Origin of the sequence: Sphingobium sp. OAS761 (genome assembly GCF_024168485.1) — a bacterium.
Taxonomy (GTDB): domain Bacteria; phylum Pseudomonadota; class Alphaproteobacteria; order Sphingomonadales; family Sphingomonadaceae; genus Sphingobium.
The window spans coordinates 1-50,025 of record NZ_JALJVY010000020.1; the positions used below are offsets into that span (position 1 = coordinate 1).

A 50,025-nucleotide genomic window follows, 5' to 3' on the forward strand; every position below is an offset into this window, starting at 1 on the left:
ACCCCATCATCAATGCCCTGACGAACCCCATGGTCGCCAGGGCTCCCTCGCGTCCCCAACGCCCCCACAACCAAACCCAAACAGACAAAAATGACTCCTGCAAGATCAGCGTATCCAGTGTCGGGTCCAAGATCGCACGGCGAAGCCGCAGATTCTGCTTCTCCACATCCTCCATTCGCCCCGCCTGGTCAGTCGTCAGACGACCATACTCCTTGCGCCAACGGTAATAGGTCTGCTCGCTGACAACGATCCGGCGACAGGCTTCGGCAGTCGATGCCCGCCGCGCAAGAACGTTCGCAACTTCACGCAGCTTGCCGATAATCTCTTCCGGCTTGGGCTTCTTGCTCGACATTCATCGTCCCTTTCGTGGTCCAGACCATCATAGTCTCCGGGCCACTCAGCGGCGGGCAGATCAGCTCGGCCGGTTACAAAGACCATATCGTGGGTTTGGTTGGGAAATTGGGATACTTCATTTTGATTGACAGGCTAACCTAATGGCAGAACCGGATCGACGCCGGTAAGCGCGATGAGGACGCCGATGTGTAGCGCGAACCTGCTGCAGAAGGCTTGATGAAGTGCTTGAGCCGGAACAGGATTGCCGCTTCGGCTTCGAAAGTGGTGGACTGCTATGTCGACGGTCGGCTCCAAGCGCGGCGCTCCGCGGACCCTTGCCACACCGACGACCGACATGTACATTAAGAGTATATTCTATTATAATGGGAGAGTGAAATGGGGACGACGATGCGCGACATTCGGGCGCACGTTCCCGACGCGCTTGTGCATAACTTCACCTTCGACAACATGCCGGGAATCAAGTTCACATAATTGTCTCGCGTCTCACCTCGTTCGTCGCGCGCTCTGGATCGTTCTTAACGCTTTCCTGAATTTCGCATCGCCGCTGGCGCTGGCGCCGTAGCTTATGGCCGCTACGCGTTCGGTGTCGATACGCAGCCTTTGCAAGGGTGAATGGCCGAAGCGGCTGGAATACCCGTAGAGTGTCGCGGCGCGACACATTCTGCGTGCCAGCAACAAATGAAAGACTGAACGGTGAAGCGCGACGCAAACGTCGCAATCCGACAAAGCTCCAACGTCCAAAAAAGGGGCCGGAGTGACAGGGCCGATGGCGGTGGCCGACCGAGCAAGAAAGTGGATGAATGAATTCCCTTAAATCTCATCTTGATATGCAGGGCAGCCCACCGAAGCTGGGTGGCTCCTCAGTTCTCGATTGGCTCCTCGTTCTCGCGTCAACAGTCGCGCTGACCGCTTCGGTGACCCATATATATTCCATGGGCGTCTTTATTGCGCCTCTGGAAACGGAGTTTGGATGGCCGCGCGCCGAGATCAGCGCTGGTTTGGGCGTCATCAGCGTCATTTCAGTCGTTCTCGCGCCATTTGTAGGTCTCGCCATCGACCGGTACGGGTCGCGCCGTATCGGCATTCCTGGTCTGATCATCTACCTCGCCGGCGTTGCCTTGCTGAGCACATCCGGTCCTTCCATCTGGAATTGGTGGGCTCTTTCGGCTGTGATTGCCCTCGGCACAGTTCTTGTAAAACCGACAGTATGGCTAAAGGCAGTCACGAGTCGGTTTCGAAGGCATCAGGGCCTTGCCGTCGCCATCGCTCTATGCGGTACCAGCATTGGCGCGGCCATCTTTCCGTTTCTGGCGGAACGCCTGTTGGTCTACGGCTGGCGGACCGCATATCTGAGCCTCAGCGGGGGCGCGGCGCTAGTTGCTTTGCCCATGGTCTATATGTGCTTTCGGTCCGAGGATCGTCCGCAGGATCAGGCCGAGCCTTCCAAGGCCTCCGCAAAGCCGGGCGTGTCGGCCCGCGAGGGCCTGACGTCGCCGGTTTTCTTCAAAATGGGGGCAGCGGCCTTCCTGATGACCCTTTCGGTCCTGAGCCTCGCCGTTCATTTCGTTCCCATCCTCACGGAGAACGGAATTTCTTCAGCAACGGCGGCGTCGATCGCAGGAATAGTGGGTGTCGGATCGGTCGTCGGACGACTGGCAACCGGACTGCTCATGGACCGCTATACTGGCCGGTTCGTTGGAGGCGCCGTGCTCTTGTTCCCGATTATCGGCTGTGTGCTCTTGCTGACGCTCCAGCTGGATCCTTTAACGGCTCTCTTGGTCGGTGGCATCATTGGCCTGTCCCTCGGAGCTGAAGTGGACGTCTTCGCGGTATTGTCTGCACGATATTTCGGCGTCGCCAATTACGGCCTGCTTTTCGGTACGATCGCGGGACTGATCAGCTTCGGTGCTGGCGTGGGACCGACGTTGGCGGGATTGGTCTTTGATACCTACGGAGGATATGACTATCTGTTTGTCGCCATCATGCCGATGCTGGTGGCTAGCAGCCTCTTGGTGCTGAGCCTCGGGAAAGAGCCAGCATTCAAGGCACCCTAGCGACAGCTTCATACCAATCGGCACGAAAGCCCGGCAGCGCGGACAGGTAAGCGATGAAGTCATCCCAACCTTTGGCTTCCTCATGGAATGACAAAATACGGCCAGTGACATGCTCCCCTGATTGTTACCATTCAGAGGTAGAGTCCGGCTCCTTCATGATGTTCGATTGAGGGAATGGCAAGATGTCGGCGGGGGTCTTCCCGTCCAGTTTCGAGTGCGGCCTGACCTGGTTGTAGTCGTGCCGCCAGGCGTCGAGCACGAAGCGGGCATGAGCCAGCGACGTGAACAGCGTCTCGTTGAGGCATTCGTCCCGCAGGCGCCCGTTGAAGCTCTCGACGAAGCCGTTCTGCATCGGCTTGCCGGGCGCGATGTAATGCCACTCGACGCGCCGTTCCTGCGACCAGCGCAGGATGGCCGACGAGGTCAGCTCGGTGCCGTTGTCGCTCACCACCCTATGCGGCTTGCCGCGCACCCCGATGAGCCGCGTCAGTTCGCGCGCGACCCGCACGCCCGACAGCGACGTGTCGGCCAGCAGCTTCTTCGGCTTCGCGTTCTCATCCTCGAGCGCGCGCAGCCGCCGTGCTTCCGATACCTCCAGGCTGCCGAACTTGGCTTTGTACTTGTAGAACGTCGCGCCGCTGATCCCGTGCCGGCGGCATACCTCCGCCGTCGGCATACCAGCCTCATGCTCCTTCAAGATCGCGATGATCTGCTCTTCGCTGAACCTGCTCCGCTTCATTCCGTCCGACTCCTTCGCGTCGGATTCTACTCAAAATCCGTCACATTTCAGGGGAGCATGTCACACCTCGAGCGGGCGGCGAGCGAGGAGGACGCCTCGCTGCTGCAGGATCCGCCTCCATGATCGCGGAGATCGAGGCTGAACTGATGGCACTGCCGTAGAATTTTGGGAGATCGCGCGATAGCCACACCGACTTGACGACTGATCGTTCGCAAGGAGACCATCGCCCTGATCAGCCTATCCCGACTTCCTTGAGTGGCACGCCTGCATCCCCCGCCTGATCCAGGTCCAGCACCGCGCCCGAGAGCACATGGGCCCGGCCTTGCACATAATCCTTGACTGCATTGACGCAGTCGAGCGCGATGACCTTGCCGCCCTTCAAATAGATCACTGAAAAACTTCGCTCTTTCGGATCACCACGCAACACTGCTTGATCGAAACCGACGGACAAGCCGACGGTCTGTAGCTTGAGGTCATATTGGTTGGACCAGAACCACGGGACCGCAGTATAGGGCTCTTCCTTGCCCATGATGTGCGCTACGGCGGTTTTCGCCTGATCGTTGGCATTTTGCACTGATTCGACGCGCATATGCGCTCCTCCGGCAAATCGGTTGGCGTGCGCGGCGCAATCACCCACGGCATAGATGTCTGGCAGAGAGGTACGACAATATTCGTCCACGTCTACGCCATTCCCGCCCGCTGCACCCGCCGCGATGAGCGGTCCCGTTTCAGGATTGATGCCGATGCCGACGATGACGATGTCCGTTTCGATCCGTTCCCCATCGGCCATCAACACGGCGCAAGCCCTACCGTCCACAACTTCGATACAGTCCATCCTGGCGCCGGTACGAAGATCGACCCCGTGGGCGCGGTGCTCTTCCTCATAAAAGCGCGAGAGTTCCTCGCCTGCCACTCGCGCAAGGACGCGGTCCAGCGCTTCAAGCAAAACCACCTTCTTCCCAAATTTCGTCAGCACGGCCGCGGCTTCAAGTCCGATATAGCCGCCACCCACGATCGTAACATGCTGGATGGTGTCGAGCTGACCCATCATCGCGTCCACATCGTCGCGACGGCGCACCGCATGGACGTTGGGAGCGTCCGCCCCGTTGCAGGTAAGCATCCGGGGAGAGCCGCCGGTGCACCAGATGAGCTTGTCGTAGGAGATTAACTGCCCATCGGCGGTGACAGTCTTCGCCGCAGCATCGACGTTGGTCACCCGTTTGCCGAGCAACAAATCGATCTTGCGCTCTTGCCAGAAATCAGCAGGCCGGATCAGAATGCGCTCGAACGTCTTTTCCCCGGCGAAATATTCCTTGGACAGCGGCGGACGCTCATAGGGCGGGTCCTTCTCGTCGCCGATCATGGCGACGCTCCCCTCAAACCCCGCCTGTCGCAACGAGATGGCGGCCTGAGCTCCTGCATGCCCCGCACCCACAATCAGAACGTCGTAAAAACTCATCCTTCTGAAGTCCTCGTTCACTGTGGATGTCGTAATCAATCAAGGCGCGCCATCTGCTCGTACGTCAGCCAATACACGCCGCTCATCTGCCGTCTCCTCGCGGAGCTTGGCCACGCGGTGCGACAAGGTGCTCGTAATAAGTCCGCTCAAACGTCTGGATCGTCACTTCCTGCGCGGGATTGGGGCGGATGGCCTTCATCCGGCTCGACTTCACGCCCTGCTGGATCGCTTTGATGTTGTCGAAATCCTGCTCGAGGAAATAGCAGACCCCCTTGAAGCTCTCCATTGTGGGATAAAATTCGGGCTCGACGGTCGAGGGCGCGTCGGGCGCGCTGCGTTCCAGCCACCATATGTCAAAGATCGCCGAATCCGGGTCGTCGCCGTTGGGACGCGCGCGATAGCCCTGCCAGCCGTCGATCGTCGGCAGCACGATCATGTTGGGAAACAAGTTCCACGCGGTCCCGGCGCGCTGGAGGTCTTCAGGGGTAACCTCCACCGGGTAGCGGGCTCCGTCCTCGGCCATCGCCTCGCTGTGGAACCGCACGAAGGCCTCGTTGACCTCGTCGAAGGTCGCGGTTTCGGGCAGGTCGGTGAGTAGCCGCTCGGCCGCCTTGAGCCCATGCCGTCCCCACAGCGCGCCCAGCGTGCGGTTCATCTCCTCGACATAGGCATAGCGCGCCAGGCGATAGTCGACCGGTGGCGCAGACGGGTCGGGCTCAGGAGGCCGGACGAAGTGGAAAGCGAAAAGCGAATGCTTGCCGTGGGCTTGCGAGAAAGGCTTGCGACTCCCGAACTTCAAGGCTTGGGGATGGGTGGTGGCGGTGTGATAGCTTTCGAGGAATGCCTCCAGCACCACTTTCCAGTTGCACTCGAGGACCACGGTCTTGTGCCAGGCTAGGCGGGTGTTCTTATAGTCGAACTTGGCGAAAACCTCGGGCAGCGGATGGAGATATTCTTCGAGCGGCTCGACCTCCGGATCGAGCGTGACGAAGACCCAGCCTTCCCACAGCCCGACCCTGACCTCGCCGAGGTTCACGTCGACCCCGCAGATTCCGCCTGTCGCGTCCCAGTCTTCCTTGTGGAAGACGAGGCGGTTCTCCCCGGTGCTGTCCCAGGTCCAGCCGTGAAACCGGCAAACAATGCTGTCGCCGGTCTCACCGGCCCCCTCTTTCAGGCGGCGGCCGCGGTGCGGGCAGACATTGTGGAAAGCGCGGATTACGCCATCCTTACTGCGGACCACGAGGATCGATTCGTCGGCAATGTCGAACACATAATATTGACCGGGCTGGGCCACGAGCTCCTCGCGACAGGCCATCAGCCAGGTGTGCGGCCAGAGCATTTGCTTTTCGCGGGCGACGAATTCAGGCTTGTAGTAGCCATCCACGGGCACATAGTCCGGCCGTATCGTAGAGAGCAGCTCAGCAAAATCGACCATCATTGTCCTCCCCAGCGGCGGCGCTTCGGCACCGGCTCGCTTGTATCCTGCAATTCCTATATAGGTTTTCTTGTCGGGGCACAATTGGCGGAATGGGGTCGTCGATTGGTTTTTTTGGCTATTCAGGTGCCGGAATTGCCGTTAGCGTGGTGCCCGCGCCGGCAACACCGGAGGTTAGGCGGAGGAGAATGGATGGCGCCCAAGCGACGTCCTCCGGGGAGAGTCGAGACATGCTGGAGACCAACAAGTCCAACGCAAGGCGCTTCGTCCACGGGATATCGCGCGAGATCCCCGATGATGTCCTCGCACCGGAATTCGCGGGCTGGTCCGGGCTTTCTGGTGACATTCCCGGGCCGATCTTCCTTGAACGCGCCAAATTGCTTGGCGAAGTGTTTCCCGACGGTCTGGACTTCGAAATCCTCGAGACGATTGCCGAAGGCGACATCGTTGCGTTGCGCTGCACGTCTGCCGGGACCGTCTTCGACGGGCGTCCCTATCGCAACGACTATCACTACCAGTTTGTGTTCGATGGCTCTGGCCGCATTCGCATCGTACGCGAATACATGAACGTGCAGGTCGCAGCGGAAGTCATTCGTCCCGCCTTCGCCGAGATCATGCGCCGCAAGGGCTGAAGCAGAGGGAGCGCGGTGGACCCGCAACCGGTGGGGAGGGATAGAGTGTGTTCTAATGAGTCAGCGCCGGTGTAAAGCGGCAGTGAAGGAAAGCGGACATCCCAAGGCGCGGGGGCGCTGCTGGACGGGCGCCGGTGTCCTTTTCGCCAGTCGTCCACCATCTGCCGCGCAAGTGGGTGGGGGCATGGATTGTCGTTGCCGCCGGGCTGTTCGCAGACTCTCCAAGAGTGACTTTGGACGAAAGTGTTGCGGCGCTTAGCCGGCGTTTCAGGCCCGGCGACGCTGGTAGCGCGTGTGCAGAAGGAGTTGACGACGATGGAAATGCTCGACCGGCTTTTCGCGATCGAAGAGATCAAGCAGCTGCGCGCGCGCTACTGCCGGGGTATCGACACCAAGGACTGGGATTTGCTGGCCAGCACGCTCGCTCCTGACGTCGAGCTGGATCTTCCGTCGCTGCGCGCAGGCGGAAGGGAAGTACGCGGGACCGCGGCATTCCTCACCCTGGTCAAGGAGTGGTTCGGCTCAGCTCCGTCGCTCCACGCCAATCATCTGCCGGAAATCGCGCTGCTGTCGCCCGACCGGGCTACGGGGATCTGGGCGCAGGAGCACTATCTTGGCCCGCTCTACGAAGCCGGCGTCCATCATGGCCACGGCTACGGCTACAGCCACGATGAATATGCGCGGATCGAGGGCGAATGGAAAGTTGCGAAAGTGCGGCTGGAGCCGCTCTTCACCATCGAGTGATTCGACACATCAGCGCCGGAAATCGACCCAGTCCGCTACTTCGGGAACCTTGAGTCCGGGGTTCAACATCATGCGCCCGCCGTCGACGAACAGCTGCTGCCCCGTAACGTAACTGGAATCCCGGCTGGCCAGAAAAGTGGCTACGTCTGCCAGCTCTTCGACTTGACCGTTGCGGCCGAGCGGGGTCGTGCTGACCAGCTGATCGCGCAGCCCGGGGGTGGTCGAGGTGCTCGACAGCATCAGCCCGGTTTCGAACGCGCCGGGCGCGATCGCATTGACCCGTATTCCATACTGCCCAAGGTCCAGCGCCGAGCTTCGCGTCAGCATGGCGAGCCCTGCCTTGGTAACATGGTAGGTCGTCCCGCCGGGACGGCACACTGCGGCGCCGGTCGAGGTGATGTTGATGATCGAGCCGCCCCGCCGCTCGCGCACCATGATCCGCCCGACCAGCTGGGTAAGCAGGAACGGAGCAGTCAGATTGAGCTTGTGAATGCGCTCATATTCTTCGACCGGCAGGTCCAGGACGCTGGCGCGGTGCAGGTCTCCCGCGTTGTTGACCAGCATGTCGATGCGGCCGAACAATCTGTCGGCCTCGGCGGTCAGCGCTTCTATCTCTTTCTTCCGGGTAAGATCGCAGCTGATGAAGTGCGCATTGGGCCCGAGCGCATCGGCGCATTTGCGGCCTTCCTCGATGGAACGCCCGGCGAGCACGACTGAGGCTCTCTCGGAAACGAAGCTTTGCGCAATGGCAAGACCGATGCCCCTCGTCGCGCCGGTTACGATTGCGCCCATGCCTTCCAGTCGTATGTCGGTCCTTCCCCATTGGGGTTGCGCCGGGGGTCAGGTGCGCGGCGGCAGCGGAACCCGCTCGATCGGGCTACCCTCGTGGATTTCCTGCATTTCAACGATGTTGCCGTCTGGATCGTAGGCGTAGACAGAGGTCGCCTTGGCCTTGGGCAGGTGCTGCGGCTCGGATACGAACTCGATACCGGCCGCTTTCAGGCGCTCGTACTCCGAACGGATGTCGGTCACGTCGAAGCAGATGTGGCGGATGCCGGCGTCGCAGGCCGGGGCCTTGCCGATGTCCTTGGGTACCGGGTAGGTGTACTGGAAGAATTCGATCTGGCAGTTGCCAGCGCGCAACGAAGCGGCGCGGCCCTTGGCGCCTTTCATGCCCACAATGGTTTCGAACGGCTCGTTGTTTTCCTCGAGCACCGAGACGTGCCGCGCCGAGAGGCCGAGCAGGTCGCGGTAGAAACCGAGCAGCCGATCGAGATCGGTGGTCGCGAGCGAGATGTGGTGAATTCCATTGATCATGGCCGTGTCTCCCGGCGCCTCAGCGCGTGATTTCGTCGATCGCTGCAAGCTGATCGGCGGTGAATTGCCAGTCGGCGGCCGCGACGTTCTGCTCGAGCTGTTCGGGCCTGGTTGCGCCGGCGATCACACTGGCGACGTTGGGGCGGCTTGCAGTCCAGCTCATCGCCAGCTCTAAAAGCGAGTGTCCGCTTTCCTTGGCGAGCTCGTTGAGCTTGCGAACCTTGGCGATGTTTCCTTCGGTCAGCAGGCGATTGCCGAGATTGAGGAAGTTCTGCTGCAGGCGCCCTTCGGGCATGGCGTCGATGTATTTTCCCGTGAGCAAGCCGGAGGCGAGCGGGAAATAGGGAATCAGCGCCATGTTGTAGGCCTGTAGCGCTGGAAGCAGTTCCTTTTCGGCGCCACGATTAAGCAGGTTATACTCGTCCTGTGCGGCGATGAAGCCGGGAACCCCGATCTTGTCGGCAACCCATTTGGATTCCACGATCCGCCACGGCGCGAGGTTCGAGCAGGCAATGTAGCGCGCTTTGCCGGCGCGCACGATGTCCTCGAGCACGCGCAGCGTCTCGTCCATCGGTGTGCGCGCGTCTGGCCAGTGGATCATGTAGATGTCGATCCAGTCGGTCTTGAGCCGACGCAGGCTGCCCTCGATCGCGTTGAGCACGAACGAGCGCGAGTTGTCGGGAGTGCGGTCGGTGCCGACCAGCGGAACACCGAACTTGGTGGTGAGAACGATGCGCTCACGCTGTCCGGCGATCAGGTCGCCGAGGACCTCTTCGGAATTACCCGGGGTGGATCCGTAGAAGTCTGCGGTGTCGAACAGCGTGATGCCAAGATCGAGCGCCTTGTGAACGACAGGGCGCGAGGTTTCCTTGTCGATGGTCCAACCGAAGTTGTTGCACCCCAGTCCGATCTTGGAAACCTTCAGACCGGATCGGCCGACGTTACGAAATTCCACGTGTTCATCTCCTGGAGGGGTACGCCATCGGGTTAAGGAGGACGCCTCTTTGGTCATAGAAAGGCTCAACGGTGCGCGTCAGGCCGCTGATTTGCGTGGCTGGCATTTCGCTCATGCCACTCCGATAGATTGCCTATTGAGGCACCTGCATCCTGTCCCATTCAAGAACCACGCCATCGAGGCACAGCACCGAGCCGCCCGCGGCGGTGATCCGGCTGTCAGGGGCGAGCCGGAACGGCGGGATGCGCTGAAACCATCTTTCGAGCGCGATCGCGATGTCGCGCCGGGCCAGCTGCGCGCCGGCGCAGCGATGGATCCCAAAGCCGAAGGCGAGATGCGGGTTGGGATTGCGCGACGCGTCGAGCTGATCGGGGTCCGGGAACGCCTCGGGGTCGCGCGAGGCGCAGGCGAGCGAGACCGCCAGCCGGTCACCAGCCTTGATCGTCACGCCGCCGAGTTCGGTGTCGACGACCGCGGTGCGCTGAACTGTGACCGGCGAGAACAACCGCATCATCTCCTCGACGTGGCGCGGCAGCTCCGCCGGGTTCGCCCGCAGATGCGCCTGCAGTTCCTGATTCTCGGCGAGCAGGCGGAAGGTGAAGCCGAGCGAGCTGACCACGGTGTCGAGGCCCGCGGAAAACAGCAGGAAGACCACGCCCATAAACTCGCCGCGCGACAGCGGCCGGCCATCCGGCTCGGAAGTCAGCAGGTAATGGACGACGCTGTTGGACGGGGCCAATTTCGGGTTCTCATAGATTTCGGCGAAGAAGTCGGTGATCGCCTTGATACCGGCCAGGCGCTGGTCGGGCGTTTCCCCGTGGATGAAATCCTGGTTCCACTTGAGGAACTCGGCCAGGCGCTCGCGCGGGAACCCCATCAAGTCCACGAAAATTCCCGTCGGAAACAGGTCGGCGAACTCGGGGACCAGGTCGCAGCGACCCCGATCGGCGAACCCGTCGATCAGCTCGTCGCACCACGCCTCGATCTTGGGCGCGAGCTCGAACATTTTCTTGGGCGTGAACAGCGGATTGATCAAGGTGCGGTAGCGGGCGTGAGCAGGCGGATCCGAAGCGAGCGGCCCCAGGTGAAAGTCGTCGCTGATGGCCTTGAGAAACGCGCCCTGGATTTCGCTCGAATAGACCTCAGGATTGGCGAGCACCTCCCGAGCTTCGCGCGACCGGGTCACGACCCAGGCGCCGCCCTTGTCCAGCACATGGCGGACGGGTGACCAGAACACTGCCGGGCCATCGAGGAGCCCGGCGATTGCCTCTTGTGGCCGGTCGCCCAGTCCGCTGCGGAAATCATATGGCTTCACCAGGTGCGCGGGGACATGCGCCGGAACAGCTTGATCAGCCAGCGTCTGGGCCTCGGTCATCGCTTTAGCTCGCTCTCGATGGGGATGGGGGGAGGAATGAGGACAGGGACCGGGGGCGAGTTGCCACTTTGCTTGTCTGGCGATGCGTTCCAGGGGCATGCCGCGGCAGAGACGATCGCCAGGTTCAGCGCTTCGGATTCGCCGGCCGTGGGGCGGCCGCCGGGGCGGCGTCGCGCAGGCGCATCCGCCGAAGTGGCGCGCCGATTCATGGCCTCGTGCCCATTGTTGGGGGCAGGAGGACGCCAAGCCTCCGCCGCTACCACGTCACGCGACTTTGCGACCGAACTGTAGCTGAGCGCGGATGTCCTTGACCCGCACCGGCCCGAGCTCGAGACTTGGGGGCTCACCGCCGCGGCCAGCCATCGGGGTGATGTCGACGCCCTGCTTCGCGGCCAGCGCGCGCAGCGCGCCGACGGTCGCCTCCTCAGGCTTGTAACCTTTCTCGAACGGGTTCCAGCTGTACTGGCGCATCGCGTTGAGGTGGGTAATGAGGTTGATCTCCTGGTCGGGCAGGTCGCCAACTTCCTTCCACAGCTGCTCGGGTGCGTAGGGCCACAGGCAGTCGGCGTGGGGATAGTCGCACTCGTAGGTGATGCTCTCGATCCCGATGTCGTGGCGGAGCTTGATGCCGGTGCGATCGGTGATGAAGCAGCAGTAGACATGCTCCTTGAAAACCTCGCTCGGCAGCTTGTCGCCAAAGTCCTGACGGGTCCACCCGCCGTGCTGCTGGCGAACCATGTCGATACGCTCGAGCATGTAGGGAATCCATCCGATCGACCCCTCGGAAAGGGCGAAGCGGATGCCCGGATACCTGCGCAGGATGTGCGAGTAGGTGAGGTCGGTGGCGGTATTGAGCAGGCTGACCTGCATGTTCGCGATATAGGCGTCCACCGGCGTGTCTTCAGAGGGCGCGGCGGCGCTGGCATCGGAGATGTGCAGGCAGATCACCACGTTGTTTTCCGCACACGCCCGCCAGATCGGGTCCCAGACTTCCGAATGGAGTGAAGGATTGCCCGTCAACGACGGGTTGGGCGGGAAGCTGACCGCGTGGCAACCCTTGGCCACGCAACGACGGATCTCATTGGCCGCCTCCTGAGGATCCCAGGTGGGCACGATGCACATCGGGATGAAGCGATTGGGGTAAGCGCCGCACCACACGTCGATATGCCAGTCATTCCACGCGCGGACGATGGCGGTGGCGAGGCCCTTGTCCGCGATCGGCTCAAGGTTCTGCGCGGCCATGCCGACGAACGAGGGGAAGTTCATCGACCCATAGATGCCGTTGACGTTCATGTCCTCGACGCGGGCGTGGACGTCATAGCAACCCTTGCGCAGCTGATCGAGCGCCGTCGGCTCCATGCCGAGTTCTTCCCTGCGGCGTCCGACAACCGCGTTGAGGCCAAAGTTGCGGATGATGCGACCGTCGACCGACCAAGCGTCGCAACCATCGACCTTCACCATTTTGGGGAAGACGTCCTTATACTTGGCGGGGGTCACTTGGTCGAACATCGTCGGCGGCTCGACGAAGTGATCATCGACGCTGACAAGAATCATGTCTTCCATACGCATCGGACATCCCTCCTTCTATTCGCCCGCCATTTGGAAGCGGGTCCGGATCAGCAGACTTCGCCCTTTTCAGGCGGTCCGCGATCAACTTGATTTAATGTATCTCTTATTCCGCGATCGCGGCCGCAGGTCAAGCTTAATGCGGCCGAAAGTCAAATAATTCGACTATTCCTGCATATCAATTGCACGCGGCGCATCTCGGCTGCAGGCGCTGGCATCGACGGTGCGGTCAGGATCCCAGCATGCATACGCCGCCGTCCAGCGAGAGCACCTGGCCGGTCATGTAGCTTGCTCCGTCGCCTGCTAGCAGCGCCATCGTCGGACCCAGCGAGTCCGCGCCACGCAGGCCTCCGGGCAGGCGTTGCGCCTGGCCGATGCTCTTCTCGAAACTCTCGCGCTCGGATTCGGGGAGCGCAGCCCGCACGCGGTCGACGATCGGCGTATAGATCATCGGCGCGATCGCGTTCACCCGGATGTTGTACCTGGCCCAGTCCATCGCGACGGCCCTGGTCCATGCGGCGACCGCGCCCTTGGTCGCGCAATAGTGCGCGCGCATGACCTGGCCGCGAATCCCGGAAACCGACGCGAAGTTGATGATCGAGCCGCCCTTGTCCTTCATATAGGGGAATGCAGCCTGGTTGACGAACATCGTCCCCAACACGTTGATCTCGAAGATCCGGCGCATGTCTTCTTCGCTGATGTCCTCGGCCAATTTGCGGGCAGTGATGCCCGCCGGCACGCATACCGCGTCGAGACCGCCCATGAACTGCACGGCTTGTGCGAAACAGGTATCGACTGCCTGCTTGTCGGTGATGTCGCAGGTCATCGCGCGGAAGTGCTCGGGCGGGCGCGAACCATCCTTGGGCCCGGGCTGAATATCGAGCGACACGACCTTCGCGCCCTCCGCGAGGAACGCGTCGACCGCAGCTTCCCCAGCGCCGCTCGCGCCGCCTGCGACCAGGGCGAATTTTCCGTCGAGCATCCCCATTTTCGTCTCCCTTATAAATTCATGCCGTGTCGGCTCACACGCGCTCTGGCGTCCAAATCTCCGCAAGGGTCTTGCGCTCCCATTCGACGTCGTCGAGCGCGGCACGCTGGGCGATCAGGTCGAACGCATCCCCGGTGCCGTCGAGGCGCAGCGGGAGGTTCCCCGCCTCGATCGCATCGGCCAGCCGCTCCGCCACGAATTGGGCGCTGAACGGGGACTTGCGCGCTTTCGCCAGCCTCGCCTTCACATGATCAACCAGGTCCTGGTATGCAGGTTCGACGATTTCCCTGCGGTTGGTGCCGAAGCTGCTTTCCACTGCGCCGAGAGCGACGATGCCGACCTTGATCCCGAAGGGCGCAAGCTCGAGCCGCAGAGCTTCGGAATAGGCATCGAATGCGGCCTTGGTCGCGGCGTAATGGCCAAGAAGCGCGGTCGAGCGGCGGGCGACGGCAGACGAGATCTGCACGATGTCCCCGCTTCCGCGCTCGCGCATTCCAGGGACCACCGCGCGGATCATGCGTAGCATCCCGAACACGTTGGTTTCGAAGATGCGTTGCGTCTCTTCCTCCGGTGGCGATTCGACCGCGCTCCAGATGGTGACGCCGGCGTTGTTGATCAGGACATCGATATCTCCAGCGGCGGCGACTGCGCGTTGGACCGAATCACGGCTCGTCACGTCCAGCGCGAGTCGTTCCGCGACGTCCAGGTCCCTCAGCGTATCGGGGTCTCGCGCGGTGGCGATGACGCGATGACCGCGGCCCGAGAGCTCGCTTGCCAGCGCCCGGCCGATCCCGCTCGAACAGCCGGTGATGAGAACGCGTTTCATCCTTTGCACTCCAAAATTCGCATGATGTTCCGTGCCGTCGTTCAGTTCAGACGGGACGGCCTTTGCGATATAGGGTTATATCAATCCGAATTCGGAAGCCACCGTCAAGTATCTCTGGGCGGTCGCCGGCGATGGGCTACGCCCCAGCGCGCAGGAGCACCCAATGAACCCGCGCACGCATTGGCTTTGTCCGGAAACCAACCCATGATCGCTCATTATGGGCCGCCTGTCCGACCCAGGCCCGCGAAGCTCAATTGGTCCAAAGAGCCCTTCTGCGCACCTTACACTGAGCCGCTTCGCCGGAATAATATGGGTCTTCACGCGAAGGGTCAGAGAAAGTCCGCGCGGAAACGGCAAAAAATCCAATAGAGATACAGGAAAGTTGTTCCTCGCCGATGGCGCTGCTAAGGGCGGGGAGCTAATGGGAGAAGCCAGCAATGTCGCGTCGTGATCAGTACAAGGAACCGGCCGAACCGTTGAGGGTCGGGCTGCTGCTCGACAATCCGCCACGCTATACCGACCTCGCCGAGAAGATCTACGATCTGATCCTGGAGCAGTACAAGAAGGACGGCCGCTTCGAACGCGGGATCGAGCTGATCAAGGTTTATCCTTATGGTCCGCCCGCCGGCTTCATCCAGAACTCGATCGATGCCTTCCACGAGCTGTGCGACCAGGGCGTGATCGCGGTCCTGGGCGGGCACCATGCCGACGATAGCATCTCCATCGCGCCAGAAGCCGACAAGCGCGAGGTGGTGTTCTTGAACACTGGCGCGACAACTCATGCGATGTCAAAATGGAGCTTTTCGATATCGTGGGGCAGCGTTCCCCACGATGTCTATACCTTGGCCAGCTGGCTCAGGAAGAAGGGCTACACGCGCGTCGCGATCACTTGGGACCGGGCCGACCACATCGTCGAGGGCGTCACGCATTTCCGCAACGCGTGCCGGCGCGCGGGCATTAAGATCCTCTACGATGTGCGCTTTCCGCAGACGATCACTCCCGATCTGCAGGAGGTATTCGCCGAGGCTCACCAGGAGTTGGCCAGCGTTCAGCCCCAGGCCATCGCGCACTTCGGCAGCGGTGCGATGTCGTACCATTGGGCGGCTTACGTCACCCGCAATTGGCCGGAAATCCCGCGAATCATGAACGACGCCTTCCATGGCGCGACCAATGCCGATGCCGCCGCCGGGTTCGAGGGCTGGGTGGGAACCACACACTGGGACGACGCGAACCAGGTCAACGCTCGATTCCGCGAAGCCTACGCCGCTCGCTATCCCGGCGAGACCATCCCCAGCGGAGAGATGATCGGGATATTTCACGACATGATGACCACCTTTCTCGAGGGGGTCACCCTGGCGCCGATCATGAACCGCGACGGCATTCGGCGCGGGCTGGAGATGGTCCAGATGCTGCCGGCGGCAACGGGCGGCGCGCGCACCTGCATCGGCTTCAGCCCGCACAACCACCGAGGCATTCAGGGCGCCGACGCGATGGTGGTGCGCCGAATGCGTGACGGAGCGCTGGTTATGGAAGACCGGATCGATCTGTTTTGAACGGGGCGCCAAGCTCGGCAAAGTCGCTTCAGACGACTGCGCCCCTGTCCGGTGGCCAGGAAAGACGGGCCGCGCGATGGGGTGTTCTCAGGAGTCCTCGGGCTTACCTTCGAAGAATTCGAAGCTGCGCTCAACGAAGTACCACTCGCCTTCAATCTTGCGCAGCCGATCGCTGTACGCCCCGCAGAACCCCGGGTGCTTGCCCTTGAACCACGGCGTGAACATAATCGAGTAGCAGGTCGCCTCGTCTCCATCGATCTCGATGATGTGATCGGTGACGAGCGGCATGTTCTTGCCCGGGGTGGTTTGGCTCTCGAGAAAGTCCTGGATGTTCTTCCGGCCGACATAGTCGAAGCGTCCGGCGGCGAACCGGCCGTCTTCGGAGTAAAGCGCGCCGACGCCACGCCCATCGCCGGTCACCACGCAGCGCGCATATTTTGCAGTCAGCTCCTTGATCGCCTCGCGATCGGCGAGAAGTTGCAAGTCGGCGGGTATCGCCACGGTCCGATCTCCTTGGATGGCTGAAGGTAAAGCCGCGCGCGTTGAAGCAAGCCCTACGACCACATTCATATTTGTAGCGCAGACCTGATGCTTCCTGTTGACGCAAATCAGCCGGCGAGGCAAGACGGAATCATCAATACCAATAACTCTATATCAGCCCTCCGGATCTCGGGGGAGCCACATCTGGGAGACGATGGCTTGAGCGCGGATCTTGACGTGATCGTCATGGGCGCAGCATCGGCTGGCTGTATGCTAGGACGGATCGACATTCAGTTCTGGCGGCCTGCAAATCGCCCATTTTCGCGCTTCCGGTGCTCACGGACCTTAAGTCCGCTGCGCTCCGGTTCACGAAAAAGCACGATTTTCGCCTCGCCATCTCCTGAATGTCGATCCGCCCTAGCCAACCACCGAAGCGTCAATCGAGGCTGGGTTCCGCAGCGTGCCCGGACTGCGCGTCGCGGACAGGTCGATACTGCCACGATGACCTCCGCTAACACCAATGCGCCCACCATCATGATCGCCGAGAAAGCATCCAACATGATTGCCACTGATCTCGGAAAGTAAGGATTCTAGCCATGCAAATGACCGTACCGTACCTTTCCGACGCCCCCTTTCAGCCCGCCCATCCGCAGTCTCTTTTCATCGCGAATAGGTGGGTTCAGCCAGCATCAGCCGAGCAGTTGGAGATCGTCTGCCCGATGACCGAAGAGGTGGTCGGCGAAGTGCCCGCCGCGGTCGTGGCCGATGTCGATCGGGCGGTCGCCGCAGCTCGCGCCGCCTTCGATAGCGGCCCCTGGCCCAAAACCAGCGTGGCCGAGCGCGCGGGCAAGCTGCGCGAGATCGCCCGCTTGCTCAAGACCCGCGCGGATGCGCTGGCGTGGCTGTGGACCTTGGAAGCGGGCGCTCCCAACATGTTCACCTCGCGTGTTTCCGAAAACTGCGGAATGATTTTCGAGCACTACGCTGACGTGCTCGAAAAGGCATGCCTGGTCGATGCTCGCCAGCGCGCTGCGGGGGGCTATGCCCTCGTCACGCAGGAGCCGATCGGCGTGGTCGCGGCGATCGTTCCCTGGAACGCCCCCATATTCCTCGCCGTGATCAAGGTCGCAGCCGCGCTCGCCGCCGGCTGTACGGTTGTGCTCAAGCCGGCGCCGGAGACTCCGCTCGACGCCTATATTCTCGCCGAATGCATCGAGGCGGCGGACCTGCCGGAAGGGACGTTCAGCATCGTCGCCGGCGGGCGCGAGGCCAGCGACCATCTCGTCCGCCATCCGGGCGTCGACAAGGTCACCTTCACCGGCAGCACGGCGACGGGCAAGCACATCATGTCGGTCTGCGCCGATCGCGTGGCGCGAGTCACACTCGAGCTCGGCGGCAAGTCGGCCGCGATCGTGCTCGACGACATCGCGCCCACCGATTGCCTTCCCGGCATTCTCGGTCAGGTCATGGGCAATTGCGGGCAGGCCTGTGTCACCCTGTCGCGGATCCTCGTGCAGCGCGACCGCATCGCGGAGTTCGAAGAGATGCTCGAGCACGCCTTCAGTCAGGTGAGGCTGGGGGACCCGTTCGATCCTGCAACGCAGATCGGCACGCTGGCGATGGAACGCCAGTTCGACAAGGTGAATGAATATGTTCGCATCGGCAGGGACGAAGGTGCGAAACTGGTCGTGGGAGGCGCCAGGCCGGCAGGCTTCGATCGCGGCTACTTCTTCGCGCCGACCCTTTTCTCGGGCGTGGACAACGCCATGCGCATCGCACGGGAGGAAATCTTCGGTCCCGTGCTGGTGATGATCCCTTACGACACCGTCGATGAGGCCGTCGCAATCGCCAACGATTCGCCCTACGGCCTGCACGGCGCGCTATTCACTCATGACGCCGATCGCGCCTATGCGCTGGCCCGGCAACTACGCACGGGCAGCGTGGGGCTCAATGGCAACACCATGGACCTGACAATGCCGTTCGGCGGCTGGAAGCAATCGGGGATCGGTCGCGAGGGTGGGCCAGAAGGGCTGGCTGGGTTCTTCGAAGAGAAGACGATCTATCTGCCATCCATGCCGGCAGCAATGGTTGCCTAGGCATTCAGGCCAATCGTTATCGGACCCGGCACTCAAACCGGCATCACGGCGCACCCCTGCTGATCGTACTGCCATCTCGTGGAATGGTGACGGCTGACGATCTTCCAGCCGTCGGCACCGCGGTTGAGGCGGTCGGTGTAGCGGAGGCCGCGGACGTGGACCATGCCTCCAGCCGCTTCGGGTTCGACCAGATAGGCAATCGCAAACGTGTCGGCGGTTGCGACATCCCCGTCTATGACGATTTCCTGGCTGGCGCGAACATGGGTGGTGTGGACGAAGCGGCCGCCTTTTCCCAGCCGATTGCCGATCGCGTCGCGGCCCTCCATGTCGAGCAAGCCCGCATCGCTTGTGTACCGCGCGTCATTGGCAAAGCATCTGCGAACCAGGTCTGGATTGCGGCTGTCGATGGCGAAAAAATAGCGGTCGATCACTTCCTGCACCGCCTGCCGCTGGTCGGCGGCAGGCGTGAGCAGCGCGTCAGCCCTTGAAGGCGGCTGGATTTCCACAGACTTCCCCAGTTCCGCGCAAAAAAGGGGCGCACACTGGCGCGCCCCTGTTCACTTGTTCGCGGCAGGTGCCTCGATCAGAAGTTATGGCTGATCTGGACACCGAATGTCCGCGGATTGCCCACCGTCGCGTCGGCGAACCCAAGGCTCCCCGCGATATTGAGGCCGCCGGTGAAGTAACGCTTGTCGGCGATGTTCTTGGCCCACACCGCGATTTCCGTGTCGCTGCCAACCCGCGCGGCGATCCGGCCGTTGAGCAGACCGTAGCCCTTCTGGATCATCGCCGGCACCGGCAGATCCTTATCGGTCGGGAAGCTGAGCAACGGCTGCAGATTTTGTCGGCTTTGGTACACCCAGTCGAGCTGGAAGTGAATCTCGCCGAACTCGACCGGCAGCGTGTACGAGGGCGAGATGCCGTAGGTAACCTTCGAAATCTGCTGGAATTCGGTCTTCGAAAGGTCGAGAGTGTCGGGGCCCGCAGGACCGGTGGCAAGGAACTTTTTCCATTTCGGGTCGGTCAGGCCGATCTGGGCCGAGATCCGGGCTCCTTCGAACGGGATCAGGGTGAGTTCGCCCTCCAGGCCTCGGATGCGGGCCGTCGCCGCGTTGATCGTCGCGACCACCGTGACCGCGGAGCCATCTACGAAAAACGTTGCGGGAACCGGTCGCTGAAAGTTCTTCACGTTGGTCTGGAAGGCCGAGACGTTGATCCGCACGGTGCGGTCGAACAGATCGGCCTTGGCGCCGATCTCGTAGTTGATCGCGGTCATCGGGAGGTATTTGACGAACGGCACGCCGACGGTGCTGCGTTGATTGATGCCGCCCGCCTGGAAGCCCTTGGCGGCGCGTGCATAGAGCAATATGCGGTCAGTCGGCTTGTAGTCCGCCCCGGCGGTCCAATCCCACGAGTCGTACTTGAGAGTCTGGCTGTCGACGCACAAGTCGGGATTGGCGTCCGAACCCGCGGGCGGGATCGGCAGGGTACAGGCAAGGCCGTTCGGGAACACACCGGGTATAATGGGACGGCTGCCGAACTGCGTGATGCCAACTTTCTTGTCTTCTTTGGTGTAACGCAGGCCGCCGGTCAGGTTCAGACGGTCCGTGACGGCGAACGTGCCCTGGCCGAAAAAGCCCAGGCTCTTGTTGTCGACGCGGTTCTCGATGTAATTGGCCACGGTGTCTCCGAAGCCGAAAGCCGCAGTGAGCAGCGGAACCGCTGTATTTGTACCGCGTTCGATGCCTTTGAACCTGTAGTAGTACGACCCTAGCGTGTATTTGAGCCGGTCGCCGAACACGTTTCCATTGAACTGCAGTTCCTGGGTAAAGGTGTTTCCTTCCGGAGTGGCCCGCGAATACAGCAGGATGGGCACCGTGCCGTCATAATCCTTCGGGCTATCATGATAGAAGTCGCGATAGGCGGTGATCGACTTCACCTGAAGGTCGTCGCTCAGCTCATATTCGATATTTCCGGAAACTCCCCATTCCCGGTACCGACTGATGTCGCCCATCGATGCGGCGCCGGAGAACGGCCCGGTAGTAGTGCGCGGATTGGTCGGGCTGGGGGACCAGCAACTATTCGCGAGGGTCGGCCTCGCCCCCCCTCCGCACGAGAAAAACTGCGACTGGATGGTGGATGCGTCGGCAAGGGTTGGGAAGCGGCCCAAATAGGCAAGACCGAGTTCTTGATAGGCCGGTGAGAGGCCGTCCGGATTGAACGGCGAGGCGAACACCGGATTGCTGACCGTGAGGTAAACCGGTTTGAGCAAGTTGCCGTCGGTCCGCGCATCGACATAGTCGCCGGTGATGTTGAAATCCAGGCGGTCGCTCGGGCGAAACCGCAGCTGGCCGCGGGCATAGACCTGCTTCGACTGACCGAGCCGGCGACCGTAAGTGGTTTCCTTGGCGAAGCCGTTGTCGTCGCGATAGCCTAGGTTGAGTCGCAGCGCGACCGTGTCCTCCACCAGCGGAATGTTGAGCATCCCCTGGCCTTCGACGAGGCCGTAATTGCCCGCACCGGCCATCACGCGGCCGTTGAAATTATCCAGATCGGGCCGTTTGGTGTGTATCGAAACCGCGCCACCGATGGTGTTGCGGCCGAACAGGGTGCCTTGCGGGCCGCGCAGAACTTCGATGCGCTCCACGTCGGGGCCGAGAAACGACATCGAACCAATCGCGGTGGATTGGTAAACATCGTCGATGTAGATTGCGGCCGGCTGATCGTTCACCAACTCGATGTTCGCGTTGCGCAGGCCGCGGATGCCGACCGTGCTCGACAGAGTGCCTTGCGCAGTGGTCGAAAAGGTTACGTTGGGAGTAGCCGACTGCAAGTCGGAAATCTGGCTGACCGAACGGTTCTGAAGCTCTTCCGCCGAGACTGCGGTGATCGAGATCGGCACATTCTGGACGTTCTCCGCACGCTTCTGCGCGGTGACGATGATTTCCTCGATGCGGCTGTTCTGTTCGGCAGTATTGCTGCTCTGAGGCTGGTTCTGGCCCAAAGCCGAGGTCGCGAACACCGGCGTCAGCGCGGTGGCGCCGGCAAGAATCGCGAGCGGCGAGAGATTCCGGAAACTACGCATATTTCCTCCCCATCTGTGATTTTCTTGGACGTCGTTTGTCGTCCTTATTGGGGTTACTCTAATCCGGAAATTAGATTGATGTAAAGGAATTTCTTGACCCCTTGCCCTCTCATCAAAGAGCAGCCTTCGCAATCCATTGAGCTGTTTACGGCATTTCTCCTGGAATAGGGCGTCGGAAGCCCTGGCCAGCATTTCACGTAGCGCCGAGACGTCCCGCATCGATTCCGCCAGCGCCTTCAGGTGCTGCGCCTCGCTCAGGCGCTGATAACGGCCGTTCCGGACTCTGCTGCCCGCGAAATCGAAGGTCGAAGAAAAAGGGCCGAAGATCTCTCTTCGGCCCTTTGCGATCCGTTTCCGGCTCTTGTTCTCCGGTTGGAGCAGCTAGCGTTCGATGATCGGCAGGATCAGCCGGCTGGGGTATTCCGGCCCGCGGTGGACGCTGTTTACCGCCGCGACCATATCGGCTTCACGCTCCCTGCTGATGTCGCCTCCGGTATTGCTGTTGCGGTCATAGCGCGGGAAGTTGCTGCTTGAAACTTCGAGTCGGAGACGGTGGCCCGGGAGAAAGACGTTCGATGTCACGCCCACGTCAATGGTGATTTCATAGACTTTTCCCGGCGACATCAACTCGGGTTCCGCCAACGACTTGCGGTAGCGCATCCGAAGGATCCCTTCGCTCAGCGCCATAGCCCGCCCGTCCGGAAAAACGTCGATCAGCTTGGCGGTGAAGTCCGTATCCACTGCCGAGGACGACACAAAGAGCTTGAGCGAGATGGGGCCCGTGACTTCAAGGGGCCGGTCCAGGACAGCACTGCTGAAACAGAGGACATCCTCGCGGGCCTCCACCGCCGACTGATCGGCAGGTCCGCTAAATGGAGCCAGCGTGTTGCCGCCCACGGTCGGCACCGGACGACGAGGATCGTAGAGATAGCGATCGGTTTCGTCGCGCGCGGCGGGCTCAGTCATCAGCAGCCCACTGCCCCCGGCGGTGTTGGCCGCGCCCGCCCCATCGAGATGATAGTCGACGAACCTCGTGTCATGGAGCGGCCAGGACTGCTCGTCGCGCCACTGGTCGATTCCCATGACGAAGAGGCGCACCGGCGCAGAACCGTCCAAGGCGTCCTCCCGTCCCTTCAGCCAGCGGTCGAAGAAGGCGATGTGGGCGGGCGTCAGCTGCGCCGCCAGCGTGCTCGCCAACAAGCCGAAATCGCGTTCGGGAAATATGCCATGGGCGCCGACTGCCTGGCTGTGACTCCAGGGCCCGACGATGAGCCGCTGGCCGTCGCGCGCATTCTCGGATGCAGCGCGCACGCGCATGGCGGCATGATCGGAGAGTTGCTGCGCCACAAAAAGATCGTACCACCCGGCAATGGACAATGCCGGCGCGCTGATCTGCTCGGCCTTGTCCAGCGAGGATTGCGACGCCCAGAACGCGTCGCGCGCGGGGTGAGCGAGCACGTCGTTCAGCCAAGGCAGATATTTCGTCACCAGCGGCTTGTCGGCCACTGGCGTTTCCTTGAGGACGGAGTCGAGGTTCTGCATCATGGCCGCCAGCTGCGCGACATCGGCTGGATCAGCCTCGCCCAACGGCAACTTGCGGATGGCCGCGTTCATCGCCATCAGCACGCTCCACATGATCACGGTATGGAGCGACAACGCGCCGCCGGACGAATACCAGGGCGCGCTATAGAAGTCCGCGCTTGTTATTGTCGGCACAATCGCCTTGAGAGCGGGCGTTCCTGTCGCGGCCGCTTGCCATTGGACAAGCCCGAGATAGGATGCTCCCCACATTCCGACCGAGCCGTCGCACCATGGTTGTTCGGCAAGCCAGCAGATCGTGTCCTCGCCATCGTTCACATCATGCACATGCGGGATGAAACTGGAGCCGGAGTTAAAGGTGCCTCGCACATCCTGCATCACAACGGCATAGCCGGCGCGCACAAGCGCAAACACATTGGGCGCAAAGCCGTTCGCCACCTCATCCTTGCCATAGGGGCTGCGCAGCAACAGGGCAGGCACGCGCTCTCCTCCGTCCGGCCGCCAGACGTTCGTCGCAAGCCCCACGCCGTCACGCATGACGATGGTGACATTGTCTTCGAATATGGATTTCATACACTTTCCTGCGCGGTAGCTGGAAAAGGAGTTATCGCTTAACCGCTTGAGGGCCGCCCCTCAAGGCGTTGATAACATCAATTGCAGGCAGGCCCGGCATTTCCGGTAATTCAATGTCACGCCGATGGTGCGGAACTGCAGGCAGTTACGCGCCCACTTCGCACCCGACGCTGAGCGCGAGACTGGACGCTGCGCGCATTTTTCCGGAGCCGTATCGACTGACACTTCGCCGCGACGATGCAGAGGCAACTCTTTTCTCAAGTGATTATATCCAGAACCTCGGTTACAACGGCGGACAGAGCTGTAGGGGGGAACATCCGGGGCAATGGGGGAGACGGTGTCCATCGGAATGAAGGCAGTAGAGCAGCCCAGTCACGTCATAGGCGCTTCTGGGCCGCCGCTGATCGAGCAGACGATCGGCACAGCGCTGGAACTCGCGGCGCAGCGCTGGCCCGAGGCTGAGGCACTGGTGTCGCGACATCAGGACGTCCGCCTCTCCTGGGCTGGGCTCAAGGCGGCGGCCGATGCATTTGCGGCAGGACTCCTGGCGCTCGGGCTTCGTCCTGGCGACCGCGTCGGCATATGGGGGCCAAACTGTGCCGAGTGGACCATTGCCCAGTTCGCCACCGCGCGCGCCGGCATGATCCAGGTCAACATCAACCCGGCATACCGCGCCTCCGAACTCGAATATACGCTGCGCAAAGTCGGGGTGAAGGCGCTCATCTGCGCGGCCACGTTCAAGACGAGCGACTATGTCGCCATGGTGGAGACGCTGGTTCCATCGGTCGCAGGCGCGGGCGAGGTCAGGTCGGAGCGGCTGCCGGCCCTTGCTCATATCATCAAGATCGGCGGCGACCCGCGCCCTGGCTGGCTCGCGTTCGACGAGGTCGCAACGCTCCGGACGGACGCATCCGAACGGGAACTTATGTCCCTGGCCGCGAGCCTTGGCCCGAACGATCCCATCAATATCCAGTTCACCAGCGGGACTACCGGTTCGCCCAAAGGTGCGACGCTGTCGCACAGGAACGTGCTCAACAACGCCTATTTCGTTGGCCTGGGCATGGGACTGCATGAGGGCGACCGGCTGTGCATCCCGGTGCCGCTTTACCATTGTTTCGGCATGGTGATGGGCAATCTCGCCTGCCTGGTTCACGGCGCCACCATGGTTTACCCCTCGGCAGGCTTTGAGCCGCTTGCTGTCCTGGAGGCGATTGAGGCCGAACGCTGCACGGGCCTGCACGGCGTGCCCACCATGTTCATCGCTGAACTGGAGCATCCCGATTTCGGCCGCTTCGACCTGTCGAGCCTGCGCACCGGTATCATGGCCGGATCGCCCTGCCCGATCCAGGTGATGCGCAAGGTCATGGACCGGATGCACATGCGCGACATAGGCATTGCGTATGGCATGACGGAAACCAGCCCGGTCAGCTTCCAGACCGCGCTCGATGATTCGCTTGAGCGGCGCGTCGGCACGATCGGGCGGGTCCAACCCCATCTCGAGGTGAAGATCGTCCATCCGGATACAGGCGAGATGGTGCCGCGCGGCCAGCCGGGCGCGTTGTGCACGCGCGGCTATTCGGTCATGCTCGGCTATTGGGACGATCCCGAAAAGACGGCCGAGGCGATACGCGACGGCTGGATGCACACCGGGGACCTCGCCGTCATCGACGAGGCGGGTTATGGCCGCATTGTCGGGCGCATCAAGGACATGATCATCCGCGGTGGCGAGAACATCTACCCGCGCGAGATCGAGGAGTTCATTTACACCCACCCTGCGGTGGAGGACGTGCAGGTGATCGGCGTACCCGATGCCAGGTTCGGCGAGGAGGTTCTCGCCTGCGTGAAGCTCCGCGCCGGTGCGTCGGCGGATGCCGAGGAGATCATCGCCTACTGTCGCGGGCAGATCGCCCACTACAAGGTTCCCCGCTACGTCCGTTTCGTCGATGCCTTCCCGATGACCGTCTCCGGCAAGGTGCAGAAATACCTGCTGCGTGAGGCGATGACGGCCGATCTTGCAGAAGGCTGAAAGTTTCAGCGACTGATCCCTCGCAAGCGGCTGCCTTCTGGCTATCACGGCTGCCACCCAAGGGAGGCAGAGCTGCAAGCTGGTATCGAAAAATGGTTTTACGCAGAGCCTAATTAAGATAGCTGAATGCGATGCGATCTACTGTTCCCGATGCCGCCTCGCGGCGCAGCTACCTGATCATTGCGGTCTGCTTTTGTGTCGCGATTTTCGAAGGCTTCGACCTGCAAGCGCCCAGCGTCTCGGCTTCGCAATTGCGATCCGCCTTCAATCTCTCCCCGGCGCAGCTTGGCACCTTCTTCAGTGCCGGCACGGTGGGATTGTTGTTCGGCGCAGCATTTGGCGGGCTGCTGTCCGACCGATATGGCAGGAAACCCGTTCTGATCGGATCGACATTCTGGTTTGCAATTGGCTCGCTTGCGAATGCGCACGCTCCGGATTTCCAAACTCTGCTTCTGTCCAGATTCTTTACCGGAATCGGTATGGGAGCAACTTTGCCCAACCTGATCGCCATCGCTTCGGAAGCGGCAGAGCCGAATTGGCGCGGCAGAGCGGTTACCTTTGTCCTTTTGGGCTTGTCAGTCGGCGGTGCATCGGCAAGTCTTCTCGCTGGCTGGACCGCGGCTGCAACCGACTGGCGGCTCGTCTTCCTGTGCGGGGCTGTGGTCCCGCTCATCTTCTCTCCCGCCCTGTTCACGCTCCCCGCATCCAAAGTCCCTACTCGCAAGGAGTCCCCGGGCGGCAAATTTTCACAACTATTCGGCCGCGAGAGCGGACGAACGACGGCCTTGTTGTGGACTGCCTCCTTCTTTCTGATGATTTCGATCTATTTGCTTTCGAACTGGCTGCCGACCCTGCTTCAGGATCGGGGCCTCAGTCGTTCGGAAGCACTCAGCGTCCAACTCATCTACAACCTGGCCGGGATTGTGGGGGCAATCGCGACCGGGCGTATTCTCGATCGACCACCTGCACAAAGATCGATCGGAATTGCCACGCTCTATGGCGGATTCCTCATAAGCATGCTCATGCTGGCCATGACACCGCCGATCCCGCTGGCGATCATGGTTCTGGGAGGGCTTGTTGGTGCGATGGTAACGGCGGTGGCTGCCGTTCTTTACGCGATCGCCCCAGCATTATATCCCGCGCAGGTCCGGGGAACGGGTATTGGCCTGGGCGTCGCGGCGGGCCGCGTCGGCTCCATCATCGGTCCGCTGATCGCGGGCATTCTCTTGGGCTCGGGATTCTCGCCAGCAACGGTTCTGATCGCGATGCTGCCGCTGATCGCCATCGCGGCCGCCTGTGCCGTTTCGATCGGCCGCACGGCGGCAAGGCTTGATGCCAGTTCGGCCGCAGCCGATCCTAGTCTGACAAGACCTCTGAATGTTGATACAGCCTAAAACTTGAAGCCCGCGCGCACACCATAGAGGCGGGGAGCCTCTATGGTGACGCCGGCAGCGATTCCCGAAACGGCGTTGGCGACGGTGATATTGTTCTCAATGTTCTGGACAAAACCCTGCACGTAGTAGCTGTCGCTCGGCGCGGTGTAAGTGAGGGTCGCGTCGGTCTTGGTAAACGCCGGTTGGCGGAACTGCGACAGGTTGTTGAGGTCGAGAATGAAATACTCCGAACTCATCCGGCTGCGCACCCCAGCTTCGATCCGGCCTCCGTTGCCCAGCGGGAAGCTGTGGGTATAGGCCGCGGTGACCACATTCTTCGGCGCGTGATCGAGCTGACGGCCGGCCAATGAGAAGGTGGGACGGTTCGCAGCGTCGGGGAAGAAGCTGGAGTACCGGGCATTCGTGTAGGTGTAGCCCAGTTCGAAAGTATCGTTCTCGCTCGGTTTCAGGGTGCTTTCAAACTCGAACCCATCCACCTTCGCCTTTGCTGCGTTGCTGATGAGTGTGGCAGGTACGGGCACCGACACAAGCTGGCTGACCTGGAGGCTATTGTAGGCATAGTGGAAGGCAGCAGCATTGAAGCGGAACGCATTGGAAACCCGGAATTTCACCCCGGCTTCGTAGTTGGTGAGCGTTTCCGGGTTATAGTAAAGAGCAGCATCGGTAAGCGTGCAGCCGATTCCCGAGCCAGCGACACAACCATCGTTGAAGCCGCCGGCTTTGTAGCCCGTGGAAACAGCGGCATAGGCCAGGCCGAGACCGGGAATGTCGTAATCTAGTCCCACCTTCCAGATCGTCTTGCCATAGGATTTGGCGGCAATATTCTGGTTCAGGGTGCAGCGCAGGGCGCCGCAGAACGAACTGGCCAGATCAGGAAAATCAACCACGGTGGCGCCGTTGCGCGACTTGAAATCGTGCGTATAGCGTACGCCACCCGAGATGTGGAAGGCGGATGTTATGTCATAGGTGACCTGACCGAAGACCGCCTTGGAACTGGAGATGGTGGGCCCTTGCGGGAACGCGAATCCAGTTGCGCCGGGAGCCACGAAACCGGAGAGCGGCGCGCCGAGGTTGAGTTCCAGCACCGACTTTTCGCGGAAGTAGTAACCGCCGATTTGGCCGTGCAGTGGGTTGCCGTTGCCGAAGGCGACGCGCAGTTCGTGGCTTTGCTGTTTGAATTCGCCGAAGTAGAATGCCGGGTTGTTCAGCGCGCTGTACAACATCAGGTTGCGCACGTCATTGCGGTCGGTCTTGCGATAGGAACCGAGGTAGGTGATCTGGACCGGGCCGGCGTCGTAAGTAAATTCACCCATGATCCCGTACGCCTTGTTGTCGCGCCGGGTGGGGTACGTGGGGCTGAGCGTGAGCAGGCGCCGTTCGTCTGCTGAGCCACCGATGAATAGCGGATCGTTGGTGGGCGTGAGCGTAGCCGGATCGTAAAAGCGATCGAGCGTGACGACATTGCCGACGGTACCCGAACCCTTGGTCTGTGTGTAGTCGCCTCGGATAACGAACGTCAGGTTGCCCGTTTCCCCGCCGAACGACACGCGAGTTGACAGCACGTCGCGGAAGGGCGTGAGATCGACGGCAGGCGTACCGGCAACGGTATAGAAAGAATCCTGCCGCTGGTAGTTGACCGCAGCGCGAATGCCGAGGCCGTTGCCCAGACCGAAGTTGACCATTCCGGTGGTATCGAGTGAGTTCAGGTTGCCGTAGCTGGCATCGACCGAAGCCTCGAACTCGTCCTTCGGCCGCTTCGCGATGACGTTAATCACACCGGCGGTCGTGTTGCGTCCATAAAGCGTTCCCTGCGGACCACGAAGCACCTCCACCCGCTCGATATCGTAGAAGCTGCCCAGCGTGTCGGACGGGCGTGCGATGTATACGCCATCAAGGAGGAACGCAGCGGAGGGATCGCCCTTTTCAGTGGTGTCGGTGCTGGTAACGCCGCGAATCGAGATGCGCACCGCATCGCCGCTTTCAGTAAGGGCGAGGTTGGGCACCACATTGGTGAGGGCGCGAGCATCGGTAATGCCTGCGTTGCGCAACCCAATCCCGGTTATGGCGCTCAAGGTGACAGGCGTCTTGGAAAGCAGGGTCGACTGGCGCGTGGCGGTGACGACGATATCGCCAATGTCACCGGCATCTTGGACGGGTCGGTTAGCCTCCTGGGCATTGGCCGGCGTGCATAGCGCCATGGCGGAGACAAGACATGCCGCACGGATCAATTTCATTTCTTCCTCCCTCAATGGCGCCGGACCCGGCCCGTGCCGGCGTGTTGGCCGACCACTTATGTACGACGCGGTTCGGTTGAGATGAGGAAGCATGGGACCTTGACCGGACCCTGTTGGGCACCACTTCGCCGCCTCTCCCAGTTGTACAGCGGATGTGATCTCCGCTTCTGAACGGGGTATCGACCATCACTGGCAGCGCTGTCAAGACTGCGCTGTCAATTCCCGCCGATGTGTGTTGGCAAAGGGGCGTATAAATGGCCATAAGGTACCCATGAGAGCCTATCCGCGCCAGCACGGCGGTGGCCACGCCACCATGGAAGACGTCGCGCGTATGGCGGGCGTCTCGCTCAAAAGCGTCTCGCGAGTCGTCAACCGGGAACCCCATGTTTCCGAGAGACTTCGCGCCAAGGTGGAAGCAGCTATCGTCGCGCTGGACTATGTCCCCGACACGGCCGCGCGCTCGCTGGCCGGATCGCGCTCGTTCGTCATCGGCCTGCTGTTCGACAATCCCAGCCCCAACTATACGTTGGAAGTCCAGGCCGGGGTCTACCGCGCCTGCACAGAGCACCAGTATCACCTGCGGATCGATGAGATCGCTGCGGACAGTCCACCTGGCGAACTGGATAAAAAGCTGGCTGCAATCCTGCGTAACGGCCGCTGTGACGGCTTCGTGCTGACGCCGCCGCTGACGGACAACCGCCAGATCCTCGACACATTCGACCGGAAAGGGATCCGCTACGTCCGCCTGGCGCCCGATAACGACCGTGGTCGCGCGCCGGGCGTGATCATCGACGACGAAGGGGCAGCCGCGTTGGTTGCTCGGCATTTGTGGTCGCTGGGCCACCGCCGGTACGGCATCGTTACGGGCGCGTATGGGCACGGCTCCGCGGACCGCCGGCGCGAGGGCTTTATCCGCGCGCTGGCCGAACTGGGCTCGGCGGAGCCTCCGGCCGAAGCGCGGGGCGGGTTCGCCTTCGAAGGCGGGATCGAAGCGGGTACGGCGCTGCTGGCCGGAACGCCGCGGCCAACAGCAATATTCGCCACCAATGACGATTCGGCCGCAGGGGTGATGCTCGCATGCAGCCGCGCCGGCGTGGAGGTGCCGCGCGATGTTTCTGTGTGTGGGTTCGACGATAGTTGGATCGCGCGAACAGTGTGGCCATATCTGACGACAATCAACCAGCCGATCAAGGAGATGGGCTACACTGCGGCGCGGATGCTCCTGGACCGCGATGCAAGCGAGACAGGACTGGTCACGCTGCCGTTCAGGCTGGTCAAGCGCGATTCGGTTGCCGGCGTTCTGTCAGTCTAATCGCACTTGTCTCTGTTTGGCAGATCTTTCGTTGGGTCAGGGGGGCAGGCGACAAGCGCTTAGCGTCGGCTCTTGGCTAGACCGGACGCTCAAAACGGCACTCAGGAATGACCGCAATGTCCCCGACTCAAGCCGCTTCGCGGTGCGCGTGAATGGGCGCTCCTACCGGAACCCGCCATTCCCGTTCCAATTCGCGGTCCGGCAGCAGAGCGCCAATTCAAGCCCTTTAGCGGTTCGGTCGTCGATCCTGAAACCTGCCGTTGGCAGAAGGTATCCACCATACGGCGTGAACGACCGTTGCTGGGACTTTGAGTGCTGACCGGTTCCTCCGATCGTCGGATGGGCTCGGCACGGGGCATTTGCTGCTCAACGGCGGTTTGGCGGTGGTGTTCGCTATCCTTGAAAATGTGCCTAAGGCGAGCCAGAGGGCCTATTTCGCCCAAAATTCGCGAGTGAGGCCAAATTCCACACGCCACGCTGGATGAAATTCTACGCATCACCGCGAGTGTCTCGCTTCAGATCGAAACCGCCCCGCCGCTGGGGCGAGGGGCTCATGTCGGTGCGCGGCAGCACAGCGGCCGCAGCGGTAATACTGGAGGTCAGGCGTCGCCCCGCCGCGTCCGGGGCACTGTCAAGGCGACGAGAAGACCGATCACCGTCACCGCCGCGACCCAGCCGAACACAATATTCATGCCCAGCGCCGTCGGCGTCTTCACGGCCCCCCCTCCCGCTAGACTGTAGGCGGCGAGCAGCTGCGTGACGATCTGCGCGCCGATTGCGGAGCCCAGCCCGCGGCTGACATTGGCGACGCCTGACACTTCGCTGGTCCGGTCGGGTGCGACCTGTTCGACGATCAGCCCCGGCACGCTCGCCAGGATCATGCCGGTGCCCACGGAGCTCAGGATCGTGCCCGCCACCACGTCCATCACCGTGCCATGGCGCAGCGCCAGCCAAATCCAACCCGCAGACAGAACCGCACTACCGATGACGACGAGCGCCCGGCTGCCCCACCGTTCGGCCAGCGCCCCGCTGGCCCAGCCGCCGACGCCCGAGAGGATGTTGGACGGCAGCTTGAGCACGCCTGCCGCCGTCGCCGAGAGGCCAAGGCCTACTCCGGTCGCCACGGGCAGCTGCAACAGCAGCAGCGCCACCAGCCCAAGTTGGATGCCGCCGAGGCCGAGCAAGCCGTAGATCAGGATAGCGAGCAGCACCTTACGGTCGCCGAAAAGAGCGACGTTGATGAAGGGATTCGCCGCGCGGCGCTGATGAAGATACCAACCATACAACGCCGCCGCCCCACCGACTACCAGCATGCCGCGGCCTGCAAGTGTCCAGCCGCTCAGCAGCCGCTCGTCGAGGCCGATCAGGATCGAGGCGATGGCGGGCAGGAAGACAAGGCCGACAAGGATGCCGGAAAATCCTTTTGCCCTATGCCCGATAGGATCGCGCGGAATCCAGATCATCGCCATCGCCATCGCCAGCACCGGCAACAGGGCGGTCGCGAAGAAAATGGAGCGCCAGCCGAACGCCTCTGTCAGCGCGCCGCCCAGCACGAAGCCGAGTGCGCCAGCCGCCGAATAGGCGCCGCTGACTATACCGATACCCAGCCGCACCTTGTCAGGCGGCGAATGGTCGCGCAGGATGCCGTAGGAAAGCGGCAGGATTGCGCCCGAAGCCCCCTGGATCACGCGCCCTAGCAATACGCCGCCGAACCAGGGCGACAGCGCGCTTAGCAGCGATCCAGCGAGGCACAGAAGCAGCACGATCTGCAACACCCGTCGCCGACCGATCCTGTCGCCCAGGCGGCCGCCGATCGCCGCACTGCCGATCTGCGAGAGGACAAAGGCCGTGACCAGCCAGCCGCCGGCCGTCCCCACGCCCGGATCCCGCATGATGGCCGGCATGGCCGTCAGGAGCATGCTCGTTTCGAGCGAGCTTGTGACGTCTGCGGTCAGCAGCGCCGCGATGAGCAGCCAGAGGGTCCGGGGCGGTGAGGCGGCGGTCATGAACCGCTCAGAAGCTCTTGCTCAACTCCAGCCCATATGTGCGCGGCTCACCCTCCATCGCAACAACGATACCGAGCGACGACTGATCGATCGCATAGGCATTATAGCGTTCGTTGGTAAGATTGCGGCCGAAGACGGCGACGTTGAGCCCCGCCTCTTCCACATTGAGCGCCAGCCGTGCCGACAGCAAGCCGAGTGAACGGCGGAAGCCGTTACGGCCGCTGGTCGCCATCCTGCTATCCCAAGTATAGTCGATCTGTGCGCGCAGAGACCCGAAGTCGAGCGGTGCGGTATAGGCGCTGCTCAGGCTGTAGGACCATTTCGGGGTGAAGACGAAGGGTGTGGAGCTCAGGTCCACGCCGTTAACGACATAATCCTTGAACCGCGCCTTGGTCCAGGCGCCGGTCGCGCGCAACTCCAGCTCGCGTACGGGGACGGCGGTGATTTCGGTCTCTACGCCGTCGATCTTGCCGTTCGCCGCATTCTGTGTCAGCGCCAGATTGCCGATGCCGGGGAAGAACTGGCTGACACTGCGCTGCACATCCTTGTAGTTGGAGTGGAAGAGCGCGATGTTGGTGCGCAGCCGCTGGCCGAACCAGTCGGCCTTCAGCCCCGCTTCATAATCGGTCACGCTTTCCGGGCGGAAGGGCGTGTAGGTGAGCGCAGCCGCGGCGGGCGACACGGTCGACCCGCCGGTCAGCGGCAGACCGCCGCTGCGATAGCCCCGGCTGGTCTTCACATAGAGGAGCAGCCCCTGCCGCACTTTGTAATCCAGGCCAGCGGTGTAGGAGATCGCATCATAATTAACTGACGGAACGACATATTCGCAGTTGCCGACGCTGGCGAGCGGCACGCCCAGAGCGGTGCACGTGGTACGGGTGCGGTTGCGAGAGGTCTGCTCGCGCTTGTCCTCTGTATAGCGAACGCCGCCCGTGAAGGAGAGACTGTCGATTATTTCCCAGTCCCCCTGTGCAAAGACGCCCCAAGTGCGGTTGCGCGTGGCGCCATAGGTGATGCTGGGCCAGGTCGCGCTGATCGCGCGGGCCGTGATCTGGCTCCCATCCTCGAAACCTTTCTCATCGGAATAATAGCCGCCGGTGATCCAGCTGACCCTGCCGTCGAGCAGCGAGCCCGAGAGCTGGAATTCCTGGCTGAACTGACGATCTTCGGTCACGATGCCGGTATATTGGAACAGGGCGAATGGAGAGCCGTCGAGATCGCTCTTGGTAAAGCGGTGGAATTTCTGCCAGGCAGTGATGGACTTGAGCGTTACGCCGCCCAAATCCCAATCGATCGTCCCCGACACGCCGCCATAAGTGACGCGCTCGCCAAACGGATTGTCGCGCACACCCGTGTTGCGGCCCCCCCCACTGTAGGAAAGGTAGAGGTCACGCGCCGCCGTCTGTGACAGGCCGGTTTCGGCCGCGACCGCACGGTTGGCGGTCGAACCGGCGATCATGCTGACCGGCTTCCATGCTTGCGCCGAGCTGATCGCGCGGCCGTAATTGCCGCGCAGCGTCACGGTCAGCGCGTCGTTCGGTCTCCACGCGAGCGCGAGGCGGCCATTGCTGACGTCGCGGTTGCCATAGGATTCACCCGAGACGCGATCATTGCCATAGCCATCGCGTTGGCTCGTGGATACCGCTATGCGGGCTGCTAGCGTGTCGCCCAGGGGCGCATTCAGATAGGCAGAGCCTTTTATCACACCGAAATTGGCGATGCCAAGGCGCGCGCCGCCTTCCCAATGATCGACCGGCGCCTTGGTGTAGATGGTGATCGCCCCACCTGTCGTATTGCGGCCGAACAGCGTGCCTTGTGGACCTTTCAGAATTTCGACCCGATCGATATCGTTGAGATCGGATCCTTCAATGCCGATCGCGCGCGGCGAATAGACTCCGTCGACATAGACTCCGACCGCCAGGTCCGCGTTCAGGCGGATGTCGGCATTGGTCTGGCCACGGATGGCCAGGAAGAGCGAACTTGGGCTGTTGGAGGCCTGCACCATCTTGAGCGAGGGCGTCTGCGCCTGCAGGTCGCGGAAGCTCTGGACCGAACGGTTGATCAGATCCTGCCCAGTGGCGACGCTGACCGCAACCGGCACATCCTGAAGCCGCTCCGACTTCTTGCGAGCTGTCACCACAATATCCTGAAGCCCCTCACCCTGAAGCCCCTCACCCTGAGCGCTGCTGTCCTGCGCCCATACCGGGCTTGCCTGGAGCTCCCTCATCGACGCCTGGATGAGCCGAGGCGTGGTAGTCTTCGCAACGATCAGGTAAGATTTGTCGCTGACCCGGCGAACGGTTAAATCGGTTTCTCTCAGCAGGGAAGAAATGACCTGCTCCACCGAAAAGGATCCGCGGATAGCCGGCGCTGCGCGCCCGCGCACTAATGCTGGGTCGAATGCCACGCTAACGTGGACCGTTCGGCTTGCTGCCAACAGCGAGGAGGCCAACGACTGACTGGGCAAATTGAAATGGTACGTATCTTCCGCATTCGCCACGGCCGGCGCGGCGGCAAAAATGACGGATGCGGCGCATGATGCCAAGAAGCATGATTTCATTTCGATCCTCCCCCCAAATTTTTGGTGTCAGGGTTTAGACGAACAAGAATTTGGTTCCGGACATTCTAATTAAATTTTTCCTGCGGCCTGTTCGCTGGCGGCCGCTAGAAAAATCTCTCCATTCTTGGTGCTGACCCGCAGCCCGTAAAGTTGCACCACCGCGTTGATGAATTGGCTGGGGTCTCGGGTCAGAAATATGCCCGAAATCCGATATGCCGATACGTCGGACGAAACGACGATCCGCTGGGATCTGGAATAGCGGTTGATCTCCCCTGCCGCCTGAGCGAGCGTCGTATCATCGAAGCAAACCTCTCCGTCACGCCACGAAAGCAGCGCATCGATAGACGGCCGGTCCATAATTGCGCGCCCAGATGTCTGAACAGTCAATCGCTCTCCAGGCTTCAGCAGTGCAAGGCGTTCTTCCTGTTTCTTCCTGCCCCGCACGACCTCCACTTTTCCTTCGACCAATGTGAAGGCGGTGAGGTCGGGTCCGTGTCGTACCGCAAAGGTGGTGCCCAAGGCACGGACAGCGCTTTTTCCGCTGTAGACAATAAAGGGGCGTCCTGGATCCTTCGTCACCTCGAACAGGGCTTCCCCTCGAGTCAGCTCGATCCGCCGCTCACCGCTTGAATAGTGCACCTCCATACGGCTGTCGGTGTTCAAATTGACGCGCGACCCATCGGCCAAAATGATGGTTTGCTGTTCGCCGCGCCCGATCTCATAAACCTTGGCACGATCCATCAATAGGAATAGGCCACCCACCACGATCATCAGCATCATGGACGCCATGGCCAGCACGGGCGCATGAAAGCGGCTGCGTGCTCTATATTCGCTGCGGGCTGCCACCGATTCCTGCTCTATCGCACCAGGCAGCATCTCCCAAATATCTGCCGCTTTCTCAAAAGCATCGCGGTGCGCCTCATTATCCCGCAACCAGTCTCGGAACGCGTGATCGGTCACGCCTTCGCGGGCGCCGCACTGAAGGCGAGCGAGCCAAGCCGCAGCTTCGGCAGACGAGCGCCGGTCCGACTTATCGCCGCCATTCACCAACCGTCCATCCACTTCATCAACGTCAGCGTCGCGCGCGCGACTTGTTTTTCTATTGCAGCGCAGGACATATTTTCCTGATCGGCAATCTCCTGCGTGCTGAGGCCTTCGAGCCGCTTGCACAGCAAAATGCGACGTGTGCGCTCGTTCAGTTGCTGTATGCCTGCTTGGAGATGTTGCAGCCTTGCCCTCTGGAGCATGGCCTCGTCAGGTAGTGGGGTGCTATCTGCTATGTCAGTCCAGGAGACAGAAGGCGAAAATGGCGCACGCTTCTGGCGACGCGCCTGGTCCAGCGACAGATTGATCGCGGTTCTTACAAAAATCGCCTCTCGGGACTGAACAGATCGAGACCGTTCATAGTCATTGATGCGCACGAATGCCTCCTGAACCAGATCATGAGCGTCATCGACCGATGCGCCACGTCGTCGCAGCACCGCCTTCGCTTTGGCCATGATCTCTTCCAGCGATGCCACGACACCCTGTCTCCTGATGAGCTAGACGACCAAATGGCAGATTTCGGACAACACAATGCGGCCTAGAGTGTTAATTGGCGAGCCTACACGGAATGTCCCTATCCTGGATGGATCGTTTATTCGATATATGAGGCGCGATCATTGGCGTATGTCGAACAGCTCCTCATTCAAGAGCTCGTCGCGCAGCGATCCATTGAACGATTCAATGAACGCGTTCTGCTGCGGCTTGCCCGGATCGATGTAGTGCCACTCGACCTTGTTTTCGCTGGCCCACTTCAGGATTGACCGACTGGTGAACTCGGTTCCGTTGTCGCTGACGATGCAAGCCGGTTTGCCATACAGGCGCACCAGCGTGTCCAGCTCGCGGGCTACCCGCACGCCGGAGATGCTGGTGTCCCCTACCAGGCACAAGTTCTCGCGGCAGGCGTCATCGTTGATCGCCAGAATGCGTAGCCGCCGCGAGGCGCCGAACGTAAACAACTAGCAAACAATCCACCGAACTTGACCATCGTAAGCTGTCGGCCATGCCCATCGACTGCATCGCCAGGTTGAATTCGCGCTCGATCCGGCGGGCATGGGCGAGGAAGCGTGTGCCCCCGCCGGTCAGCTCGACCCGTTGGTTGGATCGCACGAACAACGCCATGCCCAGTGTCCGCTCCAGCCTGGCGATTCCGACCGACAACATGGGCTGTGACATGGTGCAATGGGCTGCCGCGCGGGAGAAATTGCCTTGGTCAACCACGGCAAGGAAGTAGCGCAGAAGATAGCGGTCGAGCATCTAACGACTCCGCAGACGGGCTGTTACGTTCATAGATGCTGTTTATGATGTCGTTAGGCTAAGTTCAATTTTTCTATGGTCTGGCGTTCCGCTAAGACGCGCGCAGACCGCAAGGATGCGCCGGGAGTGCTGCAATGAGTGATTTCGATTTCGCGCTTGGTGATAATGCCGACATGATCCGGGAAAGCGCCGCGCGTTTCTCCACCGACAAGATCGCGCCGCTGGCGGCCGAGATCGACGAAAAGGACTGGTTCCCGCGCGAGCTGTGGGAGCCCATGGGCGAACTGGGCCTGCACGGCATCACTGTTCCGGAAGAGGATGGCGGCCTTGGCCTGGGCTATCTTGAGCATGTCGTCGCGCAGGAGGAAGTCGCGCGCGCGTCCGCCTCGATCGGCCTCAGCTACGGCGCCCATTCCAACCTCTGCGTCAACCAGCTGCGCCGCTGGGGCAGTGCGGAGCAGAAGGCAAAATATCTTCCCAAGCTGATCTCAGGCGAGCATGTCGGCAGCCTCGCCATGTCGGAAGCTGGCGCGGGTTCGGACGTTGTGGGCATGAAGCTCAAGGCCGAGAAGAAGGGTGATCGCTACATCCTCAATGGCACGAAATTCTGGATTACCAATGCGGCCTGTGCCGACACTTTGGTCGTCTATGCCAAGACCGGTGAAGGATCGAAAGGGATCACCACCTTCATCATCGAAAAGGACTTCAAGGGCTTTTCCATCGGCCAGAAGATAGCCAAGATGGGGATGCGCGGCTCACCCACCGCCGAGTTGGTGTTCGACGATTGCGAAGTGCCTGAAGAGAATATCATGGGTCCGCTGAACGGCGGCGTTGGCGTGCTGATGAGCGGCCTGGACTATGAGCGCACGGTGTTGTCAGGCATCCAGCTCGGAATCATGCAGGCATGCCTCGACGTCGTCATCCCCTATGTCCGCGAGCGCAAGCAGTTCGGCAAGCCGATCGGCGCGTTCCAGCTGATGCAGGCAAAGGTCGCGGACATGTATGTCGCGCTGAATTCGGCCCGCGCCTATGTCTATGCGGTGGCGAGGGCGTGCGACGCTGGCAAAACGACCCGCTTCGACGCCGCCGGCGCGATCCTGCTCGCGTCGGAAAATGCGATGAAGACCGCCCTTGAGGCAGTGCAGGCGCTGGGCGGTGCGGGCTATACCAAGGACTGGCCGGTCGAGCGCTATATGCGTGATGCCAAGCTGTTGGATATTGGCGCGGGCACCAATGAAATCCGTCGCATGCTGATCGGTCGCGAACTGATCGGCGCTTGAGCTCGTCGCCCCGGCCCGCCACGATCGGGGCGCGACCCAACCGAAAAATGGTGAAGGCAGGATATGAGCGCGCCCATTCTGGACACTAAGATTTCGATCGATAGTGAAACTTTCCGCGCCAATGCCGCGCACAATGAAGCGCTGGCGCAGGAACTGCGTGAAAAGGTCGCGATCGCCGCGCAGGGTGGTTCGGAAAGCGCGCGCGCGAAGCACATTGCGCGCGGGAAACTGCTGCCGCGCGAGCGGGTCGAGCGGCTTCTCGATCCAGGCTCGCCCTTCCTCGAACTGGGGCAACTTGCGGCCAATGGCCTTTATCATGATGAAGTGCCCGGCGCCGGCATCATCGCGGGTATAGGCCGCGTTGCGGGGCGGCAGGTTCTCGTTTCCTGCAATGATGCGACCGTCAAGGGCGGCACCTATTTCCCTGTCTCAGTCAAGAAACACCTGCGCGCGCAGGAAATCGCACTGGAGAACCGGCTACCCTCCATCTATCTGGTGGACTCGGGCGGTGCGAACCTGCCCAACCAGGCGGAAGTGTTCCCCGACAAGGAGCATTTTGGACGCATCTTCTACAATCAGGCCAACCTGTCGGCGCGCGGTATTCCGCAGATCGCCTGCGTCATGGGATCGTGCACCGCGGGTGGCGCCTATGTGCCGGCAATGTCGGATGAAACCGTCATTGTGCGCAATCAGGGCACGATCTTCCTTGCAGGGCCTCCGCTGGTGCAGGCCGCGACGGGTGAGGTCATCTCGGCTGAGGATCTGGGCGGCGGTGACCTGCATGGCCGCAAGTCCGGCGTGGTCGATCATGTCGCGGAGAATGATGAGCATGCGTTGTCAATCGTGCGCGACATCGTTTCGACGCTGCAGCCAGACTTCACGCCCGACATCAATTTGCGTGATCCCAAGCCGCCAAAATATGATCCTAAAGAGCTGATTGGCATCATTCCGCAGGATGTCCGCGCTCCCTATGACGTGCGCGAGGTGATCGCGCGGATCGTCGATGGCAGCGAATTCCACGAGTTCAAGGCGCTCTATGGCACCACTCTTGTCTGCGGCTTCGCCCATATATGGGGTATGCCGGTCGCAATCCTCGCCAATAATGGCGTTCTTTTCAGCGAGAGCGCGGTCAAGGGCGCGCATTTCATCGAACTCGCCTGTCAGCGGCGCATTCCTTTGCTCTTCCTCCAGAATATTTCCGGCTTCATGGTCGGCGGCAAATATGAAGCGGAAGGCATCGCCAAAAACGGGGCGAAGCTGGTGACGGCGGTGGCGACCGCTCAGGTGCCGAAGATCACCGTTCTGATCGGCGGCAGTTTCGGCGCCGGTAATTATGGCATGTGCGGCAGAGCCTATCAGCCGCGCTTCCTATTCACCTGGCCCAATGCGCGCATCTCCGTCATGGGTGGCGAGCAAGCGGCATCGGTACTGGCGACCGTCCATCGTAATGCCACCAAGTGGACGCAGGAGGAGGCCGAAGCCTTCAAGGAACCGATCCGTCAGAAATATGAACATGAAGGCAATCCCTATTACGCAACGGCGCGACTGTGGGACGATGGCATCATCGACCCGGCGCAGACTCGCGACGTGTTGGGCCTCGCCTTCGCCGCGACCTTGAATGCACCCATCGCCGACCGTCCCCAGTTCGGCGTGTTCCGTATGTGATTTTCAAGGCCGATCTTATGCGGCGGCGGCCCGCCTAGAGGAATGCAGATATGAATGAAGCAGTTGTCCTGGTCTCCGGCGTGCGCACCGCCATCGGCACTTTTGGTGGGTCGCTCAAGGACGTGGCGCCGGCCGAACTTGGTCGCATCGTCATCGTTGAGGCCCTGAAACGCGCGGGCGTTTCGCCTGACGATGTCGGCCATGTCGTCATGGGACAGGTGCTGCCGACCCAGCCGCAGGACGCCTATCTCGCCCGGGTCGCGGCAGTGAATGCCGGCATTCCGGTCGCGACCCCGGCGCTAACGCTTAACCGCCTGTGCGGATCGGGCATCCAGGCGATCGTGTCGGCGGCGCAGATGCTGATGCTTGGCGAATGCGACATCGCGGTCGCGGGCGGCGCGGAAAGCATGTCGAAGGCGCCCCATTATGCGACGACGACGCGCTTCGGCCAAAAGATGGGGACGATCGAGTTGCTCGACGGCCTTACCGGCGCGCTCACCGATCCGTTCGAGAATATCCATATGGGCGTGACGGCGGAGAATATCGCGGCGCGGCACGACATCAGCCGCGCGGATCAGGACGCCGCCGCCGCCGAAAGCCACCGCCGGGCCGCCGCCGCCATTGCGGAAGGCCGCTTCAAGGAACAAATCGTCCCGGTCGAGCTCAAGACCCGCAAGGGTGTAATCGCCTTCGACACGGATGAACATGTGAAGGGCGAGACGACAGCGGAATCGCTGGGCGTACTCAAGCCCGTGTTCAAGAAGGACGGGTCGGTCACGGCAGGCAATGCGTCGGGCATTAACGACGGCGCGGCCGCGCTGGTGCTCGCCACTGCATCTGCGGCGAAGACGAAGGGCCTTACGCCGCGCGCTCGCATCCTCGGCTGGGGTCATGCCGGAGTGGAGCCTTCGGTCATGGGCCTTGGCCCGATCAAGGCGGTACCGATCGCGCTCGATCGCGCGGGTCTGACCATTGATCAAGTCGATGTGATCGAATCCAATGAGGCCTTTGCGGCGCAGGCTTGCGCCGTGGCGAAGGAGCTGGGCTTTGATCCGGCCAAGACCAACATCAACGGTTCGGGCATCTCGCTCGGCCATCCGGTCGGGGCCACAGGTGCGATCATCACGGTGAAGCTGCTGCACGAACTGGAGCGATCGGGCGGCCGCTACGGCCTCGCCACCATGTGCATCGGCGGTGGTCAGGGCATCGCGCTCGTCATCGAGCGGCTGTAAGGCAAAAGAGGAGAGGCGCGCATGCTTACATCCGTCCTGATCGCCAACCGCGGCGAAATCGCTTGTCGGATCATCAAGACCGCACGTAGGCTGGGCATCCGCACCGTGGCGGTTTATTCCGATGCTGATGCGGACGCCCTCCACGTCCGTTCCGCCGACGAGGCGGTGCATATCGGGCCATCGCCGGTGCGTGAAAGCTATCTGGTTGGCGAGAAGATCATCGCGGCGGCGAAGCAGACCGGGGCGGAAGCGATCCATCCGGGCTATGGCTTCCTCTCGGAAAATGCCGAATTCGCGCAGGCGGTGCAGGATGCGGGCCTGATCTGGGTCGGTCCCAATCCGGCCAGCATCACTGCCATGGGGCTCAAGGATGCGGCCAAGAAGCTGATGGACGATGCCGGCGTCCCGACGACGCCCGGCTATCTGGGCGACGACCAAAGCCCCGAGCGGTTGAAGAGCGAAGCCGACCGGATCGGCTATCCCGTCCTTATCAAGGCGGTCGCGGGCGGCGGCGGCAAGGGGATGCGCAAGGTCGACAGCGCGGCCGACTTCGCCGACTCGCTCCTGTCCTGCCAGCGCGAGGCGATCTCCAGCTTCGGCAATGATGTCGTGCTGCTGGAGAAATGGGTGACGAACCCGCGCCATATCGAGGTGCAGATATTCGGCGACAGCCATGGCAATGTCGTCCATCTGTTCGAGCGCGACTGCTCGCTCCAGCGTCGTCACCAGAAGGTGATCGAGGAAGCGCCGGCGCCCGGCATGGACCCGGAAACGCGCGCCGCAGTGTGCCAGGCGGCGGTCAATGCGGCCAAGGCGGTCAATTATGTCGGCGCGGGCACGATCGAGTTCATCGCCGACGGCAGCGAGGGCCTGAAGGCCGACCGCATCTGGTTCATGGAGATGAACACCCGGCTTCAGGTCGAGCATCCGGTGACGGAAGAGATTACCGGACAGGACCTGGTCGAATGGCAGCTGCGCGTCGCGAGCGGAGAGCCGATCCCGGTGAAACAGGAAGATCTGTCGATCAACGGCTGGGCGATGGAAACGCGCCTTTATGCCGAAGACCCGGCCAAGGGATTCCTGCCGTCTATCGGTAGGCTGGACACGTTCGAACTGGGCGGAGACGTGCCGGGCCTGCGCATCGACACAGGGGTGGTGCAGGGTGCGGAAATCTCGCCCTTCTACGATCCGATGATCGCCAAGGTGATCGCTCATGGCGCGACCCGCGACGAGGCGCGGGAGCGGCTGGCCGAAGCGCTGGACGATAGCGCGGTTTGGCCGCTCAAGACCAATGCGGGCTTTCTCGTCAAGGCGCTGACCCATCCCGATTTCGCCGCCGCCCGGCTCGACACGGGGCTCATAGGACGCGAGGGCGACGCACTGCTGCCGCCAGCGCATCCGAGCGACGAGGCGCTGGCCGATGCCGCCGCCGCGCTGACGCGGGGGGGCAGGCTGGCTGGCTTCCGCCTCAACGCTCCGGTACGCGCGACCGGGACCTTCCTGCTGGACGGCGAGGCGGTGACGATCAGCTTCGACCCCCGCAAGGGCGTCGAGGAACCGGCCGAGGACGTGCTGATCGCCGAAGGCGGCCAGGTCTGGCGTCTGGCGCCCTGGCGCGCGGGCGGGGCGGGTGGCGCGGATGCGTCGGATGGCGCGATCCTTTCGCCCATGCCCGGCCGCATCATCGCCGTGTCGGTCGCAGCGGGCGAGGCCGTGACCAAGGGGCAGAAGCTGCTGACGCTGGAAGCGATGAAGATGGAGCACAGCCTGACCGCGCCGTTTGACGGTACGATCACGGAACTCAACGCCAGCGAAGGCGGGCAGGTCAGCGAGGGCGCGTTGCTGGTGAAGATCGAGAAGGCCGAGTGAACCTTTGAGAGTGGACAGGACAGGATATGGCAGGCAAATTTTTCAATGAGTGGGTGATCGGCGAGACGCTGACCCATGAAATCCGCCGCACCGTGACGGAGACGGACAACCTTCTCTTCTCCACGATGACGCATAATCCCCAGCCGCTGCATATCGATCTGGAGGCGGCGAAGGCGAGCGAGTTCGGACAGATACTGGTCAACGGCACCTTCACCTTTGCGCTGATGATCGGGCTTTCCGTGGGCGACACGACGCTGGGCACGCTGGTCGCCAATCTGGGCTATGACAAGCTGGTCATGCCCAAGCCGGTCTTCATCGGCGACACGCTGCGCGGCGAGACGGAGATCACGGACCTCAAGCCCAGCAAGTCGCGCCCCGGCGCCGGGATCGTTACCTTCACTCACCGGCTGCTCAACCAGCGCGACGAACTGGTGTGCCAGTGCCTGCGCATGGCGCTCATCAAGGGCAGCGAGGCATGAAACTGCGCTCGCTGCTCTTCGTCCCCGCCGACCGGCCCGAGCGGTTCGCCAAGGCGGCGGCAAGCGGCGCGGACGCCTTGATCCTGGACCTTGAGGATTCGGTCGCGCCGGAAAAGAAGGACGTCGGCCGCACCGCGATTGCGGAATGGCTGGCCGGAGATCGCGCGGGGGTCACCACCTTTGTACGTGTCAATCCGCTCGACGGCGACCTGACCGACGCGGACCTTGCCGCCGTGCTGCCCGGAAGGCCGGACGGGCTGCTGCTGCCCAAGGCGGAAGGCGCGAAGAGCGTTGAGGCGCTGGTCGCGAAGCTGGGCGGCGTCAGCCTCCCCATCCTCCCAATCGCCACCGAAACCCCGGCCGCCATCTTTCAGCTCGGCAGCTATGGCGCGGTCGCTTCGCACCTCGCCGGTCTGACATGGGGCGCGGAAGACCTGCCCGCCGCCATCGGGGCCGCGACCTCGCGCGAGGCGGACGGCAGCTATACCGCGCCCTATGAACTGGTGCGCAGCCTGACCTTGTTCGGCGCGCATGCGGCGGGTAGCCAAGCGATCGAGACCGTCTTCCCGCGCATCGACGCGCCCGAGGCTCTGGCCGCCTATGTCGCCCGTGCGCGTCGCGACGGTTTCACCGGCATGATGGCGATCCATCCGGCGCAGGTCGCGACAATCAACGCTGGCTTCACACCCACTGAGGCGGAGGTGGCGCATGCCCGTGCGGTGATCGATGCCTTCGCCGCCAATCCGGGCGTCGGCGCATTGAAGCTGGACGGCAAGATGATCGATCGCCCGCATCTGGTGCAGGCGCAACGCATAATCGCACAGGTGGCATGATGAGCGAAACCTACGACACGCTGAAATTTGAACGCGATGGCGCATTGGCCGTCATCACGCTGCACCGGCCGCAGGCGGGCAATGCGATCGACGTCAATATGGCCCGCGACCTGATGCACGCGGCGATCCTGTGCGACCGTGACACGAGCATCCGCGCGGTGCTGCTGCGATCGGAAGGCAAGCTGTTCTGTGCGGGCGGCGATATCGGCGGATTTTCGGGCGCTGGCGACAAGGTGCCCGACCTTATTTCCGAAGAGACCGCCTATCTGCACGCGGCAGTCGCCCGGTTCGCGCGGATGGACAAGCCGCTCGTCACCGCGATCCAGGGTTTCGCGGCGGGTGCCGGCTTCAGCCTGGCCATGCTGGCCGACATCGCCATCGCGGGGGAGGCGGCGCAGTTCACGCTCGCCTATACCGGCATCGGACTGACGCCGGACGGCGGCGCGAGCTGGATGCTGCCCCGGCTTGTCGGATTACGCAAGGCGCAGGAAATGATCCTGCTCAACAGCCGCCTGTCCGCCGCCGAGGCGCTCGCCGCTGGCCTCGTCACGCAGGTGGTGGCCGACGCAGATCTGGACGGCGCAGCGCGCGCCACGGCGCAGAAGCTGGCAAATGGCCCGACCAAGGCTTTCGCGCGCAGCCGCGAATTGCTGCTCGCCGCCTATGGCGAAAGCCTTGAAACCCATCTGGAGCGGGAAGCGCGCGGCATCGTCGGCGCGTCGGCGGGCAGCGACGGCAAGGAAGGCATCGCTGCCTTCCTCGACAAGCGAAAGCCCGCCTTCACCGGCCAATCCTGACCCTTATCTCACGAGGACCGACATGACCGCATTGGCGCAAATCATCATTGACGGCGGCATCGCGACCATCGTCATTGACTCGCCTCCCGTCAACGCGCTGGGTCTGGCAGTGCGCAAGGCTATTGTCGCCAATGTGCAGGAACTGGGGGCGCGGACGGATGTCGACGCGATCGTGCTGCGCTGCGCGGGCCGCACCTTCTTTGCGGGCGCGGACATCACCGAATTCGGCAAACCGTTCGAGGCGCCCGACCTCAATGACGTCGTCGCCGCGCTGGAGGACAGCCCGAAGATCGTCGTCGCGGCGATCCACGGTACCGTCTTGGGCGGAGGTCTGGAAGTCGCGCTCGGTGCGCATTATCGCATCGCGATGGACAGCGCGAAGGCGGGCTTCCCGGAAATCGCGCTTGGCCTGCTGCCCGGCGCAGGCGGCACGCAGCGAGGACCGCGCGTTATGGATGCGGGCGTGGCCTTCGCGCTCATCACCAGCGGCAAGCCGGTGGGAGCGAAGGAAGCGCTGTCAAACGGCCTGTTCGACCGGCTGACGAGCGGTGATCTGGCCGCCGACGCCGTCGCCTATGCGCGAGAGCTCGCGGCTGAGGGCGCGCCGCTCCGCCGGTTGAAGGATGAAGCGCCCAAGGTTTCGGACCGCGACGCGCTGACCGCCGCTATCGCCAGGGCGAAAGCATCCAGGTCGCTGGCGACGCAGGGCTGCGCGCAGGCGGTGGAAATTGCGTTGACAGCGCCCTTCGAGGAGGGGCTCATCAAGGAGCGGGAGATTTTTGACCGGCTGATGGGAGGCGCGGAATCGCGGGCGTTGCGCCACATCTTCTTTGCCGAGCGCGAGGCGGGCAAGCTGGTCGGCGTCGCCAAGGATACGCCCGTGGGCTCCATCACGGCGGCCGGCGTCATCGGCGCGGGCACGATGGGTGGCGGCATCGCAATGAACTTCCTGAACGTCGGAATTCCCGTCACGCTGGTCGAAGTGAAGCAGGAAGCGTTGGATCGCGGCGTCGCGACCATCCGCAAAAATTATGAGACCACTGCGAAAAAAGGCCGGATGACGCAGGAGCAGTTGGAACAGCGCATGGCGCTGCTCAATCCCACGCTCGAATTCGACGCGCTGGGCAGCACCGACCTCGTCATCGAGGCGGTGTTCGAGAGCATGGCGGTGAAGCAGGATATTTTCGGTCGTCTGGACAGGATCATGAAACCGGGTGCGCTTATGGCGAGCAACACCAGCTTCCTTGACATCGACACGATCGCGGCGGCGACACAGCGACCGCAGCATGTGCTGGGCCTGCATTTCTTCTCCCCGGCCAACGTGATGAAGCTGCTGGAGGTGGTGCGCGGCGCGAAGACCTCCGACAGCGCGCTGGCGACTGCGATGGCGCTGGCGAAGAAGCTGGGCAAGACGGCGGTTGTCAGCCGCGTCTGCCACGGCTTCATCGCCAATCGCATCATGGATGTGCGCCGGGTGGAGGCGGAGAAGCTGGTGCTTCAGGGCAGTAGCGTGATGGAGATCGACAGGGCGCTCATCGACTATGGCTTCCCCATGGGGCAGTTCCAGATGTTCGATCTGGTGGGCCTCGACGTAATGGGCCGCGACAGCGACGAGCGCACGCTGATGAGTGATTTCGTCGCGGCAGGTCGCCTGGGGCAGAAGAGTGGCGGCGGCTATTACGACTATGACGACCAGCGCAAGCCGTCGCCTTCGGCCGCTGCGCAGGATATCATCGCTTCCCACGCCGCGTATGCGGGCGTCGAGAAGCAGGCGGTACGGCCGGGCGATGTCATCAAGCGGCTGCTCTATCCGGTGGTCAATGAAGGCGCGCGACTGATCGAGGAAGGCGTCGTCCAGCGCGCGTCCGACATCGATGTTGCGGTGGTCGCCGGCTATGGCTGGCCCGCCGAGACTGGCGGCCCGATCCAGTGGGGCGAGGAGCAGGGGTTGAGCGAGATCGTCGCCTATCTCGACGGCCTGTCCATCCCCGTTTCGGCCGAACTGCGCAGCGCGGCGGAAGATGGCCGGGCGCTGGGTGCCAATCTGGCCTGACGGTTTTGACCCCGCCGCCCCGATCGGTCCTTCTGGCTGCTGGTCATGGTGCTGCCCATCGCGGAGATAAGCAGCTCGCCGGAAACCAGCAGGTTGTTGACGCCGATGGGGTGCTCGGCCTGCGCACCGCGTTCAGTGCGCAGATGGTGATAAGCATGCTGGTGCCGCCGGGCCAGCCGGGTTCCATCTCGCGATCGGCTGGATCGTTGAGGTGACCCTGATGGGTGTAATCGTCGCGACGGACATTCTTAGGTGGGACACCTTGTTCCGCTTGGTGCACAGCCTCGGTTTTCCTGTCTTGGGCTCTCCTTGGCCCCGATCAATCTTGCCTCTCTGCCCACTTTCGGTCGCAAGGCGCTTGCCCTCGCGATGAAAAGCGGCGATCTGTGGGAGCAATAGAGATATCTGAAAAGAGGGCGGGCACGAGCCGCGTCCAAGGAGAGAGGAATGTCGCAAGAAGCAGCATCCACCGGCGGGACGGCCGCGGTCGGACCGGACGGGCGCCCGGCCACGTGGAAGGTGATGACCGTTCTCATCCTTGCGGAAATCTGCGCCGCCTCCTGCCTTGTCATGCCTCTGCCAGCGCTTTCGGCCTGGCTTCATATTTATGGCAGCGCGATCGCTGTCGGCTGGATCATGTCCTCCTTCCTGCTAGTTTCTGCGGCGACAGCGGCGCTGTGCGGTAGCTTGGGCGATCTTTTCGGGCGCAAGCGGGTGATCATGGCAATATTAGTCACGGTCCTGGTCGGCAGTGTTATGAGCGCATCGACCGAAACACTGGGATGGGTGATCGCCGGCCGCTGCCTACAGGGTGTCTCCGGCGCGGTCCTGCCGCTTGCGCTCGGCCTGTCGCGGGAGGTGTTGCCGCCGCATCGGGTTTCCGTAGGCTTTGGCATCATCATCGCAAGCGCATCGGGCGCATCCGCGCTGGGCTTCCCGATCGCTGGCTATCTGACTGATCAATACGGGCCGTCCAGCATTTTCTGGGCTCTTGGCCTGTTTGCCATTTTGGGACTGATCGGCATTGGCGCGGTGCTGCCGGATATTCGGCGGCCGACCGCGCCTGATCATCGCATCGACTGGCTGGGGGGCGTTCTCTTCGCACCCGCGATCGCACTGATCCTGCTCGCGGTCAGCGGCAGCCGGCAGGGCGGCTGGATGGCCTCCATGATGTGGCCGATGTTCGCAGCGGGCATCGCGCTCATCACCTTCTGGTACTTCCATGAACGTCGGCATAATGCGCCATTGATCGACGTCCGCCTGCTTGCGAACGGCTATTGCTTCATGGCGCTGATAATGACGGCACTTCTGGCGGTGGGCGCATTCCAGATTACCGAAACCGCCTCGCTCCTGCTGCAACAGCCGGCGTGGACCGGGGCGGGGCTGGCCTTGTCAGCGACCGCGACCGGTCTGCTGAAACTGCCAGCGACGGGCGCAGGATCGCTCTCATCGATTGCGACGGGCTGGCTGGCTGGCCGTTGGGGTCCGTGGCCCTGCGTTCTGGTCGGTGGGATCACGACCTGCCTCGCCGCTGGTGGCGCTATGCTGTTTCACAGCTCCGCGCTCAGCATATTCCTGTTCGTCCTGATGGTCATGGTCGGGTTGACCGCAGTCTATACGTGCGTGCCTGTCCTGCTTGCGCTCGGCACGCCGGCCGAGCGGACAAGCGAGGCGATGGGGATGATGGCGGTGGTGCGGGCCATCTTCCAGGGTGTGGGGGCCCAGATGGTCGCGGTGATCCTGGGGAGTTGGGTCGTTGTCAGCCCCAGCGGTGTTCATTTTCCGTCGGAACTCGGCTACAGCATCGTCTTCGGCTATATGAGCGCCACCGCAGTGCCAGTCATCCTGATAGCGCTGGCAATGCTCTGGCGCCGCCCAGCGGCGCGCGTTACCAAGGCAGCCGCATCCCTTTGACTGGCGAGCGAGTTGTCAGCCGGCTCCAAGCCAGCCAGATCGGAGCGTCGTCCGGATGCGCAGGCTACGCTGCAAGGCCGCGATTCACCTGCTTCATGACCTGGTTGACCTCGCGTCATTGATGCTCCGGATCCGCCTAATAGTTTTTCAAAGGTGGTAACCCGATATAAAAAGGGGTGCGGCATGGTGACGTGCTCTGACGTGCTCTCCTGAAATGTGACCGATTTTGAGTAGAGTCCGACGCGAAGGAGTCGGACGGATATGAAGCGGAGCAGGTTCAGCGAAGAGCAGATCATTGCGATC

The 50,025-nt window shown here is 62.2% G+C and carries 37 protein-coding genes and 3 pseudogenes; 17 read left to right on the forward strand and 23 right to left on the reverse strand.

Features of this window, described 5'->3' with window-relative positions; genetic code table 11:
• Positions 1 to 352: transposase (locus tag J3E64_RS19800; protein WP_253344933.1), on the reverse strand; the 352-nt coding region annotated here is incomplete at its 3' end.
• 802 nt (positions 353 to 1,154) lie between these two features.
• Between J3E64_RS19800 and J3E64_RS19805 the strand changes: the two genes are divergently transcribed.
• Positions 1,155 to 2,408 carry an MFS transporter gene (locus J3E64_RS19805; protein ID WP_253344935.1) on the forward strand — a complete coding sequence of 418 codons (1,254 nt, stop codon included), beginning with the start codon at positions 1,155 to 1,157 and terminating at the stop codon, positions 2,406 to 2,408.
• 124 nt (positions 2,409 to 2,532) lie between these two features.
• Here J3E64_RS19805 and J3E64_RS19810 read toward each other — a convergent pair whose 3' ends face one another.
• From J3E64_RS19810 to J3E64_RS19820, 3 genes are all read right to left on the reverse strand, one after another.
• A complete protein-coding gene (locus J3E64_RS19810; protein WP_253344937.1) occupies positions 2,533 to 3,147 on the reverse strand; it encodes an integrase core domain-containing protein in 615 nt (204 codons plus the stop codon).
• A gap of 232 nt (positions 3,148 to 3,379) precedes the next feature.
• Entirely contained in the window at positions 3,380 to 4,606 is a 1,227-nt protein-coding gene (locus J3E64_RS19815) for an NAD(P)/FAD-dependent oxidoreductase (RefSeq protein ID WP_253344939.1), read from the reverse strand.
• Between the two features lie 82 nt (positions 4,607 to 4,688).
• Positions 4,689 to 6,044: an SRPBCC family protein gene (locus tag J3E64_RS19820; RefSeq protein WP_253344941.1), complete on the reverse strand. Its 1,356-nt coding sequence runs from the start codon at positions 6,042 to 6,044 to the stop codon at positions 4,689 to 4,691.
• Positions 6,045 to 6,271: 227 nt separating this feature from the next.
• Between J3E64_RS19820 and J3E64_RS19825 the strand changes: the two genes are divergently transcribed.
• Together J3E64_RS19825 and J3E64_RS19830 are read left to right on the forward strand one after the other, a co-directional pair.
• Entirely contained in the window at positions 6,272 to 6,673 is a 402-nt protein-coding gene (locus J3E64_RS19825; RefSeq protein WP_253344942.1) for a nuclear transport factor 2 family protein, read from the forward strand.
• Positions 6,674 to 6,988: 315 nt separating this feature from the next.
• The gene (locus tag J3E64_RS19830; RefSeq protein ID WP_253344943.1) at positions 6,989 to 7,417 is read left to right on the forward strand and encodes a nuclear transport factor 2 family protein; all 429 of its coding nucleotides are present in this window, start codon (positions 6,989 to 6,991) and stop codon (positions 7,415 to 7,417) included.
• A gap of 9 nt (positions 7,418 to 7,426) precedes the next feature.
• Here J3E64_RS19830 and J3E64_RS19835 read toward each other — a convergent pair whose 3' ends face one another.
• The 7 genes from J3E64_RS19835 to J3E64_RS19865 form a co-directional block, all read right to left on the reverse strand.
• Positions 7,427 to 8,209, reverse strand: a complete 783-nt coding sequence (locus J3E64_RS19835) for an SDR family NAD(P)-dependent oxidoreductase (protein ID WP_253344944.1) — start codon at positions 8,207 to 8,209, stop codon at positions 7,427 to 7,429.
• Positions 8,210 to 8,257: 48 nt separating this feature from the next.
• Positions 8,258 to 8,734: a VOC family protein gene (locus J3E64_RS19840; RefSeq protein WP_192668156.1), complete on the reverse strand. Its 477-nt coding sequence runs from the start codon at positions 8,732 to 8,734 to the stop codon at positions 8,258 to 8,260.
• Positions 8,735 to 8,753: 19 nt separating this feature from the next.
• Positions 8,754 to 9,689: an aldo/keto reductase gene (locus J3E64_RS19845; protein WP_253344945.1), complete on the reverse strand. Its 936-nt coding sequence runs from the start codon at positions 9,687 to 9,689 to the stop codon at positions 8,754 to 8,756.
• Between the two features lie 133 nt (positions 9,690 to 9,822).
• The gene (locus J3E64_RS19850; protein WP_253344946.1) at positions 9,823 to 11,064 is read right to left on the reverse strand and encodes a cytochrome P450; all 1,242 of its coding nucleotides are present in this window, start codon (positions 11,062 to 11,064) and stop codon (positions 9,823 to 9,825) included.
• Between the two features lie 264 nt (positions 11,065 to 11,328).
• Positions 11,329 to 12,633, reverse strand: coding sequence for an amidohydrolase family protein (locus J3E64_RS19855; protein ID WP_253344947.1), 1,305 nt, complete (start codon positions 12,631 to 12,633; stop codon positions 11,329 to 11,331).
• A gap of 226 nt (positions 12,634 to 12,859) precedes the next feature.
• Positions 12,860 to 13,618 (reverse strand): SDR family NAD(P)-dependent oxidoreductase, encoded by a 759-nt coding sequence (locus J3E64_RS19860; RefSeq protein ID WP_253344949.1) that lies wholly within the window; start codon positions 13,616 to 13,618, stop codon positions 12,860 to 12,862.
• A 34-nt stretch (positions 13,619 to 13,652) separates the two neighbouring features.
• Positions 13,653 to 14,444, reverse strand: coding sequence for an SDR family oxidoreductase (locus tag J3E64_RS19865; protein ID WP_253344950.1), 792 nt, complete (start codon positions 14,442 to 14,444; stop codon positions 13,653 to 13,655).
• A 437-nt stretch (positions 14,445 to 14,881) separates the two neighbouring features.
• Between J3E64_RS19865 and J3E64_RS19870 the strand changes: the two genes are divergently transcribed.
• A complete protein-coding gene (locus J3E64_RS19870; RefSeq protein WP_253344951.1) occupies positions 14,882 to 15,997 on the forward strand; it encodes an ABC transporter substrate-binding protein in 1,116 nt (371 codons plus the stop codon).
• 87 nt (positions 15,998 to 16,084) lie between these two features.
• Here J3E64_RS19870 and J3E64_RS19875 read toward each other — a convergent pair whose 3' ends face one another.
• Positions 16,085 to 16,498 (reverse strand): nuclear transport factor 2 family protein, encoded by a 414-nt coding sequence (locus J3E64_RS19875; protein WP_253344952.1) that lies wholly within the window; start codon positions 16,496 to 16,498, stop codon positions 16,085 to 16,087.
• Between the two features lie 575 nt (positions 16,499 to 17,073).
• Between J3E64_RS19875 and J3E64_RS19880 the strand changes: the two genes are divergently transcribed.
• Positions 17,074 to 18,573: an aldehyde dehydrogenase gene (locus tag J3E64_RS19880; protein ID WP_253344953.1), complete on the forward strand. Its 1,500-nt coding sequence runs from the start codon at positions 17,074 to 17,076 to the stop codon at positions 18,571 to 18,573.
• 32 nt (positions 18,574 to 18,605) lie between these two features.
• Here the strand turns inward: J3E64_RS19880 and J3E64_RS19885 are convergent, their stop codons facing one another.
• The 3 genes from J3E64_RS19885 to J3E64_RS19895 all read right to left on the reverse strand — a co-directional run bounded on the left by J3E64_RS19885 (position 18,606) and on the right by J3E64_RS19895 (position 23,770).
• A complete protein-coding gene (locus J3E64_RS19885; protein WP_253344954.1) occupies positions 18,606 to 19,079 on the reverse strand; it encodes a nuclear transport factor 2 family protein in 474 nt (157 codons plus the stop codon).
• Between the two features lie 77 nt (positions 19,080 to 19,156).
• On the reverse strand, positions 19,157 to 21,658 hold the full coding sequence (locus J3E64_RS19890; RefSeq protein ID WP_253344956.1) for a TonB-dependent receptor: 2,502 nt from the start codon (positions 21,656 to 21,658) through the stop codon (positions 19,157 to 19,159).
• A 381-nt stretch (positions 21,659 to 22,039) separates the two neighbouring features.
• Positions 22,040 to 23,770 (reverse strand): CocE/NonD family hydrolase, encoded by a 1,731-nt coding sequence (locus tag J3E64_RS19895; protein WP_253344958.1) that lies wholly within the window; start codon positions 23,768 to 23,770, stop codon positions 22,040 to 22,042.
• Positions 23,771 to 24,119: 349 nt separating this feature from the next.
• On the opposite strand from J3E64_RS19895, the gene J3E64_RS19900 reads away from it, so the two are divergent.
• Together J3E64_RS19900 and J3E64_RS19905 are read left to right on the forward strand one after the other, a co-directional pair.
• Positions 24,120 to 25,796 carry an AMP-binding protein gene (locus J3E64_RS19900; RefSeq protein WP_253344977.1) on the forward strand — a complete coding sequence of 559 codons (1,677 nt, stop codon included), beginning with the start codon at positions 24,120 to 24,122 and terminating at the stop codon, positions 25,794 to 25,796.
• A 131-nt stretch (positions 25,797 to 25,927) separates the two neighbouring features.
• Positions 25,928 to 27,190: an MFS transporter gene (locus J3E64_RS19905; RefSeq protein ID WP_253344959.1), complete on the forward strand. Its 1,263-nt coding sequence runs from the start codon at positions 25,928 to 25,930 to the stop codon at positions 27,188 to 27,190.
• Here J3E64_RS19905 and J3E64_RS19910 read toward each other — a convergent pair.
• The gene (locus J3E64_RS19910) at positions 27,187 to 29,424 is read right to left on the reverse strand and encodes a TonB-dependent receptor (protein WP_253344960.1); all 2,238 of its coding nucleotides are present in this window, start codon (positions 29,422 to 29,424) and stop codon (positions 27,187 to 27,189) included. The two genes, J3E64_RS19905 and J3E64_RS19910, sit on opposite strands and share 4 nt — an antisense overlap.
• Before the next feature lie 313 nt (positions 29,425 to 29,737).
• Between J3E64_RS19910 and J3E64_RS19915 the strand changes: the two genes are divergently transcribed.
• Positions 29,738 to 30,736: a LacI family DNA-binding transcriptional regulator gene (locus J3E64_RS19915; RefSeq protein WP_253344961.1), complete on the forward strand. Its 999-nt coding sequence runs from the start codon at positions 29,738 to 29,740 to the stop codon at positions 30,734 to 30,736.
• A gap of 599 nt (positions 30,737 to 31,335) precedes the next feature.
• Here the strand turns inward: J3E64_RS19915 and J3E64_RS19920 are convergent.
• The 7 genes and pseudogenes from J3E64_RS19920 to J3E64_RS19945 form a co-directional block, all read right to left on the reverse strand.
• A complete protein-coding gene (locus J3E64_RS19920) occupies positions 31,336 to 32,742 on the reverse strand; it encodes an MFS transporter (RefSeq protein ID WP_253344962.1) in 1,407 nt (468 codons plus the stop codon).
• A gap of 7 nt (positions 32,743 to 32,749) precedes the next feature.
• Positions 32,750 to 34,969 (reverse strand): TonB-dependent receptor, encoded by a 2,220-nt coding sequence (locus J3E64_RS19925; protein WP_253344963.1) that lies wholly within the window; start codon positions 34,967 to 34,969, stop codon positions 32,750 to 32,752.
• A gap of 42 nt (positions 34,970 to 35,011) precedes the next feature.
• Positions 35,012 to 35,302: pseudogene (locus tag J3E64_RS20900) on the reverse strand (STN domain-containing protein); the annotation flags it as partial.
• 69 nt (positions 35,303 to 35,371) lie between these two features.
• Complete coding sequence (locus J3E64_RS19930; protein WP_253344964.1) at positions 35,372 to 36,349, reverse strand: FecR domain-containing protein; 978 nt, start codon at positions 36,347 to 36,349, stop codon at positions 35,372 to 35,374.
• The gene (locus tag J3E64_RS19935) at positions 36,346 to 36,822 is read right to left on the reverse strand and encodes a sigma-70 family RNA polymerase sigma factor (RefSeq protein ID WP_253344965.1); all 477 of its coding nucleotides are present in this window, start codon (positions 36,820 to 36,822) and stop codon (positions 36,346 to 36,348) included. The genes J3E64_RS19930 and J3E64_RS19935 overlap by 4 nt, the downstream gene beginning before the upstream one ends.
• A 153-nt stretch (positions 36,823 to 36,975) precedes the next feature.
• A pseudogene (locus J3E64_RS19940) lies at positions 36,976 to 37,296 on the reverse strand (integrase core domain-containing protein); the annotation flags it as partial.
• Positions 37,297 to 37,357: 61 nt separating this feature from the next.
• A pseudogene (locus J3E64_RS19945) lies at positions 37,358 to 37,600 on the reverse strand (LysR family transcriptional regulator); the annotation flags it as partial.
• Between the two features lie 134 nt (positions 37,601 to 37,734).
• Between J3E64_RS19945 and J3E64_RS19950 the strand changes: the two are divergent.
• From J3E64_RS19950 to J3E64_RS19990, 9 genes are all read left to right on the forward strand, one after another.
• Positions 37,735 to 38,880, forward strand: a complete 1,146-nt coding sequence (locus J3E64_RS19950) for an isovaleryl-CoA dehydrogenase (RefSeq protein WP_253344966.1) — start codon at positions 37,735 to 37,737, stop codon at positions 38,878 to 38,880.
• A gap of 63 nt (positions 38,881 to 38,943) precedes the next feature.
• Positions 38,944 to 40,545: a carboxyl transferase domain-containing protein gene (locus J3E64_RS19955; protein ID WP_253344967.1), complete on the forward strand. Its 1,602-nt coding sequence runs from the start codon at positions 38,944 to 38,946 to the stop codon at positions 40,543 to 40,545.
• Between the two features lie 50 nt (positions 40,546 to 40,595).
• A complete protein-coding gene (locus J3E64_RS19960; protein ID WP_253344968.1) occupies positions 40,596 to 41,777 on the forward strand; it encodes an acetyl-CoA C-acyltransferase family protein in 1,182 nt (393 codons plus the stop codon).
• A 21-nt stretch (positions 41,778 to 41,798) separates the two neighbouring features.
• Positions 41,799 to 43,646, forward strand: a complete 1,848-nt coding sequence (locus J3E64_RS19965; RefSeq protein WP_253344969.1) for an acetyl/propionyl/methylcrotonyl-CoA carboxylase subunit alpha — start codon at positions 41,799 to 41,801, stop codon at positions 43,644 to 43,646.
• A 26-nt stretch (positions 43,647 to 43,672) separates the two neighbouring features.
• A complete protein-coding gene (locus tag J3E64_RS19970; protein WP_253344970.1) occupies positions 43,673 to 44,125 on the forward strand; it encodes a MaoC family dehydratase in 453 nt (150 codons plus the stop codon).
• Complete coding sequence (locus J3E64_RS19975; RefSeq protein ID WP_253344971.1) at positions 44,122 to 44,958, forward strand: CoA ester lyase; 837 nt, start codon at positions 44,122 to 44,124, stop codon at positions 44,956 to 44,958. Before J3E64_RS19970 ends, J3E64_RS19975 begins: the two co-directional genes overlap by 4 nt.
• Positions 44,958 to 45,755, forward strand: a complete 798-nt coding sequence (locus J3E64_RS19980; RefSeq protein WP_253344978.1) for an enoyl-CoA hydratase/isomerase family protein — start codon at positions 44,958 to 44,960, stop codon at positions 45,753 to 45,755. Before J3E64_RS19975 ends, J3E64_RS19980 begins: the two co-directional genes overlap by 1 nt.
• Before the next feature lie 22 nt (positions 45,756 to 45,777).
• Complete coding sequence (locus J3E64_RS19985; protein ID WP_253344972.1) at positions 45,778 to 47,808, forward strand: 3-hydroxyacyl-CoA dehydrogenase NAD-binding domain-containing protein; 2,031 nt, start codon at positions 45,778 to 45,780, stop codon at positions 47,806 to 47,808.
• 447 nt (positions 47,809 to 48,255) lie between these two features.
• Entirely contained in the window at positions 48,256 to 49,722 is a 1,467-nt protein-coding gene (locus J3E64_RS19990; protein ID WP_253344974.1) for an MFS transporter, read from the forward strand.
• The last annotated feature ends 303 nt before the right edge of the window (positions 49,723 to 50,025 follow it).

What these genes read in the sequence shown, in the direction of transcription:
- J3E64_RS19805 (WP_253344935.1), top strand. Translation starts at nt 1,155, where the DNA reads ATGAATTCCCTTAAATCTCATCTTGATATGCAGGGCAGCCCACCGAAG.
- J3E64_RS19810 (WP_253344937.1), bottom strand. Translation starts at nt 3,147, where the DNA reads ATGAAGCGGAGCAGGTTCAGCGAAGAGCAGATCATCGCGATCTTGAAG.
- J3E64_RS19815 (WP_253344939.1), bottom strand. Translation starts at nt 4,606, where the DNA reads ATGAGTTTTTACGACGTTCTGATTGTGGGTGCGGGGCATGCAGGAGCT.
- J3E64_RS19820 (WP_253344941.1), bottom strand. Translation starts at nt 6,044, where the DNA reads ATGATGGTCGATTTTGCTGAGCTGCTCTCTACGATACGGCCGGACTAT.
- J3E64_RS19825 (WP_253344942.1), top strand. Translation starts at nt 6,272, where the DNA reads ATGCTGGAGACCAACAAGTCCAACGCAAGGCGCTTCGTCCACGGGATA.
- J3E64_RS19830 (WP_253344943.1), top strand. Translation starts at nt 6,989, where the DNA reads ATGGAAATGCTCGACCGGCTTTTCGCGATCGAAGAGATCAAGCAGCTG.
- J3E64_RS19835 (WP_253344944.1), bottom strand. Translation starts at nt 8,209, where the DNA reads ATGGGCGCAATCGTAACCGGCGCGACGAGGGGCATCGGTCTTGCCATT.
- J3E64_RS19840 (WP_192668156.1), bottom strand. Translation starts at nt 8,734, where the DNA reads ATGATCAATGGAATTCACCACATCTCGCTCGCGACCACCGATCTCGAT.
- J3E64_RS19850 (WP_253344946.1), bottom strand. Translation starts at nt 11,064, where the DNA reads ATGACCGAGGCCCAGACGCTGGCTGATCAAGCTGTTCCGGCGCATGTC.
- J3E64_RS19855 (WP_253344947.1), bottom strand. Translation starts at nt 12,633, where the DNA reads ATGCGTATGGAAGACATGATTCTTGTCAGCGTCGATGATCACTTCGTC.
- J3E64_RS19860 (WP_253344949.1), bottom strand. Translation starts at nt 13,618, where the DNA reads ATGGGGATGCTCGACGGAAAATTCGCCCTGGTCGCAGGCGGCGCGAGC.
- J3E64_RS19865 (WP_253344950.1), bottom strand. Translation starts at nt 14,444, where the DNA reads ATGAAACGCGTTCTCATCACCGGCTGTTCGAGCGGGATCGGCCGGGCG.
- J3E64_RS19870 (WP_253344951.1), top strand. Translation starts at nt 14,882, where the DNA reads ATGTCGCGTCGTGATCAGTACAAGGAACCGGCCGAACCGTTGAGGGTC.
- J3E64_RS19880 (WP_253344953.1), top strand. Translation starts at nt 17,074, where the DNA reads ATGCAAATGACCGTACCGTACCTTTCCGACGCCCCCTTTCAGCCCGCC.
- J3E64_RS19890 (WP_253344956.1), bottom strand. Translation starts at nt 21,658, where the DNA reads ATGCGTAGTTTCCGGAATCTCTCGCCGCTCGCGATTCTTGCCGGCGCC.
- J3E64_RS19895 (WP_253344958.1), bottom strand. Translation starts at nt 23,770, where the DNA reads ATGAAATCCATATTCGAAGACAATGTCACCATCGTCATGCGTGACGGC.
- J3E64_RS19900 (WP_253344977.1), top strand. Translation starts at nt 24,120, where the DNA reads ATGAAGGCAGTAGAGCAGCCCAGTCACGTCATAGGCGCTTCTGGGCCG.
- J3E64_RS19905 (WP_253344959.1), top strand. Translation starts at nt 25,928, where the DNA reads ATGCGATCTACTGTTCCCGATGCCGCCTCGCGGCGCAGCTACCTGATC.
- J3E64_RS19910 (WP_253344960.1), bottom strand. Translation starts at nt 29,424, where the DNA reads ATGAAATTGATCCGTGCGGCATGTCTTGTCTCCGCCATGGCGCTATGC.
- J3E64_RS19915 (WP_253344961.1), top strand. Translation starts at nt 29,738, where the DNA reads ATGGAAGACGTCGCGCGTATGGCGGGCGTCTCGCTCAAAAGCGTCTCG.
- J3E64_RS19920 (WP_253344962.1), bottom strand. Translation starts at nt 32,742, where the DNA reads ATGACCGCCGCCTCACCGCCCCGGACCCTCTGGCTGCTCATCGCGGCG.
- J3E64_RS19925 (WP_253344963.1), bottom strand. Translation starts at nt 34,969, where the DNA reads ATGAGGGAGCTCCAGGCAAGCCCGGTATGGGCGCAGGACAGCAGCGCT.
- J3E64_RS19950 (WP_253344966.1), top strand. Translation starts at nt 37,735, where the DNA reads ATGAGTGATTTCGATTTCGCGCTTGGTGATAATGCCGACATGATCCGG.
- J3E64_RS19955 (WP_253344967.1), top strand. Translation starts at nt 38,944, where the DNA reads ATGAGCGCGCCCATTCTGGACACTAAGATTTCGATCGATAGTGAAACT.
- J3E64_RS19960 (WP_253344968.1), top strand. Translation starts at nt 40,596, where the DNA reads ATGAATGAAGCAGTTGTCCTGGTCTCCGGCGTGCGCACCGCCATCGGC.
- J3E64_RS19965 (WP_253344969.1), top strand. Translation starts at nt 41,799, where the DNA reads ATGCTTACATCCGTCCTGATCGCCAACCGCGGCGAAATCGCTTGTCGG.
- J3E64_RS19970 (WP_253344970.1), top strand. Translation starts at nt 43,673, where the DNA reads ATGGCAGGCAAATTTTTCAATGAGTGGGTGATCGGCGAGACGCTGACC.
- J3E64_RS19975 (WP_253344971.1), top strand. Translation starts at nt 44,122, where the DNA reads ATGAAACTGCGCTCGCTGCTCTTCGTCCCCGCCGACCGGCCCGAGCGG.
- J3E64_RS19980 (WP_253344978.1), top strand. Translation starts at nt 44,958, where the DNA reads ATGAGCGAAACCTACGACACGCTGAAATTTGAACGCGATGGCGCATTG.
- J3E64_RS19985 (WP_253344972.1), top strand. Translation starts at nt 45,778, where the DNA reads ATGACCGCATTGGCGCAAATCATCATTGACGGCGGCATCGCGACCATC.
- J3E64_RS19990 (WP_253344974.1), top strand. Translation starts at nt 48,256, where the DNA reads ATGTCGCAAGAAGCAGCATCCACCGGCGGGACGGCCGCGGTCGGACCG.